At 63.9% G+C, this 57671-nt stretch carries 39 protein-coding genes (1 of these 39 running past the window's edge); 13 read left to right on the top strand and 26 right to left on the bottom strand.

Going from position 1 to position 57671, the window contains the following annotated elements; genetic code table 11:
* From HPY44_13335 to HPY44_13325, 3 genes are all read right to left on the bottom strand, one after another.
* Positions 1-209: the 5' portion of a PEP-CTERM sorting domain-containing protein gene (locus tag HPY44_13335; GenBank protein NSW56988.1), read on the bottom strand. Its footprint begins 541 nt before the window's first position; 209 of the gene's 750 nt are visible here — the first part of the coding sequence; its start codon is at positions 207-209; its stop codon lies off the left edge, out of view.
* 8 nt (positions 210-217) lie between these two features.
* Positions 218-1255 carry a Gfo/Idh/MocA family oxidoreductase gene (locus tag HPY44_13330; protein ID NSW56987.1) on the bottom strand — a complete coding sequence of 346 codons (1038 nt, stop codon included), beginning with the start codon at positions 1253-1255 and terminating at the stop codon, positions 218-220.
* Between the two features lie 106 nt (positions 1256-1361).
* Positions 1362-2399 (bottom strand): aldo/keto reductase, encoded by a 1038-nt coding sequence (locus tag HPY44_13325; GenBank protein NSW56986.1) that lies wholly within the window; start codon positions 2397-2399, stop codon positions 1362-1364.
* Positions 2400-2578: 179 nt separating this feature from the next.
* Between HPY44_13325 and HPY44_13320 the strand changes: the two genes are divergently transcribed.
* From HPY44_13320 to HPY44_13310, 3 genes are all read left to right on the top strand, one after another.
* Positions 2579-5917 carry a hypothetical protein gene (locus HPY44_13320; protein ID NSW56985.1) on the top strand — a complete coding sequence of 1113 codons (3339 nt, stop codon included), beginning with the start codon at positions 2579-2581 and terminating at the stop codon, positions 5915-5917.
* 151 nt (positions 5918-6068) lie between these two features.
* Positions 6069-8363 carry a hypothetical protein gene (locus HPY44_13315; protein ID NSW56984.1) on the top strand — a complete coding sequence of 765 codons (2295 nt, stop codon included), beginning with the start codon at positions 6069-6071 and terminating at the stop codon, positions 8361-8363.
* Positions 8364-8404: 41 nt separating this feature from the next.
* Complete coding sequence (locus tag HPY44_13310) at positions 8405-9460, top strand: DUF2961 domain-containing protein (GenBank protein ID NSW56983.1); 1056 nt, start codon at positions 8405-8407, stop codon at positions 9458-9460.
* Positions 9461-9619: 159 nt separating this feature from the next.
* Here the strand turns inward: HPY44_13310 and HPY44_13305 are convergent, their stop codons facing one another.
* The 6 genes from HPY44_13305 to HPY44_13280 form a co-directional block, all read right to left on the bottom strand.
* A complete protein-coding gene (locus HPY44_13305; protein ID NSW56982.1) occupies positions 9620-9874 on the bottom strand; it encodes a DUF5320 domain-containing protein in 255 nt (84 codons plus the stop codon).
* 66 nt (positions 9875-9940) lie between these two features.
* Complete coding sequence (locus HPY44_13300) at positions 9941-10576, bottom strand: NifB/NifX family molybdenum-iron cluster-binding protein (protein NSW56981.1); 636 nt, start codon at positions 10574-10576, stop codon at positions 9941-9943.
* Positions 10577-10625: 49 nt separating this feature from the next.
* A complete protein-coding gene (locus tag HPY44_13295; protein NSW56980.1) occupies positions 10626-10904 on the bottom strand; it encodes a hypothetical protein in 279 nt (92 codons plus the stop codon).
* Positions 10905-11219: 315 nt separating this feature from the next.
* Entirely contained in the window at positions 11220-13502 is a 2283-nt protein-coding gene (locus tag HPY44_13290; protein ID NSW56979.1) for a hypothetical protein, read from the bottom strand.
* A gap of 16 nt (positions 13503-13518) precedes the next feature.
* Complete coding sequence (locus HPY44_13285) at positions 13519-14841, bottom strand: DUF1501 domain-containing protein (protein NSW56978.1); 1323 nt, start codon at positions 14839-14841, stop codon at positions 13519-13521.
* A 61-nt stretch (positions 14842-14902) separates the two neighbouring features.
* Positions 14903-16471 carry a DUF1553 domain-containing protein gene (locus tag HPY44_13280; GenBank protein NSW56977.1) on the bottom strand — a complete coding sequence of 523 codons (1569 nt, stop codon included), beginning with the start codon at positions 16469-16471 and terminating at the stop codon, positions 14903-14905.
* A gap of 297 nt (positions 16472-16768) precedes the next feature.
* Here HPY44_13280 and HPY44_13275 point away from each other — a divergent pair, with 297 nt between their 5' ends.
* The 3 genes from HPY44_13275 to HPY44_13265 are packed head-to-tail and all read left to right on the top strand — an operon-like array spanning position 16769 to position 20417.
* The gene (locus tag HPY44_13275) at positions 16769-18214 is read left to right on the top strand and encodes a phenylacetate--CoA ligase family protein (protein ID NSW56976.1); all 1446 of its coding nucleotides are present in this window, start codon (positions 16769-16771) and stop codon (positions 18212-18214) included.
* Complete coding sequence (locus HPY44_13270; protein NSW56975.1) at positions 18211-19185, top strand: flippase-like domain-containing protein; 975 nt, start codon at positions 18211-18213, stop codon at positions 19183-19185. Before HPY44_13275 ends, HPY44_13270 begins: the two co-directional genes overlap by 4 nt.
* On the top strand, positions 19182-20417 hold the full coding sequence (locus HPY44_13265) for a glycosyltransferase family 4 protein (protein ID NSW56974.1): 1236 nt from the start codon (positions 19182-19184) through the stop codon (positions 20415-20417). The genes HPY44_13270 and HPY44_13265 overlap by 4 nt, the downstream gene beginning before the upstream one ends.
* On the opposite strand, the gene HPY44_13260 is transcribed toward HPY44_13265, so the two are convergent.
* Positions 20396-21979: a hypothetical protein gene (locus tag HPY44_13260; GenBank protein ID NSW56973.1), complete on the bottom strand. Its 1584-nt coding sequence runs from the start codon at positions 21977-21979 to the stop codon at positions 20396-20398. The genes HPY44_13265 and HPY44_13260 overlap by 22 nt on opposite strands.
* A gap of 344 nt (positions 21980-22323) precedes the next feature.
* The gene (locus tag HPY44_13255) at positions 22324-23784 is read right to left on the bottom strand and encodes a sulfatase-like hydrolase/transferase (GenBank protein ID NSW56972.1); all 1461 of its coding nucleotides are present in this window, start codon (positions 23782-23784) and stop codon (positions 22324-22326) included.
* 179 nt (positions 23785-23963) lie between these two features.
* Here HPY44_13255 and HPY44_13250 point away from each other — a divergent pair, with 179 nt between their 5' ends.
* Positions 23964-27461: a right-handed parallel beta-helix repeat-containing protein gene (locus HPY44_13250; GenBank protein ID NSW56971.1), complete on the top strand. Its 3498-nt coding sequence runs from the start codon at positions 23964-23966 to the stop codon at positions 27459-27461.
* A 63-nt stretch (positions 27462-27524) separates the two neighbouring features.
* On the opposite strand, the gene HPY44_13245 is transcribed toward HPY44_13250, so the two are convergent.
* From HPY44_13245 to HPY44_13220, 6 genes are all read right to left on the bottom strand, one after another.
* Entirely contained in the window at positions 27525-28313 is a 789-nt protein-coding gene (locus HPY44_13245) for a creatininase family protein (protein ID NSW56970.1), read from the bottom strand.
* 62 nt (positions 28314-28375) lie between these two features.
* A complete protein-coding gene (locus HPY44_13240) occupies positions 28376-32377 on the bottom strand; it encodes a carbohydrate-binding protein (GenBank protein ID NSW56969.1) in 4002 nt (1333 codons plus the stop codon).
* Positions 32378-32430: 53 nt separating this feature from the next.
* The gene (locus HPY44_13235) at positions 32431-33498 is read right to left on the bottom strand and encodes a hypothetical protein (protein NSW56968.1); all 1068 of its coding nucleotides are present in this window, start codon (positions 33496-33498) and stop codon (positions 32431-32433) included.
* 73 nt (positions 33499-33571) lie between these two features.
* Positions 33572-34423: a class II fructose-bisphosphate aldolase gene (locus HPY44_13230; protein ID NSW56967.1), complete on the bottom strand. Its 852-nt coding sequence runs from the start codon at positions 34421-34423 to the stop codon at positions 33572-33574.
* Positions 34398-35375, bottom strand: coding sequence for a hypothetical protein (locus tag HPY44_13225; GenBank protein ID NSW56966.1), 978 nt, complete (start codon positions 35373-35375; stop codon positions 34398-34400). Before HPY44_13225 ends, HPY44_13230 begins: the two co-directional genes overlap by 26 nt.
* Positions 35376-35385: 10 nt before the next feature.
* Positions 35386-36825, bottom strand: coding sequence for a hypothetical protein (locus tag HPY44_13220; protein NSW56965.1), 1440 nt, complete (start codon positions 36823-36825; stop codon positions 35386-35388).
* A 234-nt stretch (positions 36826-37059) separates the two neighbouring features.
* Between HPY44_13220 and HPY44_13215 the strand changes: the two genes are divergently transcribed.
* Together HPY44_13215 and HPY44_13210 are read left to right on the top strand one after the other, a co-directional pair.
* Positions 37060-39498: a hypothetical protein gene (locus HPY44_13215; protein NSW56964.1), complete on the top strand. Its 2439-nt coding sequence runs from the start codon at positions 37060-37062 to the stop codon at positions 39496-39498.
* A 24-nt stretch (positions 39499-39522) separates the two neighbouring features.
* The gene (locus tag HPY44_13210; GenBank protein ID NSW56963.1) at positions 39523-40977 is read left to right on the top strand and encodes a radical SAM protein; all 1455 of its coding nucleotides are present in this window, start codon (positions 39523-39525) and stop codon (positions 40975-40977) included.
* 3 nt (positions 40978-40980) lie between these two features.
* On the opposite strand, the gene HPY44_13205 is transcribed toward HPY44_13210, so the two are convergent.
* From HPY44_13205 to HPY44_13190, 4 genes are all read right to left on the bottom strand, one after another.
* The gene (locus HPY44_13205; GenBank protein NSW56962.1) at positions 40981-42087 is read right to left on the bottom strand and encodes a Gfo/Idh/MocA family oxidoreductase; all 1107 of its coding nucleotides are present in this window, start codon (positions 42085-42087) and stop codon (positions 40981-40983) included.
* Positions 42088-42238: 151 nt separating this feature from the next.
* Positions 42239-43237: a dTDP-glucose 4,6-dehydratase gene (gene rfbB / locus HPY44_13200; GenBank protein ID NSW56961.1), complete on the bottom strand. Its 999-nt coding sequence runs from the start codon at positions 43235-43237 to the stop codon at positions 42239-42241.
* Between the two features lie 10 nt (positions 43238-43247).
* Positions 43248-44651 carry a bifunctional UDP-N-acetylglucosamine diphosphorylase/glucosamine-1-phosphate N-acetyltransferase GlmU gene (gene glmU / locus HPY44_13195; GenBank protein ID NSW56960.1) on the bottom strand — a complete coding sequence of 468 codons (1404 nt, stop codon included), beginning with the start codon at positions 44649-44651 and terminating at the stop codon, positions 43248-43250.
* 109 nt (positions 44652-44760) lie between these two features.
* The gene (locus HPY44_13190; protein ID NSW56959.1) at positions 44761-45870 is read right to left on the bottom strand and encodes a DUF3179 domain-containing protein; all 1110 of its coding nucleotides are present in this window, start codon (positions 45868-45870) and stop codon (positions 44761-44763) included.
* 160 nt (positions 45871-46030) lie between these two features.
* On the opposite strand from HPY44_13190, the gene HPY44_13185 reads away from it, so the two are divergent.
* The 3 genes from HPY44_13185 to HPY44_13175 all read left to right on the top strand — a co-directional run bounded on the left by HPY44_13185 (position 46031) and on the right by HPY44_13175 (position 50733).
* Positions 46031-49255, top strand: coding sequence for a hypothetical protein (locus HPY44_13185; protein ID NSW56958.1), 3225 nt, complete (start codon positions 46031-46033; stop codon positions 49253-49255).
* Between the two features lie 103 nt (positions 49256-49358).
* On the top strand, positions 49359-50249 hold the full coding sequence (locus HPY44_13180) for an Ig-like domain-containing protein (protein ID NSW56957.1): 891 nt from the start codon (positions 49359-49361) through the stop codon (positions 50247-50249).
* Positions 50250-50283: 34 nt separating this feature from the next.
* On the top strand, positions 50284-50733 hold the full coding sequence (locus tag HPY44_13175) for a response regulator (GenBank protein NSW56956.1): 450 nt from the start codon (positions 50284-50286) through the stop codon (positions 50731-50733).
* On the opposite strand, the gene HPY44_13170 is transcribed toward HPY44_13175, so the two are convergent.
* From HPY44_13170 to HPY44_13150, 5 genes are all read right to left on the bottom strand, one after another.
* Positions 50727-51704 (bottom strand): alpha-ketoacid dehydrogenase subunit beta, encoded by a 978-nt coding sequence (locus HPY44_13170; protein ID NSW56955.1) that lies wholly within the window; start codon positions 51702-51704, stop codon positions 50727-50729. The two genes, HPY44_13175 and HPY44_13170, sit on opposite strands and share 7 nt — an antisense overlap.
* Before the next feature lie 35 nt (positions 51705-51739).
* Complete coding sequence (locus tag HPY44_13165; protein ID NSW56954.1) at positions 51740-52666, bottom strand: thiamine pyrophosphate-dependent dehydrogenase E1 component subunit alpha; 927 nt, start codon at positions 52664-52666, stop codon at positions 51740-51742.
* A gap of 38 nt (positions 52667-52704) precedes the next feature.
* Complete coding sequence (locus tag HPY44_13160) at positions 52705-53622, bottom strand: hypothetical protein (protein ID NSW56953.1); 918 nt, start codon at positions 53620-53622, stop codon at positions 52705-52707.
* Positions 53619-54842, bottom strand: a complete 1224-nt coding sequence (locus HPY44_13155; protein ID NSW56952.1) for a beta-ketoacyl-[acyl-carrier-protein] synthase family protein — start codon at positions 54840-54842, stop codon at positions 53619-53621. The genes HPY44_13160 and HPY44_13155 overlap by 4 nt, the downstream gene beginning before the upstream one ends.
* Positions 54843-55079: 237 nt before the next feature.
* The gene (locus tag HPY44_13150; GenBank protein NSW56951.1) at positions 55080-56435 is read right to left on the bottom strand and encodes a polysaccharide deacetylase family protein; all 1356 of its coding nucleotides are present in this window, start codon (positions 56433-56435) and stop codon (positions 55080-55082) included.
* A gap of 620 nt (positions 56436-57055) precedes the next feature.
* Here HPY44_13150 and HPY44_13145 point away from each other — a divergent pair.
* Positions 57056-57613: a sigma-70 family RNA polymerase sigma factor gene (locus tag HPY44_13145; GenBank protein NSW56950.1), complete on the top strand. Its 558-nt coding sequence runs from the start codon at positions 57056-57058 to the stop codon at positions 57611-57613.
* Positions 57614-57671 lie beyond the last annotated feature (58 nt).

Below are 57671 nucleotides of genomic sequence, written 5' to 3'. Positions count from 1 at the left end.
TAGTTGCCGGATGCCACGCTCCCGAAACTCAGGCCCCAGGGAGCATACAGGGCCGTGATCTGGGTGCCCGTGACAATGCTGTTGCCTGCTGTATCGTGGTCGAAATCCACCAGACTGAAGCAGTGACCGGGAACGCACCACCCAAGCAGCGGCACGAGCAGACACAGTCCGACCATCATGCTCCCTGATCGCAGTCTCGGTGTGCTCATCTGCGCCTTCAATCCCCGACGAGCGGCAGCCTGACCGGTTCACCGCCGTTGGCCGCGGACATGTCCACAGCGATGCAGACCTCGTGGGTTTTTACCGCATCCTCGATGTCCGGGCACGGGCGGGTGTCCGTGAGAATGGCATTGACCATGTGGTCAATCTCGCCCTCGAAGGGGTGATGCTCTACATCGCCGCTGTCGGGCTGCACGCCGGGCACTTCGGTCCACCCGTTGGCAGCCGGGAGCAGTTTCTTTGACCACACGCGATTGCCGCGAATGGACCCGTCCCGACCCATGATATCAATGTTGAACTGGTATGGCATTACACAATCCACGGAACTGGAGATCTTGCCCACTGCACCGTTGCTCCACTTGACCGCTGCGACCACAGTAGCCGGGTACTCGTACCGGTCGTCCCAACCGCCGGCATACCCGGCAACTTCCACGATCTCCAGCCCGGTCAGCCAGCGGATCGCGTCCACCGCATGGCAACCGCCGAAGAGAAAGCTGCTGCCCCCGGTCTCGATCTTCCGCGCCCACTCCCAGCCCGAGTACCAGTCGCTGACACCGTGCCAGTAGTCCGCTTCGGCATAGAACACATCGCCGATGGCCCCTGCCTCCATCAGCGCCTTGGTGTTCATCAGGCCCGGGTTCCAGTGGAGGACGAAACTCACCAGGCTCTTCACGCCGCTCTCACGCACGGCATCGCGGAGCTCGCGGATCCCGTCCACGCTCATGGCCATAGGCTTTTCCATGATCATGTGTTTGCCTGCGGCAGCCGCCTTGACGCCCTCGGCAACGTGTAGATGATTCGGCGTGCAGATGGACACAAGCTGCACCCGATCGTCGGCCATCAACTGGTCATAGTCCGTGTAAACGCTGATTGCATCCGGGTCAAGGCCCGCAGCGGCGGCTACATTGCGCGCCGAGGACTCTCTGCGGCTACCAACGGCAACGACTTCGCAGTCGGCGTGCTTCACGTAGGCCTTCAGGTGCTCGCCGGAGACCCAACCGGCGCCCCAGATTGCGCATCCGAGCTTCTCAGACATCGTTCTGGTTCCTCCATGCAGTGCGTTGCGAATCAAGAATTCGCTCCGGCCGGGGCCTGAGCGGCTCGTCCATACTTTCCCCCAGAGGTGCCGGCAGTCCTTCCGGCTAGGGCGGCGTGATCTCCCCATCCGGGTCCCAGAGGTCTTCCCAGTCTTGCCCCTCCTTCCACAGGAAGACCTGGCCCTTGATCAGCCGGCAGTTGCGGTCGATGCCCGCGATGGCCGCCATTTCCTGGTCCGTCAGCGGATCCTCGCAGATCGCCCGGATGCTGGCGAGATACTGGTGGCGCTTGATCGAGAACGGGATGGGGATCTGCCCGCGCTGGACGGCCCATTTCACGCAGATCACCGCCGGGTGCACACCGTGCTGCTGGGCGATGTCGACAATCACCGGGTCTTCGGTGGGCGAGGTGTCTTCCGGTGTGCGGTCGCGATCCGGACGATTCGGCGAGCCGATGGGGCAGTAGCCGATGGGCACGATGCCGTTGGCCTTTACGTACTCGAACAGTTCGGGCTGTTGGAAATGGGGGTGCAGTTCCATCTCGTTGCAGGCGGGCTTGATGCGCGCATCCCGCAGGAGCAGGCGTAACTTGGGCACGGTCATGTTGGAGGTGCCGATGTGCCTCACGAGCCCGCGATCCACGAGTTCCTCCAGCTTCCGCCATGTCTTCATGTAGCTTTCGTGGATATAGGGTTTCGCATCGGCGGAGCGCGAACTCACATCACAACCGGGCGGGTGGAAGTTGGGGAAGGGCCAGTGGATCAGATACAGGTCCAGGTAGTCCAGACGCAGGTCGGCAAGTGACTGCTCGAAAGCCGGGATCACGTCCTCCTCGCCGTGCTTGTCGTTCCACAGTTTGGAGGTGACCCAGAGTTCCTCGCGCGGCACGCCGCCCTTGATGACGGCCTCAAGCGCTTCGCCTATCAGTGCTTCATTGCCGTACACTGCAGCACAGTCAAAATGCCGGTAGCCGACGCTGGCGGCACCAAAGACAGCCTCGGCGATCTGCTCGCCGGAGAAACGGTCGGAGCCGAAGGTCCCCAGGCCGATGGCGGGTATCTGCGCGCCGGTCCAGACCGTGAACTTTGGGACGAGGGCGGGGTCCACCGCGTCCTCGGCGATCCTGAATGGCGTTGCGGGCATGGCTTGCTCCTTTCGCGCACAGTCTGCCGAGCAGTCCGAAGAAGCCCGGGCGGCAAAAGTGTTCCTCGTCCACGGAGCGAGACCTCCCGGCCTCACTCGGCCCAGGGAGCGGAGGGCGGAAGGCCGGGCGTGGGGAACCTTCCAGCCAACGCAATCCATCGCCGCACGGAGGACCGTCTATGAGCGCGCTTCGCCTTCCCAACGTTCTGTTGTTGCTCGCCTTTGCTTCAGCCACTCCAGCGCAGAATCTCGTAGTCAATGGCGGGTTCGAGAAGCTATACCCCATCGGTCTGGATGCGGAGGGCAAGGCCAGCGGCTGGACGCTTGCCGATCCGCCCCGTCTGCCCGAGAATTGGACGCTGAACAGCGCGTACACCGGGCACTTCGAGATCGGCACGGAGGGCGCCCATGGCGGCGCGTCTTTCGTGCGCTTGACCTCGCCCGAAAAAGGCACCGCGCACCTGTACAGCATGCTGCAAGGCCTGGCGGCCGAGAAATGGTACCGGGTTACGCTCTGGGCGCGCGGCGGGCCTTTCAACGTCCATTTCTACGAGTACTATCAGAACGCGCCAATCGGCGGCCAGACCATTATGGCCGGCGAAGCGACCGGAGGCTGGCGGCAGTTCAGCGCCCTGTACATGCCTGCGGGAGACGGCTATCTGCGTTCGGCGCTGGCAATCTACCCGTCGCCCGGTCACTGGGTGGAGGTGGATGATGTGTCCGTGGAACCGATTGACTTGCCGGAAGGTGAGCAGGGTGGCGCGGACGTGACCTTCGAGACGAAGACCTTCCGGCTGAGCTTCACCCCCAACTGTCTGCTCAAGGAGTTCACCGATCTTGCGTCGGGCGAGCAGTATGCCGGGGCCCTCCCGGTGCCGGTCTTCCAGGTAGTCCGCAGCGGAGCGACGATCCCCGCCCGGACCGTGCGCGCTCAGGGCAACAGGCTGGAGATCGGCTTCATCGATCCGGACATCAGGGCGAGTGTGGACGTTTCGGTCCGCGGTCACCACCTGCTGTTCACTCTCGTCTCCATTGAGCCGGAGAGCGTCTCACAGTTCGAGATTCAGTTCCCGCTGAGACGCCTTGAGAAGACCGGATTCGCCCTGAACGGCACCTTCGACGACCGCTTCGGGGCCTGCATGTTCGGCACAACTGTGAACACCTTCAACCAGCCCCAGGCCCGCAGTTCTCAGGTCTTCGCGCCGCGCTCGATCTGCACGCGGGAACACGGGATGGTCGGTACCTCCTTCGCGCTTGCCGCCGCGCCGCGCGAGGCGTTCTTCGAAGCGATCATGGAAGCCCAGCGTGAGAATGGCCTGCCCTGTCCGATGCTGGACGGCCAATGGAACCGGGTCTCGGATGCCGCCCGCAAGTCGTATCTTTTCGCAACGGGTGTGGTGATGGATGACATCGACACGCTCATCGAATACGCGAAAGTCGGCGGATTCGGCACCATCATCTTCCTGAAAGACTCGTGGCTCGCCAATCATGGGCATTTTGACACGAACACGAAGAACTTCCCGCGGGGATTGGAAGACGTGAAGGAAGCGGTTCGCCGGATTCACGCCGCTGGTCTGGATGCCGGCGTGCATGTATTCGGTCCGTCCATCAGCCCCGGCGACCCGTACATCACGCCGGTCCCGGATCCGCGCCTGGCTTCGGTGAAGTGCCCGCCACTGGCGGAGGCGCTGGATGAGACAGCGACCACGATCGCGCTTGCTGAAGCTCCGCCACTGCCGCCGAATGGCCCGAGGAGCATAGCCTTCCCCGGCTCTTGCATCCAAATCGGCGATGAGATCATCCAGTACACTGATCAGGTGGAACCGGGGGCACCCTACCGGATGCTCAACTGTCGGCGCGGGGCATTCGGGACGAAAGCGTCCAGTCACCCCGCGGGAGCCGAGGTCAAGGGGCTGCTGTCCATGTGGGGCTTTTTCCTGGTGGACCCCGACAGCACTCTCGTGGAGGAAATGACCGGCAACTTCGCCAGGGTTTTCAATGAGTGCAACCTTGACTTCGTTTACTTCGACGCCAGCGACGGGATCATCGAGCCATACCTCGACCGCTGGTACTACCTGAATAAGCTGCACAAGGGGTATTGGGACGGTTTCGGGCGCGACGTCCTCTACCAGACCAGCAACGGGACGGGCAGCAACTTCACCTGGCATATCGTGCCGCGGAGCGCCTCGGCAGACGGCCACGGGGACATCAAGGGCTACCTGGATGACCGGTGGCCGGCCATTCTGGGTATGGAGAGCAATCTCACCAAGGCGGACATCGGCTGGTACTACTGGTTCAGAGACTGCCGGCCGGACCAGATCGAGTATGTCTGCGCGAAAGCCCTCGGTGTGGATGGCTCTATTTCTGTGGAGACTTCGCGCGAGGCCATGGACCGACTGACGCAGACGCGCCAGTTGTGGGAGACCATCGGCCGCTGGGAGCGCTGTCGGGCTGAGAAGCATTTCGGCGAAGCAATTCGGGCGAAGCTCCGGGAGCCCAAGAAGGACTTCCGGCTTTTCGGCGAAGGCGATGGAGACTGGACGCTCTACCGTGCAGCGTACGAGGAGCCGCGGCTTCTCGACCTGCTCGACGGGGTGGGCAATGTCTGGACCATCAGGAACGATCTGGACACGCCCTGCGACCTGGGCGTCGAGCTGGTCCTGGGCGTGCGTCCGCGCGGCACGGGCCAGGACTACCAGCATGAGAATGCGGTGACGATCGAGGCCTTCGACGACGCCGCACCTTTCAGGATGAGCGAGTGGAACGATTTCGAGAAGTTCGTGCAGGGCGGGGAGAAGAAGCTCACGGAGAACGGTCCGGTGCGCGCTGATGTGGCCCAGTCCTTCGAGGTAGTGCCCGATGCGCGACAGGGCTCCGCCTCCCTGAAGTATGATGCCACGAACTCCGGCGGCCCCGGCGGCTGGGGCGGCATCGGCAAGCGTTTCCAGGCGCCCGTTGACCTGTCCGGCTTCGAGGGCATCGGGCTATGGGTGAACGGCGACGCAAACCAGGAGATCTTGCGCATACAGTTCCGCGACAGCGCCGGCCGCAATCTGGACTTCACGCCGGTGGTCAACTTCAAAGGCTGGCGAGTGCTTGTCTTCGAACTGCCGAAAACCGGGCCATTCGACCTGACGAAGGTAGAATACCTGGTGCTGTATTTCAACAACCTGTCGCCCAACTCGTCAGCGAGTGTGATGTTCGACGAGCTTCGCGGTCTGCCAGAACTTACCGAACCGGGTGGCCTTGTGAACCCAGTACTGCGAGTGAACGGCCGCGAAGTGAGGCTTCCGATCAGTCTGAACCAGGGACAGGCATTCACGGTAGCAGGCCCGGACGGAGCGACGCTCTGGCCCGGAGGCATGGTACCCGGCGAGAAAGTGGCCCTGGATACAGCGGCCCTGCGTCTTGCACCGGGAGAGAATCGAGTGGAGCTTGCGCTCCCCGATGGGCAGCCATTCCCGGGCGATCTGCAGGTCTTGCTTTACCGCCTGTGGCCGCTGGAGGCAGTTGAGTAGGCGCGAGTCCGTGCCCCGGGTTGAAACCCGGGGGCTTTGGGCCTGCGGCCGGGCGTCCTGCCGGACGCGGTCTGTGGTCACCTGAGAGCGACGTCTGTTGCCGGTCGCTGGCACCAAGCGACTACCTTGACCCTGTTTCTGGAGGCCGTGAATGCCGTCGCGATTGATGCTTCTCCCCGTCTTCGGTATGTTCGCGCTTGCGTCATCCTGTCTCGCGCGTGATCTCTATCGCAGCAACCTGGAAGCCGTCCCTGACGGCTCCTGGAGTGTGCCCGGCCTGAAACTCGAGTCCGGCCAGTTCACCGTGCGCGACGGTTGGCTGGAAGTACGCAGTGACAGGTCAAACCCCGTCATCCGCCTTGATGCAACCCACGACGGAGACTGCACCTTCCGCGCCACAGTCCGCGGCGCTCAGAATTGCCACTGGGCAGGGCTGGTCGCGCGCGGAGTTTATCGTCTGGAGATCAATCGCCAGTTCGTCCATCTCGCACTGATGCGGCTGGTCGGCAAGGAGTGGCAGACCGTTGCGAAGACGCCCGGCCCGCTGGAGTACGTGCGAAATACCCAGCAGTTTGAGATGCGCCTGGTGATCCACGGCAACCGGGTCATGGGCTTCCTGGATGATAAGCAACTCATAGACTTTGCGGACCCCGACCCGGTCGCTCCCGGCGGTGAGTTCAGCCTGGTGAGCGGCTGGGGGACTCAACTTGCCTGGCAGGGCATTTCGCTCAGCGACGAGCTGGACACCACCCAGTGGCGCATGGACAGTCTTCCGCAGCGCTGCGATCCGGGACTGATTGAGGTCGTGCGAGTGCGCGGAGATTCCCCCGACAACGTGTACTTCGAGGCAGAGTCCCCGGGCTTTACCGTGACCGTGCGCAATCCGTCGGATGAACAGCGTGACCTCTCCCTGCGCTGGCGCGTGATCGACGTGCGCGGCCGGGAGGTCGCTCAGGAGGGAAAGGAGGTTACACTTGCGCCGGGCGCATCACGAGAACTGGAGTTGAGGGCTTGCGTCACCCGGCGGGGCTGCTTCAAGGTGGCGCTGGATGCGGGTGTGAGCGCGCGAACCATGAACTGGGTGGAGGATGTCGGCAGCTTCACCGTGGTTCCGCGAGAATTGTATGACCGCCCACGAAATCCAGACTCCATCTTCGGCGGGCACATGGATGGCATCAATCTCGAATGGCACCTGCAGGCGGGCCGGAAGATCGGCATCCAGTGGGCGCGCTGTCACAATATGATGCAGTGGACGTGGTGGACGCGGATCCAGCCCAACGGGCCGGAAGAGTGGATCTGGGGGGATGAGGCCCAGGCGCTGGTGGACCGCCTCGGTTTCAGTACGCTGGGTCAGTTCCTGTATGTTCCCGATTGGGCCTCTTCGGCCCCGCCCGGTGATACAGGCCGGCGCATCGCAAGCCCGCCGAAAGACTGGGACCAGTTCGCCCGGTATGTGCGGGAGACGGTGAACCGCTACAAGGGGAGCATCCATGTCTGGGAGGTCTGGAACGAGCCGCATTACAGCGGCTTCTGGCGCGGCACGCCTCAGGAGTATGCCAAGCTCATTGAGATCGCGCACCGCGAGGCGAAGGGGGCGGACCCGACCTGCATGATACTGGGAGGCGGCGGGGTGCACCCGCGGTCCATGGACTGGATGCGGGCGATGCTGGAAGCCGGTGGCGGCAGGTTCATGGACGGTTTCTCCATTCATTACCTCGAACCCGACTATGCGCGGGAGATCATGCCCAAAATCCGCGCACTTCTACGCGAGTACGGTGTCACCGGGCCCGTCTGGAATTCCGAGGAGTCCGTGCCCAGCACCAGCTTCCTGGACCAGCTGCGCGCCGACTATCTGGACAGCGATGCGCGGTACCACTATCGCAATGCCTGCCATGAACTGGTGCGGACGTACATGGAGAACCTCGCCAACGGCATCGACCGGATTTTCTACTACGACCAGGCGGATCCGTGGCGATTCAGGGCCTTCGACAAGCCGCGTACGGAAGGCATTCGCCCCGTGAACAACGGCATGTGGGATGAAGGACGGATGTACAAACCCATTGCCGCCGCCCATGCGGCGCTCGCGCTGGTTATTGACGGCAAGCGCTACGTGTCCCGCCTGGACCGCAACGCCATGCGGGTCTTCTTCTTCGAGGGCGACGACTCCGCCACGGCGGTGCAGTATGCGGAGTTCCCGCGGCATGACCAGCGGACGGCTCTTGCCCTGGACTTGTCCGAAGATCTTGCCGGACGCCTGACCGTCGTGGATTTCATGGGCAACGAGGCGCCCGTCGAAAAGACCGACGGGAGGCTGAAACTGCCCTTGTCTCGCGAGCCGGTCTACCTGGTATGCAAAGGTGATGGCGCGTGGAATGCACTGGAGACGATCTATCGCTCAGCTCAGGTCGGAGAACCTGAAGGTGACGCGACCGTCCCGGAGAATTGAGCTACGGCTCGCGAGCGAATACCTGTAGAAGGAGACAAGCTATGAACCCCCACAGCTTTCAGTTCGGTCTTGGCGGAGTGTGGCAACTGTCGGATGCGAAGACGCGGTCAATTTGCGCGGAGAACCCTGATGGCTCGCCCGGAGCCGGTGCGCGGGAGGTCCCGCCGCCCGGTGAAGGCCCGGCCGGCTGGCTCGGCAAAGGCTGGAAAGTGCGGCCCTGCATCACTGTGAAAGCGGGGGAGACCGCCACGTTAGCGGACATCAAAGGCTCTGGGATTATCCAGCATATCTGGATCACGGTCACCGAGAAGGCTTACCGGGACTGCGTCCTGCGGATGTACTGGGACGGAGACGACACGCCTTCGGTGGAAGTGCCCCTGGGTGATCTGTTCTGCTGTGGCCACAGCCTGCGGGTGAAGATCAACTCGCTGCCCATCGCAGTCAACCCCAGCGGCGGCTTCAACAGCTACTGGCCGATGCCCTTCAAGTCAGGCGCTCGCATCACCGTCGAGAACCAGCGGTGGGAGGACATTGGCGGGTTCTTCTACCAGATCACCTACGCAGAGACGCCGATGCCCGATGACATTGCTTACTTCCACGCCCAGTGGCGGCGTTCCATGGGGACCCGGGAGTACCCGGAGCACGTGATTCTGGATGGCGTCAGGGGCAAAGGGCAGTACGTGGGGACCTATCTCGCGTGGACCCAGCTTTCCGACGGCTGGTGGGGCGAGGGCGAGATCAAGTTCTACATGGATGGGGACGGGGATGACCCCACAATCTGCGGCACCGGCACTGAAGACTACTTCGGTGGTGCCTGGGGCTTCGGCGACACATTTTCGACAGCCTTCCTGGGCTATCCGCTGTGGCAGCGTGAGGACACGCGAGTGCCCAAACACGGCCTGTACCGCTGGCACGTCATGGACCCCATCCGATTTGATCAGGACCTCAAGGTGACCATACAAGAGCTGGGTTGGTGGCCCAACGGAAAGTTCCAGCCACTTACGGATGACATTTGCTCCACCGCCTACTGGTACCAGACGCTGCCGCACGCGGCGTTCCCCCAGTTGCCGGAGCCCCACGAGCGCTGGAGCCGGTGAGCGATCCGGGGACCTTAGGCCTCCGCGTGGAGCAGGCGTCTCGCCTGCTGCGCCACCGGCCGATGGTTGCGCGAACAGAAGAAGAAGGGGCGCTCGTTTTACCCGCGAGCGCCCCGCCTACTCCAGCGTCTTCAGTTCACCCCATGCAAGGGATCGCTGCTACCAGCGCCCGCGACCCATACCGCGGCCGCGGCCCCAGGCCATGCCCATCCCGCAGGGCCCAAGGCCCAATCCGCGGCGGAGATATGGGTTCGGAAGCATGGTGTTGGGCATCATACCGGGCGCGATCGGGTACCCGCCATAGACGGGGTACCTGGGATAGCCCATTGACTGGGCATAACCGGTACAGAAACCCCGGCCGCCACCGGTCATCGGTCCCATTCCACGCGGTCCAGTGCCATCGAATCCTGGCATTGTTACGCACCTCCGTTCTTTCATGATTGCATTCCCGTTGCGGTTGGCAGCGGGAGTTTGTGTTGTTCAGTTGTTCGAGCGGCCGGGCAGCCGCCGGCTCAGTTCGGAGACCTGCTCCTGTAGCGTCCGAACAGTGTTGCGCAGAGCGTCTATTCCAGCGGGCTCTTCACCGGGTGAGGAGAACCGCCTGCGTCCGCCTCCACCCGCGCCGCCGCGGCCCATGCCTCCGCCCATGCCTCCGCCCATGCCACGTCCCCCGCCCATGCCACGCCCTCCGCCCATGCCACGTCCTCCGCCCATGCCCATACCGCCGCCGGGCTGCCCGATCCCCGGTGCGCCGCCCATGCCGGACTTCGCCGCCGTGGTTGCGGCCCCAACCGGCTCCAGCTGCCCGGCCTTGTAGGCGTCGATCGCCTGACGGACAGACCCGCCGGACCAGGAGTACAGCTGAATCCCGCCTTGCGACAGCGCCGTGAAAGCGTTGGGGCCGTAGTTCCCGGCGATGACTGCTTCCGCGCCTGCGTCGGCCACCATCTGGGCGGCCGCAATTCCCGCGCCCGACCCCTGCGCCGCCGCCGTGTTCTCCAGCGCCTCGAACTGCAGCGTGTCACTGTCCACGAGCACGAAGTAACGGCATCGTCCGAAACGCGGATCTGACGCTGCTTCCAGATTGTCTCCTGTGGCTGATACTGCGATTTTCATGGTTTTACCGTCCTCTCTCGGGACCAGTCGTGTTGCGGCCCCGCATCGCTCACTCGTCCTGTTCAACCTTGTCCAGTGCATCCAGCCTGTCCGCGATGAAGGCCAGTTGATCCGCGATGGCCTCGAGCTGCATCGCGATCATGTTGCGCTCTGCTTCCACCGGCGAGAAGCCCAGGCCTGCCATCGGCATCTGCACAGGCCACGACTGAGCTGCTGACTGCCCCATGAAGTACGGGGCGCACGGAGGCATGCCGCCCCACCCGGGGCTGTAGCCAAACCTCAACCAGCCAGGCAACCCGGTTGCGTAGTACATATTGCGGTTTCTCATGGTTCCACCTCCGATTTTCTTGGTGAACATCTATATGTCTAAAACATATATAGCACAAATGAGGTTCCGAGTCAACGGGACTTCTCGCAATCTGGATGGAAAGAGAGAGCATGCAGACGGGTAGCGTTGGCTTTCTCGTATGGGAGGGGAACGATGGCCGGACGGCGGTCTCCGGCAGGTGGCGCATTGGCTGCAGGCACGGTTTCCGGGTAGGGTTCGGAACCCGCTGCCAGCCCCCCAATGTGTGCGGCGCCCTCTGTCCCGGATGAGGGCGAGGGCGCCTCGTTGGCTTGGATGGTATTGCTCGCGATGCGTCTATCCGCCGGTGACCTCGAAGGGCACCGCCGGCAGGTAGCCCAGAGAAAAGCGGCGTTTCTGCTTCTTGCCTTGGCCGCCGGGGGCCTGCAACTCCACTTCGGCGAAGGCCTCGAGGATCAGGTTGCCTGTCGTACCTGTCTTCAGCTTCTCGCCATCCGCCCTGACTACGAGTTCGAGCCCGTTGTTCCGCCGCTTGACCTCCTGCACCGAAAGCCCATCGGGCGGTTCGCTGAGGTCAACCTGAATGCTCTGCAGAGCGGGCCCGGCGGGAATGATCACGTGCACGGCGGCATTGCCCCCAGCGGGAATGCGAAGCGGTCCCGCGCCAGCCAGCGCAATGGGAGGCGCGAACCGGCGCGTGGGATTGACGTGCCCGACCATTGCCTGAGATGGCACCAGGTGACGGTATGCGAACGCCTGCATCATGTCTTGACTGGGAATTGCAGGCACGGTAATCATTTTGCCGCCGATTTGCGCGCTGCCAGCAACCTGAAGGACGAACTGGCTTCCCTGAAGTTCGAAGGCCGCATCCAGGGTCATTCGCACCCTGTCACATCCGGCAGGTATGCGTCCTCCACTGAGCGTCAGGGCTGGGGGGGCTCCCATCAGCGCCAGGTCGATCGCTCCATCAAAACCGTCTTCCCGCAGCGCGTAGACGCAGACCGGCGCGGATCTTCCAGCGTTGATCGTCACGCTGGCAGGAGCGATACGCAGTGAGAATCTTGGCTTCGGCGGCCCGATGTGCAGGCGGTATCCATACTCCGAGCCACCGTGGGATTGGGCGTCGGCCAGGACGGCGCAATAGGTTCCGTCTTCCGTTGGCGTGAAGCTCACGCGGGAGTCGGCATGATGGGTGATCAGGCCGGTGGACTTGTCCTCGTGATCATCGTTGAGCGCGAGCACATGGCCCGCATTGTTGGTGATACGCAGGAGCGAGTCGAGGGGCGATCCAAGTCGTCTCGCGTACACCTCAACCACCACAGTCTCGCCCCTGGTCGCGTTGAACCGGAAGGCATCGCGTTCGCCGGGCTTTTCGATGCGCCCGTTGATGATGCACGGCGGTTTGGCGTTCGCGGCACTCGACTCCTCGATCTCGGGCAGGTCACTCACCTGGTAAGGGACCGGATTGGACACACCGCCACCGCACTGCCAGGCGCCAACGCGGACCGTCTCAATGCCCGGCGCGGTGTCGAGGACTACGCTGTCCCACGGGAGGTTCCAACCCTGCGCCGAGACAACGGTCTGGGTCCCCACGCGTGCGCCCAGCGGGAAAATGGACGTGATGAACGGGTGTTCACCCAAGCTAATTCGGTAAACGAAATCCTCGCGCCCGCGGTAGATTGAATCGCGGATCTCGACGCAGTATTCTCCGTCCCGGGGGACTTCGTACATGATCACCGGGTCGGGGTTGAAACGGTAGTCGTCAGTGAAGGCGACTTCCCTGCCTGCAGCGTCAAAGAGAGCCAATGTCGCCTGGAACCAGCCCGGGACCGCATCGGCGAGGTAGGGGATGAGCCGCCGCGCCTGGGCCTCAATCACGAGTCTCTGCCCTTCCCGGGCTGAGAACCGGAAGCGGTCCACGTCACCTGGCATGATCTGGCCGTTGAGTACGACCGGCAGCGCAAGCGCCGTCTGGGCAGGTGCTCCGGGTTCATTGGGTTCTTGCTCCAGCGCCTCGGGAGCATTGCCGACCTGGAACCACAGCGGGTTGGTGAGGCCCTCGCCAGTAACGATCCGCAGTTCGCGGTAACCGGGAGGAGCATCGGCATCCACGGTGACGTCCATGATGACCTGATCGGCGATCTGGGCATTCTGCTGGCGTTTTGGGTCGAAAAGCTTCCTGCGCAGCTCGTCCAGCTCCTTGAGGCTCTTGGTCTCCAATCCGCGCAGCAGCGGGTGGTCGGGAAGCTCCGGCAGTTCCTCTTCCGGCTTATCTTCTGTGCCGTCTCGCCGCGGGGGAAGGTTCTGAACGGGGATGCCCGCCTCGGCCATTCGTTTCTTCACCAACGCCCGGATATGCTTGGCGATGTCGCCCAGCTGGCCGTTGTTCAGTGCCCGGACGTACTCCACCACAGACACTCTCACCCCGGTGCCGACCACAATGACGCTGCTTGCGCCGCGCAGGTTCTGGCCGCCGGCGGTGACGCGCACGGTAGTCCCTTGCTGCGCACCAGCGGGGTAGAGGTATCCGATGCCCGGGGGGCCTCCGGGGGGCTGGCCCCAGGCGTGCGCTGCGAAAAGCGCCATCGCGCCGAGGATCACAGGTCTGAAGCGTTGCATTGTACTGCCCCCATCGTCACATGATCTCAGTCAGCCGTCCCTTGCCCTTCGAAGGGAGGGTCAAGGGCAGGGCCAGTCCGCGTGGGTTCGGCAGCGGTCCGTCCGGGTCGATCCCCATAAGCTGATATATGCTGCCCAGGAGGTCCTGCGGGTAGACAGGACGCTCGGCGACGTGCTCGCCGGTGGCATCCGAAGCGCCAACAACCTGCCCCCCTTTGAACCCTCCGCCCGCAACCACAACGCTGAAGCAGGCGCCGTAGTGTCCTCGGCCTCCGTTCCAGGGTGCTTCCCACTGCACCCTCGGGGTGCGGCCAAATTCGCCCCCCCACCACACGATGGTGCTGTCCAGCAGGCCCCGGTCTGCAAGGTCCTGCAGGAGCGTGGCCATTCCCCGATCCATCTCCGGGAGCTTCCGGCGCATGATCTCGAAATGCTGCTTGTGGGTGTCCCAGCCCTTGTAGTTGATTGTCACGTAGGGCACCCCGAGCTCCACCAACCGGCGCGCGGCGAGACACGACTGCCCGAAGGTATTCCGACCGTAGCGGTCGCGCAATTCGTCAGTCTCGGTGGACAGGTCGAAGACCTTCCCGGCGTCACCGAGAATCAGGTCATAGGCCTTCTCCTCGCACTGTTGGAGCTTGGCGAAACGCGGATCGGCGGGCATCGCCTTACCGAGAGTGTCGAGGGTATGCAGCAGCTCGCGTCGGTCCTTCTGCCGTTCGTCACTGACGCCGGCCGCAATAACACCGGCCACCTCGAAACGCTTCTGGTTGGGGTCTCCCCCGGTGGCAAAGGGCTTGTAGATTGGCCCGAGAAAGCCCGCCTCAGAGAATCGGCCCTGAGGTTCGGTGAGCACAATGTACGGCGGGATCAGCCCCTTGTAGCCGTGGTCGTAGCCCTTCATGAGCGAGACCACCGCTCCCAAGCAGGGGAAGACCAGCCCACCACCGGGCTCGCGGCCCGTCTGCATGACATACGAGGCGGTCTCGTGGGCGTTTATTCCGTGGGTCATGCTGCGGATGATGGCGTACTTGTCCGCCTGCTGGGCAAGCAGCGGCAGGGACTCCCCGATCTGGATCCCATCCACGTTTGTGGGGATCGCCTTCGCGAGAGAACCGCAGTACTCATAACCCGCGGAAGGCTTGGGGTCGAATGTATCCAGGTGCGACGGACCGCCCCACATCCAGATCTGGATGATCGACTTGGCCTTCGCTGGAGTTGCCCCGTCTTGCGCCCAGGCCCTCCGCGGCCCGCCCAGAGCAAGGCCGGCCGCTCCCAGTGCTCCGAGTTTGAGCATCTCCCGCCGGCTGATCGCGCCTTTAGAAAGGTTCCTGGTCATGTTGGCTCTCCCGCGTTCTGTCTCGTGCCGGCTGCCTCGCGGCCGACCCGGGAACCGGCCATCAGTGTCGGTAGAGGAACTCCGTGGTGTTGATGAGCGCCCAGAAGATGTCCTCTGCGGCTTGCCGCATGTTGATTCCCTGTGCCTCAAACCTCCGACTCGCCGCGGACATTTCGGTCGGCGTCGGATGGCGCGACAGGACCGCCAGGTAGATGCCGTCAACAACTGCCGACCTGTTCCACCGCGACTGCATGAGGATCGCCGTCAGCACCGGACTGCGGGTCACCTTCTGGTGGATGTCGGTAGAGTTGAGCAGGTGTAGGCGCTGGGCGTCGGACGGCTCGTTGTTGCGCTCGGATTCCAGCCCGGTGTCTCGCGCGGGCCGCCCGAACATCTCCAGAAACTGGCTGGTGATGCTGCCGTCGGCCAGGGCGATGGTCCGCTGCTCCTCCGGGATGTACGTGAAAGGTTCGGGGATCGGGCTGGAGTAGCTTTCGCGGTCTCCACCCAGTTTGCAGAGGGCGTCAACCAGCACCTCCGCATCAAGCCGCCGCACCGGATAGCACGCGAACAGATTCTCCGCGTCCGGGTCATCGCTGCGGCTGATGCAGGATTGCTGGTAAGTGCGCGAATTGAGGATGATTCGGTACAGATGGCGCAGGTCGTACCCTGATGCGGCCAACTCTTTCTCCAGGTATGCCAGAAGCTGTGGGTTGACCGCGGGGTTGTCCGGGCGGATGTCGTCTGGTTCGTGGATGATGCCGCGCCCCATGAACCACGACCAGACGCGGTTCACCACCGCTCGCGCGAACCATTCATTATCCGGCGCAAGGAGCCAGTCGGCGAACACCACGCGCGGATCTTGACCTTCGGCGATGGTGACCCGCGTGCCGTCCGGGAGCGTGGCGTTGAAGGCGCCGGTCTTCTCCGGGTCAGGCTGGATGATCTCCTCTTTCCACTCCGCGGTTTTCTTGTAAGCGATTCTGGAGAAGAAGGCCTGCATATTGGCGCGGTCGGCCTCGGGCCATGTGTTCAGCCGAGTGCCCATGAACGTCAGCGCGACGGCCTGGGCGATTGCTTCCGGGTCGCGCCCCTGGATTGCCCGGTAGAAGTTGACCTGCGGCACCCGGAAGTTGCTGCCGCTGGATGTCAGAAGCTCCCGGGCGAACTGGTCGTAGGGCATGTTGGTGCGAACTGCGTCGTGTATCCACCGGTGGTAAGCCTGAACTGCGTTGGGCCACAAGTTGATGGGGAACTCGGCCTTCACGCGCAAAATGTCACACCACTTCAGCGCACGGTAGTCGGCGAACTCATTGCGGGTGAAGAGGGACTCTATCAGACGCCGGCGCTTATCGGCCGATCCGTCGCCGAGAAACACCCGGACCTCCTGGGCGTCGGGGAGGGTGCCGATCACGTCCAGGTAGACGCGGCGAATAAAGACGGCGTCCGAGCAGGGGTTAGCCGGCTCAATGCCCCGCTCGCGGAGGGCACCCAGGACCAGTTCGTCCAGCTCTGTCATCGGAATTGGCCAGTCGCTGCGTTCGAAAGGGTATGTGACCTGGGCGTCGATTGCCTGGGAAGACAGGAAACAGAGCGTCACAGCAAATGGCAGGAATGTGGTCCTCATCATTTGCGCGTGCATCCCCGTTGTGATGTGCGGCCCTGCCCCCACCCGGGACTTCGATGCGTTACGGACGAAAGCATACCCGTCGATGTTCAGCAATCCGCAATCGCTTGACGCAGGCATTCGGTTTCGCCCGGGCGGAGAGGCTGAGCGTCTGCCCGAAAAGGTGAAGGTCTGAGGAGGTCCGCGGCTTGAGGGGAAGGAATAGCGCCAGGCGTGAGGAGTGTAGGGCCCGGGGAGCAGATGCCTTCGCACTTCGCCCTGGACGCCCCTTCCCCACTTAGCGGTCGGGAGGCCAGTTCTGTGCCAGATTTGTCAGGCCATCAGGAACCCAGGCGTAGGTGGCCCCTGCCAGGCCGAGTGCACCAGTATGGCCTGCGCATGGCCACGGCTGTCTCCTACCAGCTGACCGGCACGCATCGGGTCATCGCTGAACTCAACCGGTGCTGCACGCTGTCCGCCGCGGAACTCGAGGCCATATCGATGGCGCGCCTGCGCTCCGTCCTTGCTCATGTCTTCGAGTTCGCACCGTGGCACAGGGCCATCGCGGAGCGGGAGCAGCTCACGCCGGAGATGTTCCAGCATTACGAAGACCTGCGCCGCCTGCCGTTGATGTCCCGGGAAGACGTCCAGGCGAACCTGGAAGAGATGCGCTCCTCGCAGCCGCCGTTTCTGCCCGTGAAGCGTGAGACAACCGCCGGCTCGACCGGCCAGCCGGTCATCATGTATATCGACTCGAACCATGTGCGCACCAATTGGGGCATCAAGTCGTGGCACTATGAGCTCTGCGGGTATCGGATCGGCGAGCCGGTAGCGGTCCTCACCGGGTCAAGGCTCTCCACCGAGGTCTCCGACAACCGCAAAGCGCGGGTGCGGGACCGCCTCCTGCGGAACGCAATCCTCCTGGACTTCCACGGAATCACCCGCGAAGAGCTGTTCTCGGGACACGAGCGTTTGCTGAAGCATGACCCGACGCTGTTGTTCGCTTTCCCCCGGTCACTCACGCTATACTCCCAGTTCCTGCGTGAGACCGGGCTGGCGCGGCCCAATCCGCGCGGAGCACAGGTCACCGGCGAGCCGCTCATGCCCGAAGAGCGCGAGTTGTGCGAAAATGTGCTCGGTTGCCCGGTGTTCAACCGTTACGGGTGCCATGAGGTGGGGATGGTCGCCCACGAATGCCGCGAGAAGGACGGGCTACACGTCTCTCCGCTGGCGTGCATCGTGGAGATCGTGGATGAGAAGGGCGAGCCATGCCCTCCCGGCCAGCCCGGGGATGTGCTGCTGACCGGGCTGAACAACTATGCCATGCCCTTCATTCGTTACCGAGTGGGCGACATTGCGTCGTGGGCCGATGGGCCCTGCGCCTGCGGCTGGCAGGGGCCGCGGCTGAAGGAAGTGACGGGTCGCACCGGCGAGTTCGTCCGGTCTCCCGGCGGGAAGATCATATTCAGCACGGCGTTCTCCGGGGTAATGCAGGTTGCCGGCGGGGCTGCCGCGTTCCAGGTGGTACAGGAGACGCTCGAGGACATTACGGTGCGTTTCGTGCCTTGCGCAGGGGCGGATCCGGAAGCAATCAAGGCCAAGGCGCTCGAGCGCATCCACAGGCGGCTTGACCCGGGGTTCCGGGTTACCTTCGAAGTTCTCGAAAGCGAGATACCGCCCATGCCGTCAGGCAAACATCGGTTCGTGATCTCCAAACTGCAGGCCCCCGCAATCTGGGCCGGTGATAGCAGGGCAGAGGAGTCTTGAACGAGACAGACGTTCCCCGTGTGCGAACGCAGGTCAACTGGCCGAAGGCGGCCAAGGCCGCACTCACCCTACTGGTGTTCGCGGCGGTGCTGCTGCGCTTCCCGGCAGCCGAGGCGCTGGCAGCGCTACAGCGTCTTGATCCACTCTGGGTAGTCATCGGCACGGCCTGCATGTTGCTGGACCGGGTGGTATTCGCCACTCGCTGGCACCTGCTCTTGCGGCCCATCGGGGTGCGCCAGAGCCTGCTGTACAGTCTTTCCGTCGCGATGGTCGGCTATTTCTACGGCATGATCGCCATCTCCACGCTGGGTCTCGATGCTGCCCGTGTCGTCCTCCCCGCACAGCGCCACGGGGTCCGGAAGGCCGACTTGACCGCTTGCGTTTTTGTGGATCGTCTGGCCGGCGTCGTCGCGATCGCCACCATGGGGCTGGTGCCCCTGACCGCCGGTCAACAGGGAGCGATTCGCACTTCACTGCTGACTGTGACTGCGATGGGCGTGACGGGGCTGCTTTTTTTCGCCTGGCTCGCGACCCGCCAATCTCCGGTGATCGGCGTTCCGGGTGCGTTGCCGGCCCGGTGGCTGGACAGGGCGCGGGAGAGCGCGGTGCGCGCCGCGAGTCAGGTCATGCTGTACCGCAAGCAGCCAATGCTCCTGATCGCGGCGGTGTGTATTTCCTGGACAGGGATTCTCGTCGGCGGCGTGGGAATGTGGGCCTGGTGCCGGGCGCTCGGTGCAGATGTGACGGTAAGCGACGGGGTATCGACCAACATCATCATGACCGTCTTCGCGGCGATCCCCACCACCATTGGCGGGCTCGGGGTCGTTGAGGGCGGTTTTGTCGTCATTCTCGGCTGGGCGGGAGTGTCCCAGGCCGACGCTCTTGCGTTTGCGCTGGGGCGCCGGGCGGTGGGGACTGTCATCAACCTGCTCGGTGGGGCAGTGCAATTCGTCGGGTGGCACAAATCGTGACCGCAGCCCCGAAACAGACGACAGAGCCGGGTGACCGCCGATCCACAGGGGTCGGCACATTCAGCCCGGGTCGGGTCCTCGTGCTCAACTACGAGTTCCCGCCTCTCGGCGGGGGCGCAGGACACGCCACCTACTACATCACCCGCGAGCTGGTAAGCATGGGCTGGACGGTGGACGTGGTCACGGCCCACTGGGGCGACATTCTGCCTGAACGGCCCGACGGTGTCGAAGTCTTCTCGGTGCCCACCACTCGCAAGGGCATCCACTCTTGCGGGCTGAAGGCTGCGGCGCAGTACATCTGCCGGGCCCTGCCCGTGGTGAGACGACTGGCATCCGAGCGTCAGTACGACCTCACGCACTCATTCTTCAGCCTGCCCACCGGAGTACTCTCCCTGGACCTGTGGAAGCGTGCCCGCATTCCCTACGTGGTCTCGTTGCGCGGATCGGATGTCCCCGGGTATGATCCGGGACGCGACGGGCAACTGCTGCACCGCCTCTGCGCCCCCATCACCCGAAGGGTTTGGCAGCAGGCGGGCGCGGTCGTGACCAACAGCCCGGCGCTGAAGGAGCTTGCCGTCCGCTTCCTCGATATGCCCATGGACATCATCGGGAACGCAGTCGATATCAGCGTGTTCAGTCCGCCGGGCAGACCGCCAACCCGCGCCGAAGACGGCCTGCGGGTGGTCTGCGTGAGCCGCCTTATCAAGCGCAAAGGCGTCCAGCACCTGCTGGAGGCGGTTGCCCGGACGCCCGAAGTCGCGCGTCTGGACATCATCGGCAGCGGCTCTTACGAGGAGAATCTGCACGCCCTGGCACAGCAGCTTGAGCTTGGGGACCGCGTGCATTTCATCGGCCACGTGAAGCACCAGGAACTTCCCGCGATCTACGCCCGGTACGACCTGTTCGCCCTGCCCTCGATGGCCGAGTCTTTCGGCATCGTGTTCGCCGAGGCCATGGCCTGCGGACTGCCCATCCTTGGTGCGAATGAGGGCGGAATCCCTTCGGTCGTGCGTGACGGGATCGACGGGATTCTCGTGGAGCCGGCAGATGTGGACGGAATCTGTGATGCCCTGCGCTTCTTCGCAGCAGATGAGGATCGCCGTTACGAGATGGGCCGCGCGGGGAGACAGCGCATCGAGGAGCAGTTCACGTGGCAGCAGGTGGCGCGAAAGTATGAAGCCATCTACAACCGCGTCCGCAGTGCCGCCGCTCAGTCGGGTGCACGGCGGTAGATGAACAGCTTGCCGCCCAGAGTGCCCTCCGCGGTGGTCTCCAGACGGTACCCGGCGTCCAGTTCCTCCTGGATTGCCCGCCAGATCTCCGCGCCGCGGTCGTACCTGCCCGAGTTCAGCATCCAGTTCACAGAGTTGCTGGTATAGACCACGTAATCTGCCTCATCGCGCAACCACCGACGCATGATTTCCATGTTGTAGAAGAAGCGCGGGTCGACGCGCGCCGTGTCTTCGGTATCGCGGAAGGCAAAGAGCCCATGGGCCAGCGGCGGGAACATAACGCGACCGGCCTCCAGGAACATGTGGGGGTCATCGGTGGTGAAGACCATAGCTTCCGGGGGCACATGTGCGGCGATGACCTCTCCGCCTCTGTGGGCCAGTTGCAGGGCGGTCTCGGCCGGACGATTCAGGCGCAGACTGGCAGTGAGGGCAAACTGGACCAGCACCATCGCGACTGCCAGCATTGCGAGCGCGGTTCTCCCCGCTGGTGAGCGCGTCCAGGAGTACAGGAGCCCGAAACTCGCGGCCCCAAGCACGAGCAGGGGCGTCCAGACATAGATGTCCTGCAGGTAGAACAGGGGGCCGCTGTTGCGGAAAGCCACAAGGCCATGGCCCAGGGGATTGATCAGGACGATCCCCAACAGCATCAAATATGGTGCGAATGTCCGCGACGGGACTTTCCGGGCGCGGCCGGCAATCACGTACCACGCCGCGAGGATCAGCGGCCAGATCGCAAGCGCCAGGTATTCCCGACCCATCATCCGCACATAAGACATGACCGCGGGAACTGTCCAGATGTCGCCGTCTACATAGGGTGCCGGACCGGCTTCTTTGGCGGTCCCCAGCATCCCCATGCTGAGTGAACTGAGTACCGGGCCCGGCGCCATGATGGCGAAGGGGAGAATCACCAGCGCGAACACGCCGACACACAGGACCGCCGGTAGCCACCGCTGGGCCGCCGTGCGTCCAGTCCATGCAGCGTAGGCCATCCCGAGCACCGCGAATATGGCCAGGTCTTGGCGAACCAGCGTCACGCCTGCCGCCGCAATGGCCGCAATCCAGCGCCCGGCGCGACTGTCGGTCACGAGTCCCCAGACCATGACCATCGCAAAGAATGCCACCGGCGCGTGGGCGGTGGCCATGACGTGGCGGGTGAGCCCGCGGTCACTACCCGCAACCAGCCAGATGAGAAGAACCGCCGCCGCCGCGCCGCCGAGCCTGCGGGCCGCTACCGCTCCCAGGCCCACGGCGATTGTGGAGGAGATCAAGGACTGCCAGCGGCCCTCAACCAGCCCGGGCCCAAACAGCGCCTGCACCCAGCCGTACCAGTAATACGCCAGCGGGGGCACTTTCGCCCAGAAATCCCGATAGGGCGCAATGCCCTTCGCGCAAGCCAGCCAACCCTCGTACAGGTACCCGCCCTCATCGTAGTAGGTGCCGGCCGTGAGGAGACGATCAACAGCCACTGCGAGGGCGATGACGACGCCTGCGACCAGCAACCCGGTCAACAACGGAGAGAGCTGCTTTGCCCTGCATTCCTCGGGTCTGTGGTCCGTCTGCAATACCGTGCCTCCGTGGGTGACCGGTCCCGGCCGTCAACCCCGACGCTCCGCGTCCACGCGCTGAGGGTACAAAGCGCCCAATTCCTCGTCCTCCCGTCTTTTCCCTGCATGCAGCGCCGGGGGCTGTTTCGAACCAACGGCGGCATCAGCAATCTAGCGAACCCCGCGGTTAGACTCGTGAACTGCGCCGGAACCGCCACCAAAACGTTCATCAGGCTGAACGACACCGTCTCCTTTTCCGCGACGGGGGTATGACTTGCACGAGGGACATTGGTGCTGAACAAGACCGGAACTCGTCACAGCGTCTCGATGGGGCAGGCTCTCCGGGGCCTGCCCCGTGCTTCTCACATGAACCGCAGCCCGCGCTGGCCCTGGATGTGGCGGATGTCTCCCGGCACGAAGGGCCTGTGCGGGAGACCGACCACCCTCCCGTCTCTGATCCACTCGTCATCATTGCCATGACTGTTGGCAACGATCAATTGAAGCAGCGCCTCGCGTTCGTCCGAGTAACGGGGATCCTCGGAGAGGTTGCGGGTCTCGCGCGGATCGTTCTCAATGTCGAAGAGCTGGACTTTGTTCCCAGCCGCTGCGTAGACAAGCTTGTACTTGCCGCGCCGGATCATCCTCTGCGCCGCGTAACCCTCTCCATGCTCGCCGTAGATGTACTCACGCTTCGTCTTTCCGATCATCGAAAGCTGGTTGACCTGTCCAGGGATCGGAATGCCCGCCATCTCAAGCAACGTCGGCATGAGGTCGCCGAACTCCACGAAGCGGTCGTCTTCGGTTGCCGGCTGAATGCGATCGTCGCCCCGTGCGGGGACGAGGATCATGGGGATGTGCGCCGACGGCTCATAGAACGGCGTCATCGCCCACATGTTGTGGTCGCCGAGCATGTGGCCGTGGTCCGAAGTGAATGCGATGATGGTGTCGTCGAGCAGTCCGGCCTCGCGCAGGTAGCCGATGACCACGCGAATCTGGTGATCAATGTGGGTGAGGGTGGCGTAGTACGCCTTCCGGGCCAGCCGCACCTCGTGTTCCGTCGCTGTGTGCAATCCCGTGGGGTACGTGCGTTCCTGCATGTGCAGGGGCAGGTCCTCGAAACGCTGCGCCCAGTCGCCTACCACTGGAAGGTCGATCTGTGCGTCATCATACAGGTCCAGGTAGTCCCGCAGTGGCCATAGCGGCGGGTGCGGGGCCGAGAAGGACAGGTACCAGAACCCGGGCTTGCGTGGGTCCCGCCTGCGAATGGTGCGACACATCTCGCGCGCTGCCCAGTTGATGGGGTGGGTGTACTCGGGCAGATGCCAGGGCCGGGCCACAAAATCGTTCTGTGTCATTCCACCCGCATACTCCTGGCCGCCGAAACCCTGGTCCGCGAGGAAGAGCTCCCAGTCATCCGCGACTCCGTCCGGGATCGCCCGGTGCTGGTGGCGCCCCTGTTCCTCGAGCAGCACATCGTCGAATCCCAGGCGGTCGCGTTGCGGCCAGACGTGCATCTTCCCCACGCAGTATGCCTGGTAGCCTGCATCGCGGAAGCACTGGGCGAGGGTGGGCACCCGCGGCCATTCTTCACCGTCGGTGTAGACCCGGTCGCCGTGCATGCGTGCGGTCATGCCGGTCATCAGGCTCTTGCGCGCCGGGATGCACGAGGGGCAGGCCGAGTAAGCCCGGGTGTATCGCACTCCGCTGCGCGCGAGTTGGTCAAGGGTCGGCGTCATCACCACCGGGTGTCCCGCCGGGCGGGTGTACATGTCTCCCCAGTGGTCCGTGCAGATCAGCAACACGTTGGGCTTGTCCTTTTGCATGCGGCCCACCTCACCAGTCTGCTGTGACGATAGGCGGACAGATTTGCCGCTCTGGGCGCGCAGACCTCCCGGGCGCGGGCCACGTGGAGGAAAGAAGCACCGCCGGCGCGAAAATGTCCGGTATCACCAAGCCGGTGCCGGGTCTCCTGCCACCGCACCGAGACGGGAAGTGAGCTCACATGAATCCAATCGCCCTGCTGATCTGTCTGCTGATCCTGACGGCCGGAGCTCTTGCTGCTCCGGTCGATCTGTTCGTCTCGACTTCAGGGAACGATGCCTGGTCCGGCACCCTCGCCGCGCCCAATGCCGACGGCACCGACGGGCCCTTCGCGACCTTGACCCGGGCGCGCGATGAAGTGCGCCAGCTCAAGACTGCCGGCCGCCTTGCGCAGGGGGCGACAGTCCACGTGCGCGGCGGCACGTACCGGCTGAGCGAACCGGTCCGGCTGGGATCGGAGGACTCCGGCGCTCCCGGCGCGCCCATCATCTGGCGGGCATTCGAGAAGGAACCGGTCACGCTCCTGGCGTCATTGCCCATCACCGGGTTCGGCCCTTGGAAGGGCGAGATCCTGGTCGCCGATCTGAAAGGCACGCCGCTGGAGAAGGTTGCTTTCCGTCAACTCTTCTTCGGCGGACAGCGCCAGACCATGGCGCGCTACCCCAATGTGGACCCGGATGATCCCCATTTCGGGCAGTGGGCCTACGTCCTGGACGCGGAACCGGCGCCGGCCACCAACCTGTCCGTCTCGGACAACATCGCCGCCGTGAAGGACCATTTCACGGCAACCGGCGACGTCATCAAGCCTACGTGGGAGAAGGTGTCCCAGGCCGAGGTCGCGATTCACCCCGCGTATGGCTGGGCGTGGAATATCGTGCCAGTCAAGTCAGTGGACGACGAGACCGACACCATCAACCTGGCCAGACCCGTGAGTTACGGGCTCATGGTCGGGGACCGCTACTTCGTGCAGAATCTTCTGGCTGAACTGGACGCACCGGGCGAGTGGTACCTGGATCGCGATGAGTCGAAGCTCTACTTCTGGCCCCCGGCGGACATCAACAGCGCTGAGGTCGCTGCCCCGGTCGCCGACTCACTGTTCGTGGTTGAAAAAGGCGCGGAGATCACTGTACGCGGCTTCACCCTGGAGCAGTGCAGCGGAACCGCCGTGGCGCTGAAGGACTGCGATCGCTGTCTTGTGGGTGGCTGCACCATCCGCAATACGGGCTCGTGGGCGGTCTCCATCACCGGCGGTCGGGAGTCCGGCGCGCAGGGCAACGACATTTACGCCACCGGCGCGGGAGGGATAACCATCAATGCGGGCGACCGCAAGACCCTCACCCGGGGCGACTGTTTCGCCGACAACAACTACATCCACCACATCGCCGCCTTCCAACGCACTTATAACACCGGCGTGAATCTCAACGGTGTGGGCAACCGCGCCAGCCACAACCTGATCCACGACTGCTATCACCAGGCGCTGCTGCTGGGCGGCAACGACAATGTGGCAGAGTATAATATCGTACACCACACCAACCTGGGTTCCGAGGACACCGGCGGTCTGTACATGTCCTCGCGCGACTACACCCAGCGCGGAAGCGTAATCCGCTACAACATCTTCCGCCACATCGGCGGGTTCGGGAAAGCCAATTCCTGGCAGCCTGTGCGTAACGGGCAGGTGGAGTTTCACTATCCCGGCTTCACCTGGGGCATCTACCTGGATGCGCCCGAGGTGGGCTGCACGATCTACGGCAATGTGCTGTACAGCGTGCCGGTCTGCGGGATGTTCAACCACGAGGGCCGGGACAATACCTGGGAGAACAACATCATCATTGACGCCCCCGCGTTCCGCGTGAGCAGCGGAAACTACCCGCAACTGGACGAGCAGTCATACTCATACATCAAGAAGCTGCGGGAACAGGGGGGCTACGACACCTATCTGGAGCATTACCCCGAACTGGCGACCTACACCGATGACACCGCAACCCACAACACCTGCGCGCCGGGGCGATTCGTGCGCAATATCGTTTACTACACCCCCGAAGGCGGCAAGTGGATGCGCGACAAGAACGCCCGGGCATGGGGAGACGGCCAGCTGGTGTGGACTTTCCGCGGCCCGCAAGCGGCCTTCGACGGCTTCCGCTTTGACAGCAACTGCGTCTTTGGCCCGCCAGATCTGCCCCTCAAGTTCTCCTGCACGGTCACTCCGGGCGCCGAAAAGCTGATGAGCTGGGACGAATGGCGCGGAACCGGCCAGGACCCCCACTCTATCCTCGCCGATCCTCTTTTCGTGGATGTCGAGAAACGTAACTTCCGACTTCGCCCCGAATCACCGGCCCTCAAGCTGGGCTTCCAGCAGATACCTCTGGAGCAGATCGGCCCCTACGAAGACGAACTGCGCGCCAGTTGGCCGGTTGTCGAGGCTCCGGGCGTCTCTGCACTGGGGGACTTCACAACCCAGCGCTTCTTCAAACTGCCGGGAGTGGAGCCGGTCGCGGCAGCGGAAGTGCAGACCCGCGGCGGCCTGGGAAATCTCGCTGCGAAGCTCAAGGCAGGCAAGCCCGTAACCATTGTGGCCTTTGCCGGAGGAAATCACGCGCAGGGCGGCTGGCTGAACCAGTTTGCCGACTGGCTGCGCGCCGGCTATCCGAACTCGGAGATCACAGCCATCAATGCCTCAATCCACGGCGGGTTCCGGGGCTCAGGCGCCAGCGTTTTCCGGTTCGGTCATGATGCCCTGCGTCACAACCCGGACCTGGTGATAATCGACTTCGCCGCCGATGACTTCGAGAGTGGGGACGAGGCCGTGCGTGGCAATGCCGAAGGCATGGTGCGACAGGCGTGGAAGGCCAACCCCGAGACAGACCTGCTCTTCGTCTACGCATTCCGGCCGGAATACGCAACTGACTATGCAAAGGGGATGTGCCCCAGCACTGTATCAGCCTACGAGCGTGTAGGGATGCACTACAACATCCCTTCGGTCAACATGGGTTATCGTATCGCGGCGATGGTGAAAGACGGCAAGGTGGCGCTCAAGCCGGCAGCGGACGGAGCGCAGGCCCCGGACATCCCTGTCTTCAGCCGGGACGGCGTATCCGTGACGGCCGACGGGAACAGGCTGTACGCGGAGAGCCTGACTGATGCGATCACAGAGCTTCTCGAAGCAGGCAGGCCGGGGCCTCACGCGCTGCCCAAAGCCATGCGCGGCCGGAACATGGAGGGCGCGGTGCAGATACCGATCACCCGGGACATGCTGAGCGGGGAGTGGGAGGAGGTTGTTCCTCCGCAGATCGGTGCCAGCAAGTGGGACAACCACTTCGACCGCCTGTGGGTGACGAAGACCCCGGGCTCGAAGCTAACCTTCACCTTCACGGGTACGCGCGCATGGATCTTCGACGTCTTCGGGCCGGGTACCGGGTGCGCGAAGGTGACTATCGACGGGGTGGACCGCGGCGTGCGGCAACAGGTGGACTCGTGGTCATACTACTACCGGCTGGGGAGCCTGGAGATCGGTTCTAACCTGCCTGCCGGAGAGCACACGGTGACGGTTGAGCTTCTGCCGGACGTGCCCGACCGAAGCGTGCCCATCGAGGCCGCAAAGAAGGCGAATCAGTACCGGCCCGCCGACTTCGAGGGAGTAGCGCTTCACTTTGGGGCGATCAGCGTCCTGCAGACGCCCTGAGGCCCCGCGCCGCCTGCAACCCGAGTCGGTCCGGCCCGGACCGTCAGTCAATTGCTCCGGCGATCATCGGTGATCGATGCGCGAGAAGAACTCATTTTGCAGGGCCTGGGCAGCGGTGTCCTCGCGAACCGCTTTGATGATCGCCGCGAGCCTCGGCGCCATCCGTGCCAGCAGCTTCTCGCCCTTCTGAGCGGTGCCCAGCGTCGAATCGCCGGCGTGGTGCTCAGGCCAGTCCGCGTGCCACTCCCAGCCCGTGGACATTGGCGGGAGATGCGCTAACCGTCCCCGCGGTTCACCGGCGGATGTGGCGTTGTCCATCTGCACCAGGTCTGGCCGGGTCGCGAGCACGCTGCTGGTTTCGCCCTCACCTGCGTGGCCGTGGCCCGTTTCCAGGATCTCCGCGTCACTCTCCGCCCAGTAGTAATCACGCAGCCGCGCGTAATAGAGCTGAAATGCCCGCTTCTTCGCCATACCCTTCCAGACGAAGTAGTTGAGCATCGGCTCATTGCCGCCGTGGCCATTCACCAGGATGATCTTCGTGAGCCCGTTGCGCGCAATCTCCTCGCAGATGTTCTCCAGCATGTCCAGCAGCAGTTCGGGCCGCAAGGCCACGGCACCGGGGTGGTGCTTGCCGTCGTGGATCCAGCCGATGAAGTGGGGTGGGAAGATGATCGCGGGCTCTTGCTGCACAGCAAGCTCCGCCACCTTGCGGGCCACGAACACGTCGGTTCCCAGCGGAAGGTGCGGGCCGTGTTTCTCCAGGCACCCCAGGGGGACGACACATACGCCGCCCACATCTTTCACGGCCTGCGCGAAATCACCGACGGTCAACTCTTCCCAGTGGCAGTTCATGGTTTGGTCTCCAGGTTTTCGATTGCCCTGCGGTAGGGCGAGGGCGTTGCGCACCGGCCGCTTTACATCCCCAACTCCCACTTGCTCGTGAGATACGCGCGGATTCTCTCCTGCTCCTCGGGGCTTACCGCTCTCGTGTAGACCAGAATCTCGCCGATATGCCCCTTGAAGAAAGTCTGGACATTGGGCGAAAAGCAGCCCACTCGCACGTGTTTCGCCCAGCGGTCCACTCCGGCGAAAGTCATGATGCGCGGGCCGCCAGTCTCCATCCCAGGCACCGTGCAGGCAAGCCCTGAGATGTAGTCATACTCTTTGCCGTCGCTTGCGGTGAGGATCCGCGGGTCATGGTTCACCTCAAGACCCGGCTCCGGGTTGCTCACCACTGCGAAGATGGTCGCGGTGATCTTGCCCTCGGCGAGATCAGGCAGTTCCATGCGCGTGAACAGCTCTTCCCGGAACTGCAGCGCGGGCTTCCCGTTGATGCCCTCGGGTGCGTAGATGGGCCGGAAGCGCGGGTCGTTCTGTTTGGCGTCCAGGGAGTTGCCGCTGGTGTCCTTCCAGATGGAGACCTTGCCGGCCTCATCCGTCACCACGGCACCGGCTGCGGATGCGTCCAGCCTCACCTTCAGGCCGTCCGTCGGAATGCCCGCTGCTCGCACTTCATCGGGGAAGCAGAGGATCCCAGCGTTGCCCACGCGGTAGGTTGCGTCCCCGGTGCCGCGCCAGATGACCCAGGCGTTTTCCGCCATCTTCCGGACGCCGAGATTGCACAGAAGCAAGGGGGCGTTTCTCGGCACTAATCCGCAGGCCGCGAAGGGTATGCGCCACTCGCAGGTCCACTCACCTTCGGCGACTTTCGCGGCGTAGGCTACGCTCTGACCCAACTTGGCGACAACGTCGGCGGGTGCTCCGGCTTGATCCGTGCTGATGAAGTGTCCGTCCGGCCACCCGTACAGGTTCAGGATCGGCCCGGGGTTCGCGCCCAGGCCGTCCTGGAGCGCGATCTCCATGGCATCCGTAGCACCCCAGTTGTGGTTGCCGATCACGAGATTCCCGGCATTGCTCACAGGGTTTCGCACGGTGACGTAGAGTGCATCATCATCGTATCCGAGCCAAGCCGTGCTTGCAGGTCCGGAGGAAGGCGACCCGTCGTAGGACTCTGCGAGGGTCATCTTCACCGCGGCGTCTGAGCCCGTCCAGGCGTCCGAAATCCCGTCGATCTCCGGCGCCGATTCGAGCCGAATCACACGGTAGATGGGCCGCGGACGAGAGGCCGCAGCGGCTGATCGCGCCGGGAATCTGTCAGCCGGTCGTGCACAGGGGCGGTTCGTGGGCTCCGGCAGCACCATTTTCCCGTCGCGCATCAGCGGCGGCACGCCAACGCCTGAGTAGTCGATCGGCTCCGCGGCCTTCTCCAGACTGACCCAGTCGACGAGACCCACCGGATCGGCGCTGGCGGACCGCACCGAGACGAACAGCTCATGCGTTCCGCGCACCGGCTCCAGTTTTGCGACGAGGTCCCGGAATACTGTCTCGCCGCCGGTTGCGCGGGGGTAGAACTCTCCGATCTTCTCTCCCTGCGGCGCGTCAAGGCGGAGCTCCATCTTGACTTCATTGGGCTGCAGGGCGATGTCCCCACGGTACAGCTCGAAGCGGAAATACTCAAACTCGCCAACGGGCAGGCCGTCTTCGGAGTGGAAGACCAGAAATACATCCCGGGTGCCTGCGGCGTCCACGGAAAGCTCGCCCACGGCTTGAGCGTAGATCTGGATGCGCCCGCCCCGCTTGCGGTCAGTCTGGGGCAGGTCCACGCGGCCCACGAGTTCTCCGTCGACGCTGTCCAGGCGCACCTCGGCCCAGCGCGCTCCGGGGGCATCGTTCCCGTAGATGAAGCGCACCCGCCGGTAGCCCTCGCCCAGCGGCACCTGGTTGAACCGGATCCACCCACCGTCGTTGACGTTATACATGAAGGTCCACTGGCGCCGGATTCTCTCCTCGAGCCCGTCATTGCGAGAGACTTCCATCACCAGCGGGTCGGTGGCCCTGGTGTGGCGGGGAGCAGTGCGACCCGAGCGATCCGTGTTCATTTTCCCATTGGCGCTGGCGAAGCGCATGATCGCCGACTGCCAGTTCTGGTCGAAGTCCACTTCGCCCAGCGAGAACCACGCGCCATCGGTGATCCCGGACAGCCCCGTACCGGAGGGCTTTACACCGTCGGAGCGCGCAGGACTGCTCTCCGCCTCGATGCGGCTGCTCTCGATCTGCGGCCAGACCGGCAGAGCAGGCGGATTCGAGAAATCGTGGCCAAATCGGAAAGGGACGCCGTCGGGGAAATCGGCCGGGGTGAGCTCCGCGCTGGTGCGCTCGAACATGGGGTGGAACACGTTATTGTGCTCGTGCACATCAACGCACATGGTGTTGTACCAAAGGCCTCGCTGCAGGGAACCCGGTGCGGCCCAAAGCAGGTTGTGGTGCAGGTCCACGTCGCAGGTGCCGGCATCCAGGTACACGATCCCGAGGACGCCCCATCGCATGGCCGCCAGGTCGTAGCAGTCATGCATCACGTTGTACACGACCTGCGAGTTCAGGTCATTCAGCGTGCCGCCGCTGCAGTAGTAGCCGGTGATGAACCCCGCGTCCTTGGTCTGCAGCATCCCGTTGTAAAGGTGGTTGTGCGCAAACAGCGTGGCCATGTAGTCCATGGGGGCGCGGTCTCGGGACTGTGTGCTGGTGCCGTTTCCGTGGAAATTGAAGAAATGGCGCCCCGCATTGCGCATGGTGTTGAAGGTGATGACATGCCCGCCCACCAGGAAGTTCTCATATTCCGGAAAGTCGCTCACGGCGTCGGTGATCGCGTTCAAGTAATGGCTGGTGTAGCTGATTTCATCGATCAGGCAGTTGTGGATCGTGTGGTGGTAGCCCCGCAGGTAGAAACCTGCGCCGGCGCTGAATCGCACGCTGCAGTTGAGAAACGAGTTGTCATGGCCGCCCACGAAGATTCCGGTCTCGCCGGACTTGATCGTGTTGCGCCCGTTCTCGATCTGCCCGATGTCGTAATGTCGGGTGTAGTGGGAGACGTAGGCGATGTCGCAGCCGTCCACCACGCAATGCGCAGACTCATCCAGACGTAGCGAGGCGGCGCGGATAGTGAGCCCCTCGATGCGGATATGCTGCTGCCCGCTCAGGTCGAAGGCGAGTTGCCGGCGCTTGGCTTCCACACTGCCGGGCCGCTCCCCGGCCGGCGGGATGAAGTACAGTGTGTTGTCCTGCCAGTGCCACTCGCCGGGGCGGTCGAGGGCGTTCATGTGCCCCACGATCATCCCCCGCCCTTCGCTGTCGCCATAGCCCGATCCATACGAGGTGCCGAACCACCAGGTGCGTGTGCGGTCGCCGACGGTGATCTCGCCGGCTTTCGAGCTCTCGATGATCCCGGTCTGCGCCGCCCAACCCTCGTAGTGGATTCCGTAGTAACACGCGCCTTTCCAGTAGTCGTCCGGCTGCCCGGCCAGGAGGTCGCTGACGATGCGTCCGGGTTGCTCCGCGACGGTCTCCTTCGGGATCGTGAACTTGCCGGAGGTGGGCCAAAGGGGAGACAGGTCGGACACGTACATCCCCAGGTCCTCGCCCGGCTCATTGGGGAAGCGCGCCTCGATCATCACCTGACCGTTGGCGAATACCTGGTTGCGCCCGGGGCCAAGCGTCCAGGGCATCGGCGCCTTCCAGATTCCCTTCCCCGCATCATGCAGCGTCCAGCCCTCGACCAGGTCGCAGCCCGTCACAGTCACTCTCCCAGTATCGAAGGGGCGAATAGTGATCGGCCTGCCCTCCGTGCCGCTTGCGGGAAAGGTCACTGACTCACGATACACGCCGCCGTGGATGAGCAGTGTATCGCCTGGCTGGAGCTTATTGACTCCGGCCTGAATTGTGCGCAGGGCCTGGTCATCGCCGGGCCCGAGACCCGTATTGCCGTCATCGCCCGTGGGGGCGACGTGGTACTCGGCCGCGCACGCCATGCCCGTCATGAGAAGCGCCGCAGCGATAGAGGTGATCAGTGTGGGGTTCATGCGTTATCTCCAGAGCCCTCCAACCAGGTGCAGGTGGTATGCGATGCAGATGGCTACGCCATTTCTGAGGCGAAGTCGTGGATCGCCCGGACGATCTGCGGGTAGCTGCTGCGCCAGACACCGGGTGGAACATTCTCCGAGATCTGGATCTGAAGCTGTCCAGACGCCCCCGCCTGTTGCAGGATATCCATGGCCGCCTGGTATACGCGCTGCGGTTCGGCTACATGCACCGAAGATGGGAAGTTCAGGAACAGGCGCATCTCGGGCCACTCGCGCAAGGCGTCTGCGGGCGAGGTGTCATTGTCCGGCGGCGGTGAGAAGGAATCGACGCCCTGCAGGCCGGACTCGCCGATCGCCTTCCACAGCGGCCTCAGGTCGCCGTCCATGTGGCAGAAGACCTTCACATGCACGTCCTGCATCATCTCCGCCAGACGCTGGTACATGGGAAGGCAGAACTGCCGGAAGTACCGCTCGCCGATGGTCGGCGCGGTGATGTTGTCCGGGAAATCCACGAAATGGAGGGGCTCCTCCTTCGCAACCGCATAGACACAGTCGAAGATCTGCAGTTCGATGCGATTCAGCTCTGCGATGACATCCGCCATGATCTCGGGGCAGTCAATGAGATGCAGCGCCAGGTTTTCGAGGCTGACCCACTGGATCCACAGCTGCTGGTAGGCCGTTCGGGCGACGGCCACCAATGGCAACCCGTCTTCGCCGAGAGCTTCCCGGTTTGCGAGGTACCCGTCGCGATACTCGTGCACCTGGATGTCGCGCAGGTACGACAGGAGGACCTCATAGTCCTCTGGCTCGCGCACATAGTGGGAGTGAGCGGCGGTGGTGTTGTAGGTAGGCTCATACAGGCGCTCTTCGCTCAGGGTCCCTGCGGGTGTCGAGAGTGTATTGCGCATGCCCCTGCGCCCGCCGATCTCCACCTGCTCCGACGTCATCGAACAGTTCGGCGTGTGAAAGCTGTGTACCGCGGTCCAGCGCAAGATGCCGAGGTTGTCACGTCCGACGACGTCCCAGATCTCCTGGTTTGGCGCGGCTATGCCGTCATACTGGACGAAGGGCACGCGGTCCAGTTCATATCCGTGGATCACCGCGATGATCCGGTCCCTCATGCAGGTGGGCTTCATTGCAAAGAGTAGTCCTCTCCTGGTGTCTGCTGCCGCGGAGTGCACCGCGAAAGCGCACTCACAAGACTTTGCCGCACGCCCCGAACACGTCCAGGTACCGCAGCGAAAGCTCCCGGTAACTGGCTTTGATCGCCTTGCAGAAGTCGAAATACCCCGTTGTGTCGTCTCTACCCAGCTCCCGCAGCCTCGCCGCCGTCTGCACCAGGAGGTCTGTGGAGATGTTGACCTTCGCAATCCCCTCCGCAATGGCGTCTCGGAATTGCTCATCCGAGCAGCCCGTGCCACCGTGGAGCACCAGGGGCAGCGGAAGCCTGGCGTTCAGTGTGGCCAGCAGTTCCATGTCGATCTCCGGATCGCCCGCATACAGCCCATGGGCGGTGCCGATGGCGATGGCGAGGCAGTCCACACCGGTCTCTTCCACAAACCGCGCGGCGTCGTCGGGGTCTGTGAAGCCCTCCCGCTGTGCACCGAAGGACTGGTAGTCCCTCCCGAGGCCCACGTGTCCGAGTTCGGCCTCCACTCCCGCGCCGGCCTTGCGCGCGGCCTCGATGACTTGCCGGGTGCTCGCGATGTTGCCTTCCAGGGGCAGCTTCGAACCGTCGAACATCACGTCCGTGAAGCCGCAGTCCAGGGCCTCGAGACATTCCGGCACCGAGCGCCCGTGGTCCAGCATGAGCGAGACTGGCACGGGGCTTGCTTTGGCGCGTTCCTTGACATACTCCACGAGTGGGCGGCCATCCGGGTGTTCCAGCGCGCCTCCGTAGATGCCGATGATTACGGGCGCGGATTGCTCCTCGGCGGCGGCAAGGATTCCCTCCACCGCGAACCCGTCGAATGCACCGAAAAGCGGGACAGCGAAATGCTCCTTGCTTGCGCGTCTGAGTTCATTGACGATTGAGACCAGCGGCATCTGTTGCTCCAATCCGTGATAGAAAATGAATGCTGCGTTGTCGCAGAAAGTCGAGGGCGTCCTCTATACACGGGATACCCGCGCGTCCTCCGAGTTTCGTGCACTTGCTCGCGGAGACGGCAGTGGCGAAAACAGCGACGTCCCGCAGGTTCCAGCCTTGTAAGAGCCCCACGAGATATGCTCCATGGAACACGTCGCCGGCGCCGGTCGTGTCCACCACGTCCACCTCGAAGGCGGGGGTGTGGAATTGTTCGTCGGCCGTGAAAGTGTACGCGCCTTCTTCGCCCCGGGTCTCCACCACGATCCGCGGACCGTGCTCCAGCGCCCTGGGCCCCGCGATCCAAATGTCCTCCTCGCCCGAGAGTGATTGGCAGAACCCGGCGCCGCAGATCAGTATATCGACGTGGGAAATCAGCTCAACCAGAGTCTGCGGCAGGGGATGGCCGTCGGAGCGCCGCCCGTCCAGACACACCAGCCCTCCGGCCTCGTGCACCCACATGGCCGCCTGTCGCGCGCAGTCCTCGTGGTATCCGTCGAGGTGCAGGTACCGGGCAGCCTGAATGTACTCGCGATCCAGTGCCTCCACCGGCAGCTTGGCCTCGCCGAGGCGCTTCAGTCCGCTGAAAACGCGCTCGCCAGTGCCCTCCTGGACGTAGACGCAGATAATCTGGTCTTCCGGCACTCCCGTTTCCACGATTCGGCTGATGTCCACTCCGGCATCTGCCAGGAATCGGGCCTTGAGTTCGCCCGCGATATCATTGCCCTTCGTACCGACGTACCCCACGCGCGCGCCCAGCTTCGCTGCGGCAACACATGCGGTCGCCACTGGTCCTCCGCCATCCAGCCCGAAATCCGCGAGCCTGCCGGGCCTCTCCCAGGTGGGCATGTCGCCGACGCGCAGGAGCACATCCAGCGTGGACATTCCCACACCCACAATGTCGCACTTTGCCATGCTCCGCTCCTTACTCCACCACGACAGGCTGGATGTCCATGAACTGGCATGCCTGCCGCAGTGGTTCGGTCTGGTCCCCGTGGATCATGCTGGCGTGGTGTATGAACCCTTCCTCCACCAGCGTGCGGTACAGCGCCGCGTGGTCGCGCACTTCCACCCAGGCCCAGGTGCCTGCGAGGGTCTCCGGGGACGCCTGGATCTCGCCGCGTGCGATGAGCATTTTCCATGCGCCGTCATACTCGGCCAACCGGCAGAAGGTGACCGGACCGGGCTTGACCTGGAACTGGTATAGCCCTGCCTGCGGGTCTTCCGGGTCCGGCGGGAGTTCGCCTTTCATGTCCTTGCGGGAGCGCAGCGCAACAGACGCCGGATCCGCCGCAAGGCATACGGGTGCGTTCCCGCAGTGCCACGCCAGTAGCTGATTCGGGTTGTCCCGGTGCTGGATGGTCCAGTCCACGAAGTGGGGGAGACTGTCGCCCAGCGCCGCCCCATACTGGGCGAGCATGGACAGCGCTCCGAGAATGTCCGCCTCGCACGCGGTCAGCATGTGCCGGTCGGTGAGCCGTCCGAACAGCGCGCACAAGGAAATGCCCAGTTCTCGCTGAATACTGGGCCAGCATTGCATTGACAGCGCCGATAGTCCGTGCTTTGACCAGAAGCCGGCCAGCGCTGCCTCAAGCTTCGCGGCGTTGAGGAGGTATCGCTCGTCGACGGTGATGGTCGGCACGCTGGCTCGGATGGCGGCCATGATCTCAAGGACCTGCGGATCAGCGTCGCTCATCCCGCGGACTTCATACAGGATGTCGTCGAGATTGGCGAAGATCACGTTCTGCCCGAATTTCCGCGCCATCGCCACTTCGTCGTAAGCAACGGTCTCGAAGGTCGGCGGGCGCACCCCGATCTGACCGATGCGCGCGTTCCGCAGGCTCTTAACCGCAGACACTGCCGCCGCGAAATCCCCGAGTTCCTTCGCGAACTGCGGCTCGTCCGGAAAGAGCACCCCGGCGAAGCGAAAGGGGATTCTCCTGCGGTGCAGCCCGGCGGCGATGGACAGGGTGCCGCAGTACGAGTCCGAAACTCGCGCCATTCCGGGCAGTGTGGATGCCGGGGGCTCCTTTGTTGCGTAAAGCATGAGCGGGACGCCCAGCTTTTCGGCGATCTTGCTGGTGGAGCGCTCGTCCCCGAAGTCAGTGGGGCAGACGACCACCGCATCCACACCTTCCGCGGCGAAATACGCGGCGACGATCTCTGCCTCGTCCAGGTCATGCACCGCGCCGAACTGGGTGCATCCGGCCGGCGCCTGCCCTGAATCGTCCAGTCTGCCTGGTGAGATCACCTCCACCCCCGGAAGTGCGGACAGCGCCCGCATGCTCTCATCGCGCATGCGCTGGGTCCACTCAGTCCAGCGGTTCCGATACGACGGCACAAATCCCAGCTTCACAGCGTCCATGAATCAGGTCTCCTCGATAGTGGGCAAGCCGGAAGCCCCGTGGGCCCCGACGGTAGTCCCGATGGCGCGTAGGTCTTTCGCCGGACGGCACGACTACACCTTGGCGCCCTGGGGTGCAGATCGTCTGTATGGGGCGTGCCAAACCATCCGCCGCAGGCTATGCCCGTTTGCGGCCTGCAGGTCTGCCCTACCTGCGCGGCGCATGAATCGCTAGCCGACCTGAAGGAGCTTCCCATGCACGTGCATCTCTACTTTGCCCTGATGCTCGCTTTTGTCTCATCGTCCGTCTTCGCCCACTGGGAAGATCACGCTGAACAGCCGGCGTGGGCTCGGCGCGGCTATTGCCAGTGGGGCCACGGTGCGAACATTGACGGCCGCATCAAGTGGACGGAAAATGGTGGCTTCGGCGTGGATGTTCCGAATATCAGGCTGCTCCTCTACTGCGGCCGGAACCTGATGCAGACCATCAGCTACCTGGATGACGAGGCCCAGCTCATCGGCGAGACTGCGGGGGTCATCCGCCAGCCGTACATCTGCAGCAAGACCATCTGGTGGCGCACCGAGTTTCCCAAAGCGCCGCAACTTGAGAACTGCACCATCCTCAAGCCGGATGGCACCCGGGTCTTGCTCTACAGCAACCCCGAGCGCTACGGCGGCTGCTACTCCAGTCCCATCTGGCTGGAGTATATGAAAGAGCGTGTAGACCGCCTCATGTCCAGGCCCGGCGGGAAGATCGGCTCGATCTTCTTCGACAACTGCATGAACTATGACTGCCACTGCGCCGACTGCCGATCGGGCTTTCGCGACTATACTCGCAACAAGTTCGGCGTCGAGATGGACCTCTCGCACCCGGAGGCCTTCCCCAACCTGCGTTTCGCCAAAGCCTGCTATGACGCGGACACTGCGGTCCGGTTCTTCCGGGAGATCAAGCGCTACCTGGACGAGAACTACGGTCCGGGGATACTCATCTCGCCGAACATCGGCGTGGGGTATGGCTGGAGCAGTTATCTCGTGAACAAGGGCGCAACCGATCTGGTGTTCATCGAGGAAGGCTTTACTTTCCCGCCCACGGATAGCACAGTGCTCAAGTATAAGCTGGGCCTTGCCGCATCTCACGGCAAGACCACGGGCCAGCTTCTCGGCCTGTCGCAAACACTGCGCCGCTCACGCGCTCTGGCTCTGGACAAGAGCAATGAGATGGGCATCCTCGAGTCCTTCGTCTATCCCGAGGAGCACAAGCTGGCCCTTGCCGAAGCCATGGCGACCGGCGGCACCTGCTGCGTCTCCTTCGCCCTGCGTGAGCAAAAGATCACCGCCAATGACGAGCCGTACCAGGTGCAGAACCGGGAGGCGATCCACCAGTACGTACAGTTCCACCAGCGCCACATGCCCCTCTTCGACCTGCCCCAACCCGGCGCAAAGGTGGCCGTGGTTCATGCGATTATCACGGAGATGGGCCTGCGCAGCACCCGGCATGCCCTGGCGCAGACCACCCGTGCCCTGCAGCATTGTGGAATCCCATACGAGGTGCTCATCGAGGAGGACCTGACGCCTGAGCAGCTCGCCCGGTACCGCCTCGTGTTCATGCCAGAGGTCCGCTGCCTGAGTGGGGAACGGTGCGATGCCGTGGAATCGTGGGTCGCCGGCGGCGGAACACTGGTGCAGGTCGGCTCGCTTGCGCAGGCGGATGAGCTGAACCTGCCACATGCCGACCCTCCGGGGATCAGCACCCTCGTCCCGGGTGAGCCCGTCGCTTTCGGCGAAGGCTGGGCCTGGCGACCTGACGGGCCCCTGGATGACGTTGCGCCGGCAGAACTCCTCGCCGACCTGGCCCGCATGGCCGGGCCGCTGGAGCACGTCTCCCGTGGTGGGGGAACGCCGTCTGACGGCAAGGTCTTCTGTAACCTGCTCACCAGCCGTGACGGCCGCACGCGCATGGTGCATCTGACCAACTCCGACTTCACCTATGACACCCCGAAGTCTTCGGACATCGGCGATGACGATGGTCTCCCCGAAGCCCGCACCTTCCTGTCAAGTACGAAGGCGCGTATCCGCAAGACGCTTCTCACGCCGGACCCGCAGGCCGCTGCGGGCCTGAGCCTCAAGTTCTTCGCGGCGACCTGCGGCATCGCCACGGACGCCTTCTCGCTTTTGGTGACCCTCAACGGCCGGGAGATCGGATCTCTTCCCGGCTCGCAACTCAATGGGGCGGGGTGGTTCCAGCTTCCGGTGCCCGACGGACTGCTGAAGCCTGAGAACGAGGTGATCTTCCGGGCCACCGGCGCACCCAACGGCCACCCGGATTGGGTGGCGATCCGGGTGGATACATCCGCCAGAACCCGCCGCACCTCGTGGTCCAATGACGGCGGCGCGACGTGGACCGAAGAGGATATCTCGTTGGACTCCGGAACCCAGCAGGGCGAAGCCATGGTGCGCCTTGGGTTGCCGGAAGACCCCGACCGCGTAGCGACCGCTGCCGACTTCATGGGAAAGTTGCGTGTGAACCCCGCTCGGGACATCGAGGTCTGGCTGGATGAGGGAGATGCGCCGCGGACAGGCATCTTCCGCACACCCGAGGGCTTGGAGTTGACTATTCGGCCCCAACTGCGCGACGGTATTGCAGTCTACCGGGTGCCCGAAGTGCCTATCTACGGGCTGCTGATTGTGGGGTAGATCATCACATGGGGAAGCGATTTCATGAAGTTCCCTGAACTCGCGGCTCAACACGCCGCGCGACTGGATTCCCTCGCCCGGGAGCCCCGGTGGCAGGCGCTGATCTCCGGCGGCGCGGTGGAGGCTGCCCGCGAGAACATGATCGTGCCCTCGCGGCCTGTGAATGTGTTCAAGCTGCCGGTGGAGCAACTCCAGCGAATCAATGAACCGCGCGTGCGAGCGCTGATCGAGTGCGGCGAGCGCGACGAAGATCGGCTCCTGGAGGCCCTGGGAGAGTGGCCGGAACAATGGCCGGCCGATGTGCCTGTGCGTCTCTCCTTCGTGGGCATGAACCTTGATTTCGCCTGTGACATGTCACCCCGGTGCATCTACTGCAACCAGCGCCCGGTTCAACGCCGCATGACGCCGGAGCATTGGCTGTCCCTTGTGCGCAGTGTGATACCGGAGGAGGGTGACGGCCCGTATCTGTTCATCACCGGGGGCGAGCCGTTGCTCGAGGGCGAGGTCTTGTGGGGGGCTCAGGGGATCATCCGCGCGGCAACCTCGGCCGGGGCCGCCTGCAATGTGAACACGAATGCCTTGCGACTCATGCCCGAGGTCTCCCTGCAGCTCATCTCCTCGGGGCTGAGTCGTCTGCACGTGTCTCTCGACAGCCACCTGCCCGAAGTGCAGGACGCGATCTACGGTTGCTCAGGGCGCTGGGCCGCGGTTGTCAGGGGCATCCACAATCTGCAGCTTGCCAAGCGCCTGCTCGGCGCACAGCACCCTGTGGTCCACATAAACTGCGTGCTCACCCGGCTCAATGCTCCGGACTTCCCCGCTTTCCTGCGTTTCCTTCTGGGCATGAAACTGGCGGGCTCCGGCCCCGAAGCGCGTGACTTCGACCTGCACCTGATCCCCGTGGGCGGGGAGAACAATCAGCACTTGCGCCTGACCGCCGACGAGTACGAAGAGTTCTTCACCGAGACGTGGGATGCGGCGAACGCTGTCTGGGAAGAGTTCCAGAGGGACTGGGGGATACCCGACGACCAGCGCGGGCCGATCCACGCGAAGGTGCCCTATATGAGCCCCTTCCACCGGGTTCAGCATAGCGGCGACCTGCGCGCGTGGGCCGAACAGGCGGCCACCGGTCGTCCGGCGGCGCTGTCGGCGACCCGGCGTTGCTACGTGGGCCCGACACAGGCTTTCATACTGCCCGACGGCGCCCAGTACTGGTGCGGGGGGCATGCCACCTGCCGGCCTGAACCGGTCGGCAATGTGCTGGAAGCCTCGGCACAGGAGAACATCGCGCGGAACATCGGCCAGATGCGCGAGCTGCCTGGAACTCAGTGCGTTTCCTGCCCCGGGGCGACCCAGGCCATCAACCAGTCCGTGGAGAACGCCCTGCGCGAATTGATCCGCTCGTGGCTCAAACCGCCCTCTGATGAGCCAGAGCCTCAGACGGCCGCGCCTGACCCCGATTCAAGTGCCTTCGAGTAGCTTTTACCACTGCCGCGAGTCCGGCACTTCCAGCCACGCCGACCCGTGGGTGATCGATTCCTGGCTCACCAGGCCCGGGAGCGTGTAGTCCATGGCGATATCGATCCCGATGGGCGGCTCGCCGCGGCTCAGGATGGCGTCCACGAACTCCGCGACCTCCCAGTAATCCCCGCCCCAGTGCCCGGACTTCAGCGCCTCTTCCGGCGGGTTGAGCCACTTTTCGGGCAGGTGGTCCTGCTCAAGCTCCGACAGATCGTGCCAGGCCGGTTCATCGCCATGCAGGCTGCGCAGCCAGATCTTGTGCTGATCCGCAGGTCCACGGGGCGCCTCGTAGCACCCGTCGGTGCCCTGAAGCGAGTAGTATGTCATGCAGTGCGGACGATTGGAGAGCATGTCCACGCGGATATCCACCAGCCCCCCGCCGGACAGTCTGCAGAGCATGGTGATACTGTCCTCGTTCTCGTACTCATCGCCCCGCGGATCCCGGTAATGGTGGCCCGTTCCAGCGCACGACAGGCTGACCACGCGCTCGCCGAACCACTGGAGCACCGGTCCCAGGCTGTGTGTCGGATAGGTGCAGCCATTTATCCCCGTCTGCCACTTGCGCCGCCACTTCGTGATCTCGTTGAGCCCCTTGAGTTCGTGGATATACGCCCCCTCGCCGAAGTACAGGTCGCCGAAAAGACCTTTGCGGGCGAGTTCGCGCACCAGTACATTGGTGCGGATGTATGTATAGTTCTCGGCCATCATGTACTTTGCCGAACTGCACCGGGCGGCGCCCACAAGCTGCCGCGCCTCCTCCATGTTCACCGCCGCGGGCACCTCGCACATCACGTGGATGCCGCGCTCAAGGGCCGCGATGCTCTGGGGTGCATGCAGGGGCATGGGCGTACCCACAACCACCATGTCCAGCCCCGCCTCATCCAACATGGTCTCATAGTCGGTGTAGACCCTTTCCACACCCTGCTCGGACGCCTGCGCGCGCAGGCCATCCTCATTGAGATCACACAGGGCATGCAGACAGGTGGCGGGATTAGCATGGAACGCGGAGAAGAAGCTGCGCCCGCGTCCGACGGAACCGACAACACCGACTTTGAGCTGTGTGGGCATGGGTGGACCTCGGGAGCAATCGGGTATCAGGTCTGTGCGCCTAGGCCGACCGTTCCGGTCGGCGCCACGTCCGGCAAGACGTGCGCATTGGGGAACAGGCATCGCCTCCGGGTGAGGCTCGGTGTCGGATGCCAGTCCCCCAATTCGCCCTTCATTCCCTCCCCGCGTACCACTTCCGGTGGAAATCCTCGCCCCGTGCAACCGCACGCTCCAGCCAGTCAATATGCTCCGCGTACCACCGCACCGTGGCCCGCAGGCCCTCTTCCCACGGGACCTGAGCCGTCCACCCGAGCCCCGCGATCTTGTCTCCGTTCAGCGGGTACCGCGGGTCATGCCCCGGTCTGTCCTCAACGTGGCGGATCAGGCTTTCCGGCTTGCCGAGCTCGTCCAGTATCACCCGGATGGTGTCCATGTTGTGCCGCTCATTGTAGCCGGGGATGTTATACGCCTCGCCGGGAATCCCGCGGTCCAGCACGGCATCGATGGCCCGGCAGTGGTCGCTTATATGGAGCCAGTCGCGCATCTGCATGCCGTCACCGTAGACGGGAAGCGGCTCGTCTCGCAGGGCTTTCCAGGTGAACAGTGGCACCAGTTTCTCGGGGAATTGCCGCGGGCCGTAGTTGTTGGATGGCCGCGTGATAAGCACCGGCAGGCCGTAGGTGACGAAGTACGCGTGGGCCATGCGGTCGGCCCCGGCTTTCGCAGCGCTGTACGGGTTGCGCGGGTTCAGGGCATCGTATTCCACGAACCGCCCCTGCATCCGGCTGCCGTAGACTTCATCGGTGGAAACATACAGGAAGCGCTCCACACCCATGCGCCGCGCCGCTTCGAGCATGGTGAAGGTGCCCATGAAATTGGTGCGCGCGGCTTCTTCCGCCGACAGAATGCTGCGGTCCACATGAGACTCGGCGGCGGCGTGGATGACCACATCGGCTTCCTCGCAGGCCAGCTCGGCCGTCTTTACATCGCAGACATCGCCGCGCATGAAGCGGAAACGTGGGCATTCCCGGGCCTGCGCGAGATTCTCCTCGCTGCCCGCGTACGTGAGGATGTCAAGCACCGTGACCTCTGCGTCCGGGCGGGTGGCCAGGAGATGGTCCACGAGATTAGAGCCGATGAAACCCGCGCCGCCGGTGACGAGATACCGCATCGTGCTCTCCTCAGCTCTCAGGCTCTTGCTCTTCATCCTGCGGCCGCAATGCCGGGTGCGTCCAGTTTTCCTTGTTCGACTGCCGGCCGCGCGCGATGCCAAGGCCTCCGGGCGGAACATCATCTGTGATGACCGAGCCAGCGGCCACGAAGGCCCCCTCGCCGATGTTCACCGGCGCGATCAGTACCGAGTCGCTGCCGATGAACGCGTTCTCCTCGATGACCGTGTGGTGCTTGTTCACGCCGTCGAAGTTGCAGGTGATCGTTCCTGCGCCGATGTTCACCCCGGCTTTGATCTCCGCATCGCCAAGGTAGCCGAAGTGCAGGTTCTTCACGCCGGGTCCCAGCTTTCCGCGCACCACTTCCACAAAGCTGCCCACGTGGGATCCAGTGCCCACCTCCGAATTGCTGCGAATGTTGCAGTATGGGCCAACGATGCAGTGGTCGGCGATGACGCTGTCTGTAACCACCGCCCCCTGGAAGACCTTGACCCCGTTGCCCAGTTTGCAGTCGCGAAGTTGGGCGTACGGGCCGATCTCGCAGTCTTCGCCGATCACCGTGTCGCCCAGGAGCAGTACACCGGGGCCGATGATGGTGTCGCGGCCTGCTCGAACGCCCTCATCTGCATACACGGTGGCTGGGTCCATGAGGGTCACGCCGGACTCCAGGAGAGCCATGCGCGCGCGGTCGCGGGCGATCTGTTCGGCCTGCGCCAGTTGTTCGCGGGTATTGATTCCGATAACTTCCCGGGAGTTTTCCGCGAGGACAGCCGTGACCACGTCGCCACCCGCAACCAGGCGCGCGATGACATCGGGCAGGTAGTACTCGCCCTGCACATTGTCGGGCTTGACCTGGTGGAGTTCCTCGAAAGCGCGGCGCGCGTCGAAGCAGTAGATACCCGCATTGATCTCCTGGATCTGCCGGATTTCGTCAGTGGCGTCGCGATGTTCGACGATTGCCCTGACGCGGCCATCCCGGGAGCGCACAATGCGGCCATACCCGGTGGGGTCGGCCATGTTCGCGGTGAGGATCGTCGCGGTGGCCCTGCGCGCGCGGTGGGCATCTACCAGGCGCTGGAGCGTGGCCCGGCTCACCAGTGGGATATCCGCGCAGGTGACCAGCATGGTGCCCTCAAAGTCACGCAGGAGCTCCTCAGCGCAAAGCGCAGCATGGCCGGTGCCCAGCGGTTCTTCCTGGACCGCGAACTCCAGGCGGCGATCGCGCAGCACCTCGTAGATCTGCTCCCGTCCGCTGCCCACGACAATGACAATGCGGTCTGGTTCGAGGGCTTCCAGCGGCGCCAGCACATGGTCCATCAACGTGCGCCCGCACAGGCGCTGCAAAGGCTTGGGGAACTTGGAGTTGAAGCGCTTACCTTCCCCGGCGGCAAGCACGACGCAGGCAAGAGCAGCCAATTCCAACGACCTCTTTCTGTCCTGTTGGGGTTCCCTCCACGCAGTCCGCGCACAGGGGTGTCCACTGTCTTGAACCCTTTGCGCCTCGCGCGGGGTTCCTGGCAACGGCTCAGTGAATCCGGAACACCTGGGTGTTCGGGTACGCGGCCACCCAGGCGAACCAATAGCACGTGAATTGGGCTGAATCAGCCGACGACGGAAGAGAGGCAGCGAACTGCCGGGAGCCCGGTCGCGGATCCCAGGTAATCTTGGGCCGCAGGCTGCCCACCGCTGCCCGGAACTCGCGCCGGTCGCCCGACGCTGGGGGAATGAAAGCGACTTCCACCTTCCCCGTGCGCACCCCAAGAACCAGTGTTTTCGGCGGTATGCCGCGCAGCGCTGACTTATCTGCGATAGGTACCAGCGTCTCATCCTCTGCAAGCGCCGCATAGGGGTCCAGACCGTAAGGCCTGCTGAGCCCGGTGTTTCGCGACAACACCAGGGTCTTGCGGTGCATCCGCCGCCAGTGCGCCCAGGTGGTGCGGGTGACCTGGACGTGCAGCAGGCGCGCCCCTGTCTCGGTGCCTTGCCCGCTCACGCACAGTCCGGTGATGGGGTGCCAAAGGCGGCGCTCGTTGCGGTCGTAGATGAGTGCCGCGCCACGCCAGGCCTTGCCGGAAATGCCGAAGAGGATGCTTTCTTCATTGCCCTTGCGCGAGAACCCCAGCGCCGCACCACTCACCGGGTCGTACATTATCCCCACCGAACGCCCGTCGATGGTGTCATTCACAAGCTGATGCCAGACCAGGACCGAGAGAGGAAGACAATGTGCTTCCCCCCCGGAACTAATCCCAATAATCTCATCCAGCGGGCCAAGCCATGAGACCTCATCGCCCGGTATGTAGCAGGGTGCGTCGATCGCCGGGATGTCATCCACTCCCGGCGGCATGTCCAGGATCTCGCCGGGCCGTGCCAGGCACTTGCGCACGTCGAAGAAGGGGGTGGGATCGTAGCGCGAGGCCGGTAGCCAACCGTTCAAGGGCTTGTCGGCGATCGGGCGCCAGGGGTCTTCGGCTACCGCTGCAGGCGCGGGCACGGTCACAGGAGCTGCGACCTGCGGCGCGGTCTCATCCAGAATCCCTGCGGCCCGGCCCACCCACGCAAGCACCAGGGCAAGCGTGAACAAAGCGCCCGACACTCCCCACAGCCAGTCTGTGTGCGGCTTGATCGTCGCCTTCACCCGCCCGGGCCTTCCCTTGCATCGTCACGGCTGCACAATGGTGGATATTCAGCGAGGAAACATCGGTGTCCTTCTCACAGGCAGGGCAGAAAGACAAGTCGGGCGAAGTACCCCGACGGACCAGTCGGCTTTACCCTGCTGCCCCTAACCGGGAGGCCCCATGATGACCTGCCCATCTGTGTTTCTGCTCGCTCTGCTGGTGATCCTGCTGCCGGCCTCGCAATGTGCGGGCGAGCCATCCGAACCCTGGGACGGTCCCGCGCCCGAGGACATGCGACCGGTGACAGTGCGCTGGGAGGACCCCGGGCAATCCGAGGTCTTCATCGTGGAGGGAGAACGCTACCAGGCGCGGGTGTCGACGTGGCCCGCGCGCCTGCTGACCCTCAAGGTGGATGGTCGGGACCTCCTCGGGCCGGACGGGATGAGCGTCTCGGTGGTCGGGAGGGATGGTCAGCGTTACTCAGTGGCCCCGCGCGATGTTGTCCCGCCCTGGCAGACCTGGCAGGGGCAGGACTACAAGCCCGCCAATAGCTCCCGCGCACGCATGAACGTCTGGAGTGCCGGGCCACACTACTGGGATGCGCATCTCATCGACATCCCCCTGATGAGCCAGGAGCAATTGGGGAAGCTGACAACCAGCCCCGGCCGCCCGGCTCTCGCATCCTGGGACTTCGGCGATGGTCTCCAGGGCTGGCAGGCCCTGCATAGTTCGGAAATGACCCACGACCCGGAAGGCTTCGCCCGCATGACCATCTCAGGCGAAGACCCCTATGTCATGGCGCCGGAAGTCCATATCCCCGGGCAGGTTGAGGTCTCCCTGCGTATGAGGAGCCGACATGGAGGCGGCGCGGCGGTCTACTGGTACTGCAAAGGCGAGCCGGGCTTCTCGGGCGGGCATGTGCGCACCTTCGGCACCGTGGGCGACGGCGAGTGGCACGTCTACAAGGTATCTCTGGATGTCCACGAAGTCCTGGCCGGTCTGCGGCTGGACCCGCCGGGCTCGGATGGCGTCGTCGACGTGGACTGGGTGCGCATCGACCGCCTGGAGCCACCGGATAATACGCTCCAGCCAATCCGGGGCCACCTGGTCTTCCACGCCCAGCCCGAGCAGTTACGCGTGGAACTTCGCATCGACGAGGAAGCGGACCAACGGGTTCCGGCACAGGCAATCGTGAACGCGCCGGGCGCTTCCGCGGAGCCTGCCGACTTTTCCGGGCGCATTCTCCTGAACCTGGGCGGCGGGCATCCCATGGCCGCGCTCCTGTGCCCTGCGGGTTCCACCCTGGACCCCGCCACGGGCACCATCTCCACCGGCTTTCCTGCCGGCGCGCGCTCGGTCTGCTGGGTGCTGAAGTTCCCCTCGCAGCGGCAGATTCTGGCCGACCTCTTTCGCGATGACCTGGATCCGCTCCCGCTGGCCGCCTTCGAAGTGACCGACGGCTACGCCCTGGGTTATGACTACAACGCCGGCCTTTACTCCTTCCTCACCTCTGCGAGCAGGGGGGCTTTCAGCTTCGAAGCCTCCTACAAGAACCCTTCGCGTCGGATCGAGACAGGCGTCGGGGTTGCAAATGACCAGTATCCCCGGCGCATCCTGTGCAAGTTCATCACGGGAGTGGGCAATCTCGAGGCGGCCGTGGTGACTGACCGCTTCGGCTTCCCCCTGCCCACCCCCGCTTTCGTGTGCAAGAATTTCGGCGGCGAGCGAGAGGAGCCCGATGATTCGGCCTTCGGCGACAGTTATGTCCCCCTGAACCTCGCGCCCGGTGAACAGCGGGAGTTCCAGATTCTGCATCTGCTCCAGGACTGGGGCAATCACCCGCTGAAACAGGTCTCGTCGATCCGTTTCTTCCACATCTACTGGCACCTGTCCACGGGCGCGCACGAGACCACGTGCTTCACCCACAACTGGATGCGCCACGGCAGCGGGATTTTCCAGATACCCGACTTTCGCCCCATGAGCGGCGAAATGTGGGCCGGGCAGCCCCAGCACGGAGTTGGCCAGTGGCCGGGATTCTTGCAGTACAACAGCGGCGATGTGAAGCTGGTCTACGAGCGCACCATTTTCCAGTCCATCAGCCCCACTCTCGCCCGGTTTTCCATGCTGTATCACACCTCCGATAATGCCGCCACGGGCCGCGTGGATGTCATGGAAGTGCCGCAGCGCGACGAACTGCGCACCTTCCTCAACTTCCGCTATGACTGGCATGCCCCGGCCGTCATCGAAGGCGATGCGCGCCTGAACTTCCGCTGGTTCAATGTCAACGAACGCCAGGGCGCCGAAAGCCTAATCTGGACCGATGCCGCGGGCAACTGGCAATCGAAGGCAGTCTCCGGCGACGAGCCCGAGCTGTTGGGAGAATTGCTCACCGGTGACTGCCCGGTAGTCGCGGCACACGGCGGGGGAGAGGGCGAGGACTACCACTCGCTGGTGCTCGTGCGCGGCTTCAAGGCGCGTCTCGGCGGCGTGGACATGGACCGCACCGCAGCCTCAGCAGTGCTTTCGGAGCGGAACGGCGACTACTGGTTCACCGTGCCCCGGGAGAAGCTGGAACTACAGCCGGGCGACTTCGTGGAAGCCCAGGTGATGGTTATGCCCCACGGGGATCCCGTTCCGCCGCTGGTCAAGCCGAAGCGCGAGCGAGAACGATTCGGCAACCCCGGAGCCACCATCGAGGTGAAGGTGGGGGAGAAGCTGGCGGACTTCCCGGCAACAATGCGGGCGGTGGATGAGACCGCCCAATTCGCCCTGCGCGGCGGGTTCGACCTCATGCCGGTCATTGTTGAGGGCTTCGAAGGATACGGCGTCCCGCTCTTGTGGCGCGACGGCGTCTGGCAGGACCAGCAGGTCCACGGTGGCGATGGGTATCAGGTGGAGCCCGACGGCAAGGGCGGGTACCGGTTCCTGTTCGCCTACCCGACGCGCAAGGGACAGGAACAGAACTTGTCTGTCACTCGCGCATGGTGCGCGACGGGGATATCCCGCGTTCATGACCACAACGGCATGCTCGCAATGCAGGCCCCCTCCGCCGGCGACTGGACCGTGAAGGCACCGTGCCTCCTGGCGCCGGGAACAAACCGCTGCGCCGCCGAGTCTCCATTCGTGGCGTTCAGTGGAAATGCTGTATCCGTCCGTCAGGTGCCGGTTTCGGTTGCCTGCAAGCCGGGACAGCCTGCGGATGTGACCATCGCGAGATGGAGCCCCGAAATGAAGGAACTCAGTAAGCGTGGAGGCGAGGTGGATATCTCCTTTCACCAGCTCCTTCCCGGCGCGCGGTACGAGCTGACCGTGGACGGAGCACCGCGCGAGACAAGCGTAAGTGGCGAGTCGCTATCGGTCACGCTGCCCGCCGGAGACGGGACGGTCACGCTGCGCAGGCTGTGACCGGCCCTGCCGGTTCTTGTCAGAACGCCGATCATTGCGCTAAACTGGACGCGTGCACGGGGCCGCGAACGTCGGCCTTGGTGCCATTTCTGGAGGCGAAACGTTGACACGCACGCAGCTTGGGCTCATCATCGCAGCATCGATCGCAGTGCCACTCATCTGGGGTTGCGGCGGCGGAGGTGACGCTACCCCGCTCACCTCAATCACCGTCTCGCCCGACATGTTCACCGCGCGCGTCGGAGACGAAGTCTACCTCACGGCCAGCGGCAAGTATGCGAACAATACCGAGCGCTACATAACCCGACAGGTTGCCTGGAACTCCAGCGCACCTGGCACTGCCACCGTGAGCAACCTGGGGCTGTTCAGCGCGCTGTCGCCCGGACCGGTGGACATCTCGGCAAGCCTTGCGGGTATTAGCAGCAATGTTGCGCGGGTCACCATCGTCCCGGTTCCTGCCCTACCCAGCGCCTCATACATGCCGCTGGCGCTGAACAACCAGTGGAGTTACACCGGCACCGCGGTGACGACCGGCGTTGCCAATACTACTCAGACCACCACTCTGACCGTCCTTGTCAGTGGTCAGGTGGTCCGAGATGGAACCGTCTGGTATGAGTTGATCGCTCGCGGCACAACTGGTGCCGCGCCGAACCATGTCTACTGGCGGCACGATCCGGAAGGCCTGGTGCGGTGGGATGCAAACGGCACCCTGCCCGTCAAGTTCCTGGATGCTCACCCGCAGGCAGGCATGAAATGGGCCGACCCGGAGGACCCGGCGATTACCTTCGAAGTGGTCTCAACCACAGAGCAGGTCATCGTTCCTGCCGGCACTTACGACAACTGCGTGCGCATTCTCGAGACCGACACCTACTGGGATCCGCCTGACTACAAGCATGCTTGGTTCAAAGCCGGCGTGGGGCTCGTGCAGACCCGTCACTACGCGGGACAGGACCTGGTGAGTGAACAGCGGCTGAAAAGGGTAGACTGGGGTTTGTGAGTCTCGTGCGCTAACCAACGCAGAGGTGCCTCGGATGGGCTCCGAGGTGATCTATGGCCAGGGGGAACGGCGTATGGCCGGCGAGATGCGAAGCGGCCAGAAGATACTCATCATTGACGACAACGAGGCAGTAGTAACAACCCTCAGAGTCTTGCTTGAGCGCGAAGGCTTCGAAGTCGTCTCGGGCTGCACTTGCCGCGAGGGTATGTTACTGGCGGCCGAGAACTCGCCCGATATTATCTTGCTTGACTGGATTCTCCCTGACGGCGAGGGACCAACCCTCATCAGCACCCTCAAGGAACTCTGCAGCGCGCCATGCATCATGATCACGGCGCAGGATACTCATCGCCATTGCGTGGAAGCTCTGGAGGCGGGCTGCGACGACTTCGTCTCAAAGCCCATCCGGCCCCATGAGTTGCTCTTGAGGGTCAACCGTCTGCTGAAGATACGATACGGGGACAGCGAAGCGAAGGGCGGTCAGTAGCGGACTACGGCGGCTGCCGCACGCGCGATGTCCTGCCAGTCAGGCACCGCGACTGCTTCCAGCACCGGACTGGCGGGCATTGGGATGTCCAGCGAAGCCACTCTTTTCGGCGGAGCCTCCAGCACATCGTAGCACTCCTCGATGATCCGCGCGATGATCTCCGCGCACACGCCGCCAGTCATGCAGCCCTCCTCGACCACCACCACGCGCCCGGATGCCGACACCTGATCCACAACCGTCTCCATGTCCAGCGGTGCAAGTGTCCGCAAGTCCACCACTGCGGCCTCGACCCCGTGTTTCGCCAGTGCTTCCGATGCTTTCAATGCCTCCTCGGTCATGCGTGAGTATGCCACAAGAGTGACATCATCGCCCTCGCGCACCACTTTGGCCTCGCCCAGGGGAACGGTGAACTCCTCTTGCGGCACCTCGCCCCTGCGGCCGTAGAGGATCTTGCTTTCCAGAAAGATGACGGGATCATTGCAGCGGATCGCGCTCTTGAGCATTCCGCAGGCGTCCGCCGGGGTCGCCGGAGCAGCCACAACCAGGCCGGGTGTGGATATCAGCCAGCGTTCCAACGACTGGGAGTGGGTGGGTCCGTAGCCCCGACCGGCCCCGGAGGGCGTTCTGAGCACGAGCGGGATGCGCGCCTGGTCGCCGAACTGGTAGCGGAACTTGGCCGCATGGTTCGCGAGCTGGTCCATGGCCAGCGTGATGAAGTCCATGAACATAATCTCGACAACAGGACGCAACCCAGTCAGCGCGGCACCGATCGCAACGCCCACGAAGCCGCCTTCGGAGATCGGTGTGTTGCGCACACGCTCAGGCCCGAACTGGTCGACGATGCCTTCGGTGAGCTTGAACGCTCCGCCATATTCCGCGATGTCCTCCCCCAGCAGGATCACGGAAGAATCCCGATGCATTTCTTCTTCGATGGCCCGGCGGATTGCGTGTGAGTAGAACAGCTCGGGCATGGTTTCCTCGCGCTCGGAAGGCGCCTGCGATTGTGTCAGTCGAAATCCGCGAACAGGCCCTGAGAGACGGTCACGGGATCGGGCTCCGGAGACTTTCGGGCATAGTCCAGTGCCTGCTCAATCTCCTCGGTCGCCATCTGCCGCAGCTCACGCAGACGTGCCTCGTCGGCCACTCCCATCTGTAGCAGGCGCTCGCCCATAAGGCCGATCGGGTCGCGCGAAGCCCAGTGCGCTTCTTCCTCGTCGCTGCGGTACTCGCATCGGTCGCTCTTGGAGTGGCCGCACATGCGATAGGTCATGGCTTCCACTAATGTGGCGCCATTGCCCGACCGTGCCGGGGCGACCGCCGCTTCGACGCGACTGCGCAGGTCGAAGTAATCATTGCCGTCGGCGGTGTCTGTGGCTACCCCAAATCCCTCGACACGCCGTGCAACACTGGGCTCACGGAATGCCTGGACAGTGGGGGTGCTCATGGCGTACTGGTTATTTTCGCACAGGTAGATGATGGGCAGCTCCCACGTTGCCCCCATGTTCAGGGCTTCGTAGAAAGCTCCCTGACCGGTGGCGCCGTCGCCGAAGAAGCAGAGCACGACCTTCCCGGTCCCGAGAAGCTTCTGGCTTAGCGCGGCGCCGGTGGCGATGGGCGTCATGCCCCCGGTAATTCCGTTCGAGCCCAGGAAACCCACGGAGAAATCGGCCATGTGCTGGCTGCCGCCGCGTCCGCCGGAATACCCGGTGGACTTGCCGAACAGTTCAGCCATGATCCGCGCCGGATCGCCACCTCGAGCGATGAAGTGCCCATGACCCCGGTGATTGCTGGTTACCAGGTCGCCCGGTTCCAATGCCGCCACCGCACCCACTGCACACGCCTCTTGCCCCAGGCAGAAGTGGGAGGTGCCGCTGATCACGCCCGACCCGAAAAGGCCGTCCAGTGCCTCCTCGAATGCGCGGATCAGAAGCATCTGGCGGTAGTGCTCGAGCAGTTCGTGAGCGGGGTAGGTCACGGTTCTCTCCGTAACACCGCTTCGGCGAAGCGGCCCGATTCGTCTACGAGGGTGGCCAGAGCCTCCGCAGCGGGCCCTGCCTGCACCAGGGCTGAGGCGACGCGCAGCGCGAACTCCGCGCCGAAAGCATGCCCCCAGAGTGCGTCTCCGGTTGGCCACTGGTCTGCCGGTCCGGTTCTTCGCCCAGTATTCACCTGAGTCAGTTCTGCCAACACCGGCGCGCCGCGCTCTTCGGCCGCGGCCATCGACTCCAGCACCAGCAGGCAGCAGCCCTCTCCCGGGACAATCCCTCCGGACAGTCTGCCGGCGTCCAGAGCGCGCAATAGCGGCGCGCTCAGGGCATCTACGCCTCCCGCCAGCATGACCTCAGCGCGGCGGTGGCGCACCAGGTCGAAGGCGTATTGGATAGCTGTCGCAGAACTCGTGTCCCCGGTGCAGAACACCGACGCCGGTCCGCTGGTGCCATATTCGATGGCCGCCAGGCTGGCTGGAGAGTTGACAAAGGCGTGGGTGAAGATCATGGGGGACGCGAACCGCACGCCTTTGCTCTGCACCCGCGCGGTCACGTTCATCAGCGAGTCCAGGCAGCCGAAAGCCGTGCCAATCGCCAGTCCGCAGGCGGCGGAGCGGACGGTGTCGTCGTCCAGGCCCGCGTCCTCGATAGCCAGGGCGCATGCGGCCAGGAGCAGTTCCGAACATCGATCCAGATAGGTCTTTTCGCTCTCCAGGTAGTCCTCCACAGCGAAATCCAGGCACTCGGCGACCAGCGGAATGTTCGCGAAGTCGCCTTCAATGCGCTCAATTGGGCGCCGGCCGTCGCGACCCGCCGCCACGCCACTCGCGAAGTCCTCGCGGCCTATTCCCACCGCGCAGACGGGTGCGATGCCGGTGACGGCCACAGGGAGCGTTGTCATTGGGCATCCCCTCCCTGTTCGGACAGCGCGCGGAAGACCACGCAGGAGTTGTGCCCGCCGATACCGGCGCTGATGCTGGCTGCGCACGAGATGGGCAGCCTCTTTGACCGGTTCACCACAAAGTCGAGATCCATGTCGGGGTCCGCTGCACCGTCGTTCATAGTTGGGGGCACCGTTCCAGTCTGGATCGCCTTCACAGTGGCCACCGCCTCTACCGATCCCGCCGCTCCCATGAGGTGCCCGATGGCGCCCTTGATCGAACTCACCGCGATCTCATAAGCGTGATGGCCCAGTACGGTCTTGATGGCGTGGGTCTCCTCCGGGTCGTGGTACTCAGTGCCGGTCCCGTGGGCGTTGATGTAGTCAATCTGAGATGGCTCTATCCCGGCATCATCGAGGGCCGCGGCCAAGACCCTGATCATCCCGCGCCCGCCGGGGTCGGGAGCGGTGAGGTGGTAAGCGTTGTTGTTTTCTGCCCAGCCCAGCACTTCCGCATAGATCCGCGCCCCTCGTCTGCGCGCATGCTCGAGTTCTTCCAGGACGAGCACGCCAGATCCCTCGCCGAACAACGTACCGCTGCGATTGGCGCTGAAGGGTAGGATATCCGCTGCGGTCATGGTGCGCAGCACGCTGAGACCCGCGAGATGTGTGGGGGCCAGCGAGTCGTGGCCGCCGCAGAGCATCACATCCGCGCGTCCATAGCGGATGGCGTCCAGTCCCAGCCCCACTGATGCCGAACCTGAGGCGCAGGCCATCGAGATCAGCATCCCGGGCCCGGTGAGCCCGTAGGCGGACTCCAGCAGGGCGAGGGCATCGTCGAACCGGGCGCGGCCAAACAGCTTCGCGTCCGGCTCACCCGCCAAGAACCCCGCCGCATACTCCTCCCAGGCATTGGAGCCACCAAAATTGGTTGCCACGCATGCGCCCGCCCTCCCCGGCAATGGACAGGGGAGGCCTGCGTCAAGGACTGCTTCGCGCGCGGCAGTCAGGAGGAACTGCACTCCGCGGTCGGGCGGAGCGTCCAGACCGAAGGAATCGGGGGAGAAGGACCAGTCATCCACCTGCCCGGCGTTTTCGTTGCGCAGGCCAGTGGGGTCGAACAGCGTGATGCGTCGGATGGCTCGCTGATTGGCAATCAGGCCGCTCCAGCTTGTCTCGACGTCACCGCCCAAAGGCGTGACCGCCCCAAGGCCCGTGACTACAGCGCGGCGCGTGGACATGACATTCTCCGCTGACGGAACGATTCGGAACCATGCCGCCGTTTATTGTCGGGCAATTCCGGGCTCACGGGGAGTCTGACGTTCGGGCCCGTGATTTGCTCAGTCATGCTCTGATCTTCTCCCGTCCAGCTCCAGCTCGATACGGAACGAGCCGCGCTTCAGTGCGCGGCCCGTTCACATTGCCCCTGTTTTGCCCAGGCTGAGACTCTAACAAGGCCGCAGTATAGCCGCGTGCGGCTACTCTGTCAAACGCAAACGCGAGCGCTGCGCTACGGCCTGCTCAGGAGACAGCTTACTCATCGCTCCGTTGACCGCCACCCGGGATAGCGGCACCGGTTGCAGTCCTCTGGCACGCACGCGCTCGATGATCATCGGCAGCGCCAGGACGCTTTTCATGTCGCCCTGATGCATGAGAATGATATCCCCGGCACCCAGTTCGTGGGTGGCGTGGTACGCGATCGCCGTCGGCTCCGGCTTGGCCCAGTCCCCGGTGTTGTGGGTCCAAAGCGCGGTCGCAAGGCCCAGGCTCTCGGCGATACTCAGGGCATCGGCGGTGTAGTCACCCCCGGGTGGCCGCATGAACTGCATTTGCCGTCCTGTGAGCGCGCCGACGATCCGCGAGCAGCCCCGCAGTTCCGCGTAGACTTCCTCGGGCGACAGAGAGGAAAACCGCTTGTGGGAGTACGTATGATTGCCCAGTTCGTGGCCTTCGTTGGCGATCTCGCGAATAAGCCCGGGAAACTCCTCGGCTTTTTCGCCGACGACAAAGAACGTGGCCTTTACGTTCTCGCGCCGCAGGACTTCCAGAAAAAGCGGGGTGATCAGCGGATGAGGCCCGTCGTCGATCGTGAGCGCTACCTGGGGGCCGTTCGGGGACCCACCCATCGCCACTCTCACCTGGCTCTGCCGCCACGGATTGCCGTGGAGCGCACTCTGCCCTTCAGTCACCATCCCACGCCATTGGTCCGCAAGACGGTGGACGCTGTAGGCGGTGCGGGGCATGTTCTGTGCGGCCTCAGACCAGTCCGGAGCGTGCCGCGTGAAAACCGGGTCGTAACGCACCGCGCTGAGCCTGCAGAGGAACTCGCGGTCGGTCAGGCCGCCGTTGACCCAACGCCTGTACTGACTCCTTTCAGCTGCCACAGAGAAAACCGGCCGGTGCCATTCGAGCCCATCTTCCCCCAATTCCGGAACGACGGCCCAGAAGTCCGCATGCTCAAGTTGCGAGGGCACCGAGAAGGCGGCGCCCAGAGCAAGAACAGCGTCCCGTTCCGTCTGGGCTACCGAGAACAATCGGCTCTGGGCATCACCCGCCTGAACCTTGATCAGCGCCACTGGAACCACGCCTGGGCGCGCGATGGCAACTCGTAGAATGCGCTCGCTCAGACCGGCCTTCTGCAGGGCCGCCAGAAGCGCGTTCTCATCATGAACACTCATTCCCTTGAGTGCCGACCCTCCGTCGGTCAGAGCGCGCGTCAGCGAAGTGGGGGGCAAGAGAGCGGCGTGGAGTGCCAGGTGGGAGGGAGGCCCGGGTGCACCGGATACTGCGATCGGCGCCAGGAGCACTATCGCTCCGATCAGCATAGTCGCCATCGTGTTATTTCGTGGGTACCTGCGCATAATGCGGTGGTGTATGCTGTGGGCAGATATTGTGGTGGTGTGCCGAAGGGCATTATACCGACCCAGGGCACGGTCGTCGAGTATCTTGGTTGTCTGCGACCCAGGAGCATCAGTCTTGTGGGATGCTTGCCGGCCGGGGCCGAATTCGCGCTCGGCATGCCATTCGCCATGAGCCGCTGGCGCACAGCCCGCGGAGCGCAGGGAAGACAATAGCCGGGGGCGGGGGAATCCCCCGGATTGCCGCCCCGCGATGCCCCTTGAGCCGCTCAAGATGGGCGACAGGCCATTCCTCGCACATCGGGGCCGACCGCCCCTTCGGAGCTTGCGGCACAGTCGCGCGGCCGGAATCCCCCGGCTTCGAACCGGCGTTATTCCACCGAGAGCCCAACAACACACGGCACGGCACGCATCCCACAGAATCGACGCTCCTTATCTGCGACCAATTGTAGTAGACAGCATCCGACCCTTTGGGTATACTCAATCTCAGAGGATTCTCGGGAGACGTACTTCACGGATTGGGAAGTACGACTCCAGGTAGTTGTGCCGCATGTGCTATAATTACGCCTAGCCTTAGGGGACAAGGTGGAACCAGCATGTCTGCGAGGGTGTTTGTAGGCGGGAACGGGTCGGTGGGTGACGGCATCATTGATGCCGGCCGGATCCGCGACCCCGGCTGTCCCGACGCTTACCTTGTGCACGCCGCGCAGCTTGGGAACGGGGAAGCCTTCGGCGTCCTGGTAGAGAGATACCACCGGCAGGTCTATGGGATCGTCTACCGGATGTGCGGGGCGGCCGAAGCTGAAGACCTCACCCAGGACATCTTTGTCCGTGCGTTGCAGGCGCTCCGCGGGTTCAAGTATCAGGGGCAGGCGAGTTTCCGGACGTGGCTGTACCGGATTGCCGTGAACGCCAGCATCAATGAGTTACGCCGGCGCAAGCGTCGCCGGGCTGTGATTGGCCCGTCCCTTGATGAGATGATCGAGACGGACGGCGGGGCAGTAGCGAGGTCAGTGCCGGATGAATCGAGAAGGCCTGAAGATGTACTTGAGCGCAAGGAGGAGCGGGACGCAGTCCACGCCGTCCGTATGCCGGGCATGTTCATGATCTCGGAGGTGGAAGTCCTCTACGGTATCGGAGACCGTAACCGTTAAGCGAAGGCAAGGGCGTCGCCGCGAGGCGGGGTCTGAAAGAAGCCTTAGCCACAGCCAC

This window comes from Armatimonadota bacterium, from assembly GCA_013314775.1.
Taxonomy (GTDB): domain Bacteria; phylum Armatimonadota; class Zipacnadia; order Zipacnadales; family JABUFB01; genus JABUFB01.
The sequence above is the reverse complement of the archived record's forward strand: the minus strand, read 5'-3'. Positions and strand labels throughout refer to the sequence as shown.

Coding starts and splice junctions, on each gene's coding strand:
- HPY44_13225 (NSW56966.1), bottom strand. CDS start 35,375: ATGGCAAAGTGCGACATTGTGGGTGTGGGAATGTCCACGCTGGATGTG.
- HPY44_13145 (NSW56950.1), top strand. CDS start 57,056: ATGTCTGCGAGGGTGTTTGTAGGCGGGAACGGGTCGGTGGGTGACGGC.
- HPY44_13215 (NSW56964.1), top strand. CDS start 37,060: ATGCACGTGCATCTCTACTTTGCCCTGATGCTCGCTTTTGTCTCATCG.
- HPY44_13290 (NSW56979.1), bottom strand. CDS start 13,502: ATGCAACGCTTCAGACCTGTGATCCTCGGCGCGATGGCGCTTTTCGCA.
- HPY44_13310 (NSW56983.1), top strand. CDS start 8,405: ATGAACCCCCACAGCTTTCAGTTCGGTCTTGGCGGAGTGTGGCAACTG.
- HPY44_13295 (NSW56980.1), bottom strand. CDS start 10,904: ATGAGAAACCGCAATATGTACTACGCAACCGGGTTGCCTGGCTGGTTG.
- HPY44_13205 (NSW56962.1), bottom strand. CDS start 42,087: ATGCCCACACAGCTCAAAGTCGGTGTTGTCGGTTCCGTCGGACGCGGG.
- rfbB (NSW56961.1), bottom strand. CDS start 43,237: ATGCGGTATCTCGTCACCGGCGGCGCGGGTTTCATCGGCTCTAATCTC.
- HPY44_13160 (NSW56953.1), bottom strand. CDS start 53,622: ATGACAACGCTCCCTGTGGCCGTCACCGGCATCGCACCCGTCTGCGCG.
- HPY44_13325 (NSW56986.1), bottom strand. CDS start 2,399: ATGCCCGCAACGCCATTCAGGATCGCCGAGGACGCGGTGGACCCCGCC.
- HPY44_13235 (NSW56968.1), bottom strand. CDS start 33,498: ATGAGGGACCGGATCATCGCGGTGATCCACGGATATGAACTGGACCGC.
- HPY44_13230 (NSW56967.1), bottom strand. CDS start 34,423: ATGCCGCTGGTCTCAATCGTCAATGAACTCAGACGCGCAAGCAAGGAG.
- HPY44_13320 (NSW56985.1), top strand. CDS start 2,579: ATGAGCGCGCTTCGCCTTCCCAACGTTCTGTTGTTGCTCGCCTTTGCT.
- HPY44_13305 (NSW56982.1), bottom strand. CDS start 9,874: ATGCCAGGATTCGATGGCACTGGACCGCGTGGAATGGGACCGATGACC.
- HPY44_13170 (NSW56955.1), bottom strand. CDS start 51,704: ATGCCCGAGCTGTTCTACTCACACGCAATCCGCCGGGCCATCGAAGAA.
- HPY44_13300 (NSW56981.1), bottom strand. CDS start 10,576: ATGAAAATCGCAGTATCAGCCACAGGAGACAATCTGGAAGCAGCGTCA.
- HPY44_13250 (NSW56971.1), top strand. CDS start 23,964: ATGAATCCAATCGCCCTGCTGATCTGTCTGCTGATCCTGACGGCCGGA.
- HPY44_13280 (NSW56977.1), bottom strand. CDS start 16,471: ATGATGAGGACCACATTCCTGCCATTTGCTGTGACGCTCTGTTTCCTG.
- HPY44_13210 (NSW56963.1), top strand. CDS start 39,523: ATGAAGTTCCCTGAACTCGCGGCTCAACACGCCGCGCGACTGGATTCC.
- HPY44_13185 (NSW56958.1), top strand. CDS start 46,031: ATGATGACCTGCCCATCTGTGTTTCTGCTCGCTCTGCTGGTGATCCTG.
- HPY44_13245 (NSW56970.1), bottom strand. CDS start 28,313: ATGAACTGCCACTGGGAAGAGTTGACCGTCGGTGATTTCGCGCAGGCC.
- HPY44_13315 (NSW56984.1), top strand. CDS start 6,069: ATGCCGTCGCGATTGATGCTTCTCCCCGTCTTCGGTATGTTCGCGCTT.
- HPY44_13330 (NSW56987.1), bottom strand. CDS start 1,255: ATGTCTGAGAAGCTCGGATGCGCAATCTGGGGCGCCGGTTGGGTCTCC.
- HPY44_13220 (NSW56965.1), bottom strand. CDS start 36,825: ATGGACGCTGTGAAGCTGGGATTTGTGCCGTCGTATCGGAACCGCTGG.
- HPY44_13175 (NSW56956.1), top strand. CDS start 50,284: ATGGGCTCCGAGGTGATCTATGGCCAGGGGGAACGGCGTATGGCCGGC.
- HPY44_13285 (NSW56978.1), bottom strand. CDS start 14,841: ATGACCAGGAACCTTTCTAAAGGCGCGATCAGCCGGCGGGAGATGCTC.
- HPY44_13165 (NSW56954.1), bottom strand. CDS start 52,666: ATGCTTCTGATCCGCGCATTCGAGGAGGCACTGGACGGCCTTTTCGGG.
- HPY44_13150 (NSW56951.1), bottom strand. CDS start 56,435: ATGGCGACTATGCTGATCGGAGCGATAGTGCTCCTGGCGCCGATCGCA.
- HPY44_13255 (NSW56972.1), bottom strand. CDS start 23,784: ATGCAAAAGGACAAGCCCAACGTGTTGCTGATCTGCACGGACCACTGG.
- HPY44_13155 (NSW56952.1), bottom strand. CDS start 54,842: ATGTCCACGCGCCGCGCTGTAGTCACGGGCCTTGGGGCGGTCACGCCT.
- HPY44_13240 (NSW56969.1), bottom strand. CDS start 32,377: ATGAACCCCACACTGATCACCTCTATCGCTGCGGCGCTTCTCATGACG.